Origin of the sequence: Pseudomonas sp. Root71, from assembly GCF_001429045.1 — a bacterium.
GTDB classification, from domain to species: domain Bacteria; phylum Pseudomonadota; class Gammaproteobacteria; order Pseudomonadales; family Pseudomonadaceae; genus Aquipseudomonas; species Aquipseudomonas monachiensis.
Window position 1 is genome coordinate 1 of sequence record NZ_LMHY01000002.1, and the last position, 57,671, is coordinate 57,671.

47 protein-coding genes, 1 rRNA gene and 2 pseudogenes (1 of these 50 running past the window's edge) are annotated in these 57,671 nt (G+C 61.2%); 32 read left to right on the forward strand and 18 right to left on the reverse strand.

Going from position 1 to position 57,671, the window contains the following annotated elements:
• From rrf to ASD95_RS03295, 7 genes are all read left to right on the forward strand, one after another.
• Nucleotides 1-81, forward strand: a 5S ribosomal RNA gene (rrf, locus tag ASD95_RS30190); the annotation flags it as partial.
• A gap of 154 nt (nt 82-235) precedes the next feature.
• Nucleotides 236-3,685, forward strand: coding sequence for an exodeoxyribonuclease V subunit gamma (gene recC, locus ASD95_RS03270; protein WP_056728107.1), 3,450 nt, complete (start codon nt 236-238; stop codon nt 3,683-3,685).
• Nucleotides 3,685-7,374, forward strand: coding sequence for an exodeoxyribonuclease V subunit beta (gene recB, locus ASD95_RS03275; RefSeq protein WP_056728110.1), 3,690 nt, complete (start codon nt 3,685-3,687; stop codon nt 7,372-7,374). The genes recC and recB overlap by 1 nt, the downstream gene beginning before the upstream one ends.
• A complete protein-coding gene (gene recD, locus ASD95_RS03280) occupies nt 7,371-9,479 on the forward strand; it encodes an exodeoxyribonuclease V subunit alpha (RefSeq protein WP_056728112.1) in 2,109 nt (702 codons plus the stop codon). Before recB ends, recD begins: the two co-directional genes overlap by 4 nt.
• A 119-nt stretch (nt 9,480-9,598) precedes the next feature.
• Nucleotides 9,599-10,174 carry a YfiR family protein gene (locus ASD95_RS03285; protein ID WP_056728113.1) on the forward strand — a complete coding sequence of 192 codons (576 nt, stop codon included), beginning with the start codon at nt 9,599-9,601 and terminating at the stop codon, nt 10,172-10,174.
• Entirely contained in the window at nt 10,171-11,439 is a 1,269-nt protein-coding gene (locus tag ASD95_RS03290; protein WP_056728117.1) for a diguanylate cyclase domain-containing protein, read from the forward strand. The genes ASD95_RS03285 and ASD95_RS03290 overlap by 4 nt, the downstream gene beginning before the upstream one ends.
• 44 nt (nt 11,440-11,483) lie before the next feature.
• Nucleotides 11,484-11,945 carry an OmpA family protein gene (locus ASD95_RS03295; protein ID WP_263291790.1) on the forward strand — a complete coding sequence of 154 codons (462 nt, stop codon included), beginning with the start codon at nt 11,484-11,486 and terminating at the stop codon, nt 11,943-11,945.
• On the opposite strand, the gene ASD95_RS03300 is transcribed toward ASD95_RS03295, so the two are convergent.
• Nucleotides 11,942-12,889: a LysR family transcriptional regulator gene (locus ASD95_RS03300; RefSeq protein ID WP_056728122.1), complete on the reverse strand. Its 948-nt coding sequence runs from the start codon at nt 12,887-12,889 to the stop codon at nt 11,942-11,944. The genes ASD95_RS03295 and ASD95_RS03300 overlap by 4 nt on opposite strands.
• A gap of 163 nt (nt 12,890-13,052) precedes the next feature.
• Here ASD95_RS03300 and ASD95_RS03305 point away from each other — a divergent pair, with 163 nt between their 5' ends.
• Both ASD95_RS03305 and mmsB read left to right on the forward strand, forming a co-directional pair.
• Nucleotides 13,053-14,579 carry a CoA-acylating methylmalonate-semialdehyde dehydrogenase gene (locus ASD95_RS03305; protein ID WP_056728124.1) on the forward strand — a complete coding sequence of 509 codons (1,527 nt, stop codon included), beginning with the start codon at nt 13,053-13,055 and terminating at the stop codon, nt 14,577-14,579.
• Nucleotides 14,580-14,589: 10 nt separating this feature from the next.
• Nucleotides 14,590-15,477 carry a 3-hydroxyisobutyrate dehydrogenase gene (gene mmsB / locus ASD95_RS03310; protein ID WP_056728126.1) on the forward strand — a complete coding sequence of 296 codons (888 nt, stop codon included), beginning with the start codon at nt 14,590-14,592 and terminating at the stop codon, nt 15,475-15,477.
• Between the two features lie 141 nt (nt 15,478-15,618).
• On the opposite strand, the gene ASD95_RS03315 is transcribed toward mmsB, so the two are convergent.
• From ASD95_RS03315 to ASD95_RS03330, 4 genes are all read right to left on the reverse strand, one after another.
• Nucleotides 15,619-15,963 carry a cupin domain-containing protein gene (locus ASD95_RS03315; RefSeq protein WP_046038617.1) on the reverse strand — a complete coding sequence of 115 codons (345 nt, stop codon included), beginning with the start codon at nt 15,961-15,963 and terminating at the stop codon, nt 15,619-15,621.
• Between the two features lie 106 nt (nt 15,964-16,069).
• Nucleotides 16,070-16,441 (reverse strand): MerR family transcriptional regulator, encoded by a 372-nt coding sequence (locus ASD95_RS03320; RefSeq protein WP_056728128.1) that lies wholly within the window; start codon nt 16,439-16,441, stop codon nt 16,070-16,072.
• A 49-nt stretch (nt 16,442-16,490) separates the two neighbouring features.
• Nucleotides 16,491-17,069, reverse strand: a complete 579-nt coding sequence (locus ASD95_RS03325; protein WP_056728130.1) for an NAD(P)H-dependent oxidoreductase — start codon at nt 17,067-17,069, stop codon at nt 16,491-16,493.
• A 42-nt stretch (nt 17,070-17,111) separates the two neighbouring features.
• On the reverse strand, nt 17,112-17,996 hold the full coding sequence (locus tag ASD95_RS03330) for a LysR family transcriptional regulator (protein ID WP_056728131.1): 885 nt from the start codon (nt 17,994-17,996) through the stop codon (nt 17,112-17,114).
• A 162-nt stretch (nt 17,997-18,158) separates the two neighbouring features.
• Between ASD95_RS03330 and ASD95_RS03335 the strand changes: the two genes are divergently transcribed.
• Nucleotides 18,159-18,923 (forward strand): sulfite exporter TauE/SafE family protein, encoded by a 765-nt coding sequence (locus ASD95_RS03335; RefSeq protein WP_056728133.1) that lies wholly within the window; start codon nt 18,159-18,161, stop codon nt 18,921-18,923.
• Here the strand turns inward: ASD95_RS03335 and ASD95_RS03340 are convergent.
• Nucleotides 18,913-19,227, reverse strand: coding sequence for a putative quinol monooxygenase (locus ASD95_RS03340; protein WP_056728136.1), 315 nt, complete (start codon nt 19,225-19,227; stop codon nt 18,913-18,915). The genes ASD95_RS03335 and ASD95_RS03340 overlap by 11 nt on opposite strands.
• A gap of 165 nt (nt 19,228-19,392) precedes the next feature.
• On the opposite strand from ASD95_RS03340, the gene ASD95_RS03345 reads away from it, so the two are divergent.
• The 7 genes from ASD95_RS03345 (at nt 19,393) to ASD95_RS03375 (ending at nt 27,558) form a co-directional block, all read left to right on the forward strand.
• Nucleotides 19,393-19,983, forward strand: a complete 591-nt coding sequence (locus tag ASD95_RS03345) for an NAD(P)H-dependent oxidoreductase (RefSeq protein ID WP_056728138.1) — start codon at nt 19,393-19,395, stop codon at nt 19,981-19,983.
• 141 nt (nt 19,984-20,124) lie between these two features.
• Nucleotides 20,125-21,036, forward strand: a complete 912-nt coding sequence (locus tag ASD95_RS03350; protein WP_056728140.1) for a LysR family transcriptional regulator — start codon at nt 20,125-20,127, stop codon at nt 21,034-21,036.
• Nucleotides 21,037-21,139: 103 nt separating this feature from the next.
• Nucleotides 21,140-22,033 carry an NAD-dependent epimerase/dehydratase family protein gene (locus ASD95_RS03355; protein WP_056728142.1) on the forward strand — a complete coding sequence of 298 codons (894 nt, stop codon included), beginning with the start codon at nt 21,140-21,142 and terminating at the stop codon, nt 22,031-22,033.
• A 210-nt stretch (nt 22,034-22,243) separates the two neighbouring features.
• Complete coding sequence (locus tag ASD95_RS03360) at nt 22,244-23,689, forward strand: SulP family inorganic anion transporter (protein WP_056728143.1); 1,446 nt, start codon at nt 22,244-22,246, stop codon at nt 23,687-23,689.
• Between the two features lie 185 nt (nt 23,690-23,874).
• The gene (locus ASD95_RS03365; protein WP_056728145.1) at nt 23,875-25,224 is read left to right on the forward strand and encodes a GntT/GntP/DsdX family permease; all 1,350 of its coding nucleotides are present in this window, start codon (nt 23,875-23,877) and stop codon (nt 25,222-25,224) included.
• Nucleotides 25,225-25,238: 14 nt separating this feature from the next.
• Nucleotides 25,239-26,099, forward strand: coding sequence for a MurR/RpiR family transcriptional regulator (locus ASD95_RS03370; RefSeq protein ID WP_046038631.1), 861 nt, complete (start codon nt 25,239-25,241; stop codon nt 26,097-26,099).
• Between the two features lies 1 nt (nt 26,100).
• On the forward strand, nt 26,101-27,558 hold the full coding sequence (locus tag ASD95_RS03375; RefSeq protein ID WP_056728147.1) for an N-acyl-D-amino-acid deacylase family protein: 1,458 nt from the start codon (nt 26,101-26,103) through the stop codon (nt 27,556-27,558).
• Between the two features lie 15 nt (nt 27,559-27,573).
• On the opposite strand, the gene gliR is transcribed toward ASD95_RS03375, so the two are convergent.
• Nucleotides 27,574-28,590 (reverse strand): AraC family transcriptional regulator GliR, encoded by a 1,017-nt coding sequence (gliR, locus tag ASD95_RS03380; protein ID WP_056728148.1) that lies wholly within the window; start codon nt 28,588-28,590, stop codon nt 27,574-27,576.
• 210 nt (nt 28,591-28,800) lie between these two features.
• On the opposite strand from gliR, the gene ASD95_RS03385 reads away from it, so the two are divergent.
• The 6 genes from ASD95_RS03385 to ASD95_RS03410 all read left to right on the forward strand — a co-directional run bounded on the left by ASD95_RS03385 (nt 28,801) and on the right by ASD95_RS03410 (nt 38,638).
• Nucleotides 28,801-30,396 carry an FAD-binding oxidoreductase gene (locus ASD95_RS03385; RefSeq protein WP_056728151.1) on the forward strand — a complete coding sequence of 532 codons (1,596 nt, stop codon included), beginning with the start codon at nt 28,801-28,803 and terminating at the stop codon, nt 30,394-30,396.
• Between the two features lie 7 nt (nt 30,397-30,403).
• Nucleotides 30,404-31,993 carry a glycerol-3-phosphate dehydrogenase/oxidase gene (locus ASD95_RS03390; RefSeq protein WP_056728153.1) on the forward strand — a complete coding sequence of 530 codons (1,590 nt, stop codon included), beginning with the start codon at nt 30,404-30,406 and terminating at the stop codon, nt 31,991-31,993.
• Nucleotides 31,994-32,013: 20 nt separating this feature from the next.
• A complete protein-coding gene (locus tag ASD95_RS03395; RefSeq protein ID WP_056728155.1) occupies nt 32,014-33,582 on the forward strand; it encodes an FGGY-family carbohydrate kinase in 1,569 nt (522 codons plus the stop codon).
• 227 nt (nt 33,583-33,809) lie between these two features.
• Entirely contained in the window at nt 33,810-35,114 is a 1,305-nt protein-coding gene (locus ASD95_RS03400) for a hypothetical protein (RefSeq protein ID WP_056728156.1), read from the forward strand.
• Between the two features lie 45 nt (nt 35,115-35,159).
• Nucleotides 35,160-37,115, forward strand: a complete 1,956-nt coding sequence (locus ASD95_RS03405) for a DUF1302 domain-containing protein (protein ID WP_177336499.1) — start codon at nt 35,160-35,162, stop codon at nt 37,113-37,115.
• A gap of 149 nt (nt 37,116-37,264) precedes the next feature.
• The gene (locus ASD95_RS03410) at nt 37,265-38,638 is read left to right on the forward strand and encodes a DUF1329 domain-containing protein (RefSeq protein ID WP_056728160.1); all 1,374 of its coding nucleotides are present in this window, start codon (nt 37,265-37,267) and stop codon (nt 38,636-38,638) included.
• Between the two features lie 163 nt (nt 38,639-38,801).
• Here the strand turns inward: ASD95_RS03410 and ASD95_RS30195 are convergent, their stop codons facing one another.
• Both ASD95_RS30195 and ASD95_RS30200 read right to left on the reverse strand, forming a co-directional pair.
• A complete protein-coding gene (locus ASD95_RS30195) occupies nt 38,802-39,665 on the reverse strand; it encodes a methyl-accepting chemotaxis protein (protein WP_442965753.1) in 864 nt (287 codons plus the stop codon).
• A 42-nt stretch (nt 39,666-39,707) separates the two neighbouring features.
• A pseudogene (locus ASD95_RS30200) lies at nt 39,708-40,721 on the reverse strand (methyl-accepting chemotaxis protein); the annotation flags it as partial.
• 260 nt (nt 40,722-40,981) lie between these two features.
• Here ASD95_RS30200 and ASD95_RS03420 point away from each other — a divergent pair.
• The 4 genes from ASD95_RS03420 (at nt 40,982) to ASD95_RS03435 (ending at nt 44,375) form a co-directional block, all read left to right on the forward strand.
• On the forward strand, nt 40,982-41,653 hold the full coding sequence (locus tag ASD95_RS03420; RefSeq protein WP_056728588.1) for a histidine phosphatase family protein: 672 nt from the start codon (nt 40,982-40,984) through the stop codon (nt 41,651-41,653).
• Nucleotides 41,654-41,684: 31 nt separating this feature from the next.
• Nucleotides 41,685-42,518 carry a phosphatase PAP2 family protein gene (locus tag ASD95_RS03425; protein ID WP_056728163.1) on the forward strand — a complete coding sequence of 278 codons (834 nt, stop codon included), beginning with the start codon at nt 41,685-41,687 and terminating at the stop codon, nt 42,516-42,518.
• A gap of 409 nt (nt 42,519-42,927) precedes the next feature.
• Entirely contained in the window at nt 42,928-43,179 is a 252-nt protein-coding gene (locus tag ASD95_RS03430; RefSeq protein ID WP_056728165.1) for a helix-turn-helix domain-containing protein, read from the forward strand.
• A complete protein-coding gene (locus tag ASD95_RS03435; RefSeq protein WP_056728167.1) occupies nt 43,176-44,375 on the forward strand; it encodes a type II toxin-antitoxin system HipA family toxin in 1,200 nt (399 codons plus the stop codon). The genes ASD95_RS03430 and ASD95_RS03435 overlap by 4 nt, the downstream gene beginning before the upstream one ends.
• Nucleotides 44,376-44,433: 58 nt before the next feature.
• Here ASD95_RS03435 and ASD95_RS03440 read toward each other — a convergent pair whose 3' ends face one another.
• From ASD95_RS03440 to ASD95_RS29535, 3 genes and pseudogenes are all read right to left on the reverse strand, one after another.
• A complete protein-coding gene (locus tag ASD95_RS03440) occupies nt 44,434-44,682 on the reverse strand; it encodes a hypothetical protein (protein WP_056728170.1) in 249 nt (82 codons plus the stop codon).
• Nucleotide 44,683: 1 nt separating this feature from the next.
• Complete coding sequence (locus ASD95_RS03445) at nt 44,684-45,037, reverse strand: DUF6124 family protein (protein ID WP_056728172.1); 354 nt, start codon at nt 45,035-45,037, stop codon at nt 44,684-44,686.
• A 332-nt stretch (nt 45,038-45,369) separates the two neighbouring features.
• Nucleotides 45,370-45,462, reverse strand: a pseudogene (locus tag ASD95_RS29535) (hydrolase); the annotation flags it as partial.
• Nucleotides 45,463-45,643: 181 nt separating this feature from the next.
• Between ASD95_RS29535 and ASD95_RS03450 the strand changes: the two are divergent.
• The gene (locus ASD95_RS03450) at nt 45,644-45,907 is read left to right on the forward strand and encodes a hypothetical protein (RefSeq protein WP_056728174.1); all 264 of its coding nucleotides are present in this window, start codon (nt 45,644-45,646) and stop codon (nt 45,905-45,907) included.
• A 181-nt stretch (nt 45,908-46,088) separates the two neighbouring features.
• On the opposite strand, the gene ASD95_RS03455 is transcribed toward ASD95_RS03450, so the two are convergent.
• The 5 genes from ASD95_RS03455 to ASD95_RS03475 all read right to left on the reverse strand — a co-directional run bounded on the left by ASD95_RS03455 (nt 46,089) and on the right by ASD95_RS03475 (nt 51,627).
• On the reverse strand, nt 46,089-47,108 hold the full coding sequence (locus tag ASD95_RS03455; protein ID WP_201783896.1) for a zinc-dependent alcohol dehydrogenase: 1,020 nt from the start codon (nt 47,106-47,108) through the stop codon (nt 46,089-46,091).
• 16 nt (nt 47,109-47,124) lie between these two features.
• Nucleotides 47,125-48,234: a Gfo/Idh/MocA family oxidoreductase gene (locus tag ASD95_RS03460; RefSeq protein ID WP_056728176.1), complete on the reverse strand. Its 1,110-nt coding sequence runs from the start codon at nt 48,232-48,234 to the stop codon at nt 47,125-47,127.
• A 73-nt stretch (nt 48,235-48,307) separates the two neighbouring features.
• Nucleotides 48,308-49,531 (reverse strand): hypothetical protein, encoded by a 1,224-nt coding sequence (locus tag ASD95_RS03465; RefSeq protein WP_056728180.1) that lies wholly within the window; start codon nt 49,529-49,531, stop codon nt 48,308-48,310.
• A complete protein-coding gene (locus ASD95_RS03470; RefSeq protein ID WP_156385880.1) occupies nt 49,528-50,790 on the reverse strand; it encodes a sulfotransferase family protein in 1,263 nt (420 codons plus the stop codon). Before ASD95_RS03470 ends, ASD95_RS03465 begins: the two co-directional genes overlap by 4 nt.
• 66 nt (nt 50,791-50,856) lie before the next feature.
• Nucleotides 50,857-51,627 carry an SDR family NAD(P)-dependent oxidoreductase gene (locus tag ASD95_RS03475; RefSeq protein ID WP_056728184.1) on the reverse strand — a complete coding sequence of 257 codons (771 nt, stop codon included), beginning with the start codon at nt 51,625-51,627 and terminating at the stop codon, nt 50,857-50,859.
• 280 nt (nt 51,628-51,907) lie between these two features.
• Here ASD95_RS03475 and cysD point away from each other — a divergent pair, with 280 nt between their 5' ends.
• Genes cysD through ASD95_RS03490 form a run of 3 tightly spaced genes read left to right on the forward strand, consistent with a single transcriptional unit; the run spans nt 51,908 to nt 55,703 of the window.
• The gene (gene cysD / locus ASD95_RS03480; protein WP_223542537.1) at nt 51,908-52,837 is read left to right on the forward strand and encodes a sulfate adenylyltransferase subunit CysD; all 930 of its coding nucleotides are present in this window, start codon (nt 51,908-51,910) and stop codon (nt 52,835-52,837) included.
• The gene (gene cysN, locus ASD95_RS03485) at nt 52,837-54,738 is read left to right on the forward strand and encodes a sulfate adenylyltransferase subunit CysN (RefSeq protein WP_056728188.1); all 1,902 of its coding nucleotides are present in this window, start codon (nt 52,837-52,839) and stop codon (nt 54,736-54,738) included. The genes cysD and cysN overlap by 1 nt, the downstream gene beginning before the upstream one ends.
• Entirely contained in the window at nt 54,735-55,703 is a 969-nt protein-coding gene (locus ASD95_RS03490; RefSeq protein ID WP_056728190.1) for a hypothetical protein, read from the forward strand. Before cysN ends, ASD95_RS03490 begins: the two co-directional genes overlap by 4 nt.
• Before the next feature lie 32 nt (nt 55,704-55,735).
• Here ASD95_RS03490 and ASD95_RS03495 read toward each other — a convergent pair whose 3' ends face one another.
• Nucleotides 55,736-56,476, reverse strand: a complete 741-nt coding sequence (locus tag ASD95_RS03495) for a TetR/AcrR family transcriptional regulator (protein ID WP_056728191.1) — start codon at nt 56,474-56,476, stop codon at nt 55,736-55,738.
• A 239-nt stretch (nt 56,477-56,715) separates the two neighbouring features.
• Between ASD95_RS03495 and ASD95_RS03500 the strand changes: the two genes are divergently transcribed.
• A protein-coding gene (locus tag ASD95_RS03500) for a helix-turn-helix transcriptional regulator (RefSeq protein ID WP_056728193.1) crosses the window boundary here: on the forward strand, nt 56,716-57,671 show its 5' portion. The gene runs 172 nt beyond the window's last position; only the first 956 of its 1,128 coding nucleotides appear in the window; it begins with the start codon at nt 56,716-56,718; the stop codon falls past the right edge of the window.

Sequence of the window (57,671 nt, forward strand, 5' to 3'; positions counted from 1 at the left end):
CATCCCGAACTCAGCAGTGAAACGATGCATCGCCGATGGTAGTGTGGGGTTTCCCCATGTGAGAGTAGGTCATCGTCAAGATTAAATTCCGAAACCCCAATTGCGAAAGCAGTTGGGGTTTTGTTTTTGTCCGCAGGAAAGTTCGCACAGCAACAACGAGCAGGTTCACGCTGTCACCGTCTCCCGACAATGCTAAGGTTCGCCCCTGGCGTTTGTATTTTCCAAGGAAGCCTTTATGCCGGACGCGACGTCCCTCAGTGCTGGTTTTATGGTGGTTCACGGCAACCGCCTGGACGAATTGCGCAGCCTGGTGGTCAGCTGGATGCGGCGCTACCCGCTGGCTCCCCTGGAGAATGAAATCGCGTTGGTGCAAAGCAATGGCATTGCCCAATGGCTGAAGCTGGCACTGGCGGAAGATGCTGAAGACGACGACATGGGAGGCTGCGGAATCGCTGCCGCCATCGACGTGCAGTTGCCCGGCAGCTTCATGTGGCAGCTCTATCGCATGGTCCTTGGCCGCGACGAAATCCCGGTCAATTCCCTGCTCGATAAAGCCCCGCTGACCTGGCGTCTGATGCGCCTGCTGCCGCAGTTGATCAACCAGCCGCACTTCGAGCCGCTGCAACGTTTCCTGACCCACGACACCGATCTGCGCAAACGTTATCAATTGGCTGAACGTCTGGCGGATCTGTTCGACCAATACCAGGTGTACCGAGCTGACTGGCTCGAAGACTGGGCGCAAGGTCGACATCAAACACGAAACGCCAGGGGCGAAACCAAACCCCTGACCCCGGCCAATTGCTGGCAGGCTGAGCTATGGCGCGCCCTCTTGCTGGACGTGGGAGAAGAAGGCATGGCGCAAAGCCGTGCCGGCGTCCATCAGCGATTTGTCGAGCGCATCAATAACCTCGAAACAGCTCCCAAGGGATTACCCTCGCGAGTGATCGTTTTCGGGATTTCTTCGCTGCCTGCCCAAGCCCTGGAAGCACTGGCGGGACTGGCGCGATTCAGTCAGGTCCTGCTGTGCGTACACAACCCCTGTCGTCACCATTGGGCGGACATCGTCGCCGATAAAGACCTGCTGCGCCATCAATACAAGCGTCAGGCCCGCAAGAGCGGCATGCCGGTAGTCATCGATCCGCAAACCCTCCACCAACATGCTCACCCGCTGTTGGCCGCTTGGGGCAAGCAGGGGCGGGACTACATCAACCTGCTCGACAGTTATGACGATCCCAGCAGCTATCGTTCGGCATTCCGCGACGGGCGCATCGACCTGTTCAGTGATGGTCTGCCGCTGAACGTGCTCAACCAGTTGCAGGACGACATCCTCGAGTTGCGTCCCCTCAACGAGACTCGGGAGCATTGGCCGGCCATCGATCTTGAACAGGACGAATCGATCCGTTTTCACATCGCCCATAGCGCCCAGCGAGAAGTCGAGATCCTCCACGATCAGCTGCTAGCACGTTTCAGCTCCGACCCGACATTGCGGCCCCGGGACATCATCGTCATGGTTCCGGACATCGACACCTACGCCCCGCATATTCGTGCCGTGTTTGGTCAGCTTGACCGCCAGGATCCGCGTTTCATTCCGTTTACCCTGGCGGACCAGGGCCAGCGCGGTCGTGATCCATTGCTGATTGCTGTGGAGCACTTGCTCAAGCTGCCTGACAGCCGATTCCCCGTCAGTGAGATTCTCGATCTGCTGGACGTCCCGGCACTGCGCGCTCGTTTTGGCGTTGAGGAGCGTGACCTGCCGACGCTGCACCGCTGGATCGAAGGTGCCGGCATTCGCTGGGGCATGAATGCCGAGCAACGTGCCGGGCTCGGGTTGCCCAATGAACTGGAGCAAAACAGCTGGCGATTCGGCTTGCGACGGATGCTGCTCGGTTATGCCGTTGGCAGCGCCGATGCTTATGAGGGGATCGAACCCTACGACGAGATCGGTGGTCTGGACGCTGCGCTCATCGGTCCGCTGGTTGCGTTGCTCGACGCGCTGGAAGTGGCTCACCACGAGCTCTCTCAGCCAGCATCGCCGGGGCAATGGGGCTTGCGCTTGCAGGCTTTGGTGCAGTTGTTCTTCCTTGCCGGTAACGAACACGATGACTACTTGCTGGCCCAACTCGAAGAGCTGCGCGAGACCTGGCTCGAGACCTGCGAGTCAGTCGGGTTGCAGGACGAGTTGCCGCTGACCGTCGTCCGCGAAGCCTGGCTTGCAGGTCTGGATCAGGGCCGTTTGTCCCAACGTTTTCTGGCCGGTGCGGTCAACTTCTGCACCTTGATGCCCATGCGCGCCATCCCGTTCAAACTGGTGTGCCTGCTGGGCATGAATGACGGCGATTATCCGCGCGCGCAACCGCCGCTGGATTTCGACCTGATGGGCAGTGATTACCGTCCGGGTGACCGCTCCCGGCGCGAAGACGACCGCTACCTGCTACTGGAAGCCTTGCTGTCGGCAAGGGACCAGCTCTACATCAGTTGGGTGGGCCGTAGCATCCGCGATAACAGCGAGCGGCCTGCCTCGGTGCTGATTGGCCAACTGCGTGACCACCTGGCCAGCGGTTGGCGATTGCTGCAAGGCGACGAGGATCTGCTGGAAGCCATGACCCGGGAACACCCATTACAACCCTTCAGTGCTCGCTACTTTCACGACGGTGATGAGTCGTTCAGCTACGCCAGCGAATGGCAGGTGCTTCATCAGGCGGCAGAGCAACAGGCAAGCGCCGAAGTGCTCGCGCCCCACGTCCAGGACGAACCTCTGAGTCTCGGTCAGGTGCAGGATTTCCTGCGCAATCCGGTACGGCACTTTTTCAGCCAGCGGCTGAAGCTCTTCTTCGAGGCGGCAGAAGTGCCATTGGCCGATGAAGAGCCCTTTGTCCTGGATGCGTTACAGCGTTACAGCCTCAGTGACCGTTTGCTCGAAGCGGCGCTGGCAGATCCTGGAAATTCCGGGCAGGCACTGCAGGATCAGGCGAAACGTTTGCAGAACAGCGGGCTGCTGCCCATGGCCGGATTCGGTGAGTGCCTGCAACGCGAATTGATCGAGCCATTGCCTGACTTGCTGCAACGCCACCAACAGCTCCTGGCGTTGTGGCCAACCCCCCTCAGCAGCGCGTTGCCCGTCAGTCTTGAACTGCAGGGCCTGCACATCGAGGGCTGGCTCAGCGGTCTGCATCAGCGTGCTGATGGTGGTTTGTTGTCTGTCACAACGATCCCCAACAGTATCGGCTCGATCAAGTCGCGCAAATGGCATCGCCTGACCCGCCCATGGGTCAATCATTTGATGGCTTGTGCCAGTGGCATGGCCTTGACCACCGCATTGGTGGCGAGCGACGACAGTCTGTTGCTCGGTCCACTGGAGCAGTCCACGGCGCGGACAATTCTCGGTGACCTGTTGATGGCCTGGCAGTCGGGTATGCGCCAGCCTCTGCCGATCGCGGTCAAGACAGCCTTCGCGTGGCTGGGGCAAACCGATCCGGTCAAAGCCCAAGCCGCTGCGCGCAAGGCCTATGAAGGGGATGGGCAGACGACGGACGGAGAGCGTCGCGAAAGCCCGGCACTCGCGCGCCAATTCGCCGATTACGATGCCTTGGTCGCCGACGAGACGTTCCCCCAGTGGTGTGACGCGCTCTATCGCCCGCTTCTTGAAGCACCCTGGCGTTCACTGTCCAGCGAGGAGTCGCGCTGATGAGCACGAAGACACCGCTGGCCCTGGCATTCCCGCTGCGCGGCAGCCAACTGATCGAAGCCAGCGCCGGGACCGGCAAGACGTTCACCATTTCCGCGTTGTACCTGCGCCTGGTGCTGGGCAATGGCGGGGAGGACAGTGGTTTCGGACGAGAACTGTTGCCGCCGCAGATCCTCGTCGTGACCTTCACCGACGCCGCGACCAAAGAGCTGCGCGAACGCATCCGCACGCGGCTCGCCGAGGCCGCACGCTATTTCCGCGATGAAACCCCGGCCCCCGACAGCCTGATTGCCGAGTTGCGTGATCAGTACCTGCCCGAGCAATGGCCCGGCTGCGCAAACCGCCTGGATATCGCCGCCCAGTGGATGGACGAGGCAGCGGTGTCGACCATCCACAGTTGGTGCCAGCGTATGTTGCGCGAGCACGCATTCGACAGCGGCAGCCTGTTTACCCAGACCCTGGAAACCGACCACAGCGACTTGCTGGGGGAGGTCCTGCGCGATTACTGGCGGCTGTTCTGTTACCCGATGCAAGGTGACGCCTTGAATTGGGTGCGCGGCAATTGGGGCGGGCCGGCGGCGCTGCTGCCGCGGATTCGTGCGCTGTTCGCCAGCGAGCGGGATGCGCATGAAGGGAAAGAACCCGCCGAAGTGATTTCGCAATGCCTGCAAGAACGACGGACGGCCCTGATCGAACTCAAGAAACCCTGGCTGCAGTGGGCGGACGAGTTGCTTGTCATCTGTCACCAGGGCGTTGCCACCAAGGCTGTCGACGGTCGCAAGATGCAGGCACGCTATTTCGAGCCCTGGTTTGAAAAGATCAAAGCCTGGGCCGAAGATGAATCCCTCGAGCAACTGGATATCGGCACTGGCTTCACTCGCCTGACCCCGGACGGCATGGCTGAAGCCTGGAAGGGTGAGGCGCCTCGACATCCGGGGCTCGATGCGATGGCCGGACTCAAGGCCTGTCTCGATGGGCTGCCAACGCCTGATGCCGCCGTACTGCAACATGCGGCCCGCTGGGTCGGGGCGCGATTCGAGGAAGAGAAGCGCCGCCGCGCGGAAATGGGTTTCGACGACATGTTGCTGCGCCTTGATGCGGCCTTGCAGTCCGATGGCGGCGAACGCCTGGCAACCCTGATTCGTGAACAGTTTCCGGTCGCCCTGATCGATGAGTTCCAGGACACCGACCCGGTGCAATACCGAATCTTCGAGAGCATCTATCGCATTGAAGAGAACAGCCCCGAGTGTGGCCTGTTCCTGATCGGCGACCCGAAACAGGCGATCTACGCTTTTCGCGGTGCGGACATCCATACCTACCTGCGCGCCCGCCAGGCCACCACCGGCCGCCTGCACACCCTGGGCACCAACTTCCGCTCAAGCCATGGCATGGTCAACGCGGTGAACCATGTGTTCGAGCGCGCCGAGGCACGGGAGTCGGGCCGCGGCGCTTTCCTCTTCCGACAGAAGAATGGCGACAACCCGGTTCCTTTCACGCCGGTTGCCTCCCAGGGTCGCAAAGAAGTCTTGCGCATCAATGACCAGGCAATCCCGGCCTTGAACATCTGGCACTTGCCGGCCGAACAACCGTTGTCCGGTGCGGTGTACCGGCAACACCTGGCGGCTGCCTGCGCCAGTGAAATCACGGCGTTGCTCAATGGCGGGCAGCAGGGGCATGCGGGGTTCTCCCAGGACGGCAAGGCCTTCAGGGGCCTGCTGCCGGCGGACATCGCCATCCTGGTACGCGATGGCAAGGAGGCGCAGGCGGTTCGTGCGCAATTGGCCGCCCGTGGCGTGCGCAGTGTTTACCTGTCGGACAAGGACTCGGTGTTCGCCGCCCAGGAGGCGCATGACGTGCTGACCTGGCTCAAGGCCTGCGCCGAGCCGGATGTCGAGCGACCGCTGCGGGCCGCGTTGGCCAGCATCACGTTGAACCTTTCGCTGACTGAGCTGGAGCGACTGAATCAGGACGAGTTGGCCTGGGAATCCCGGGTCATGCAGTTCCGTGGCTATCGCGAAGTATGGCGCAAGCAGGGCGTACTGCCGATGCTGCGACGCCTGCTGCACGACTTCCGCCTGCCCCAGGCGCTGATCGCCCGCAGTGACGGCGAACGCGTGTTGACCAACCTTCTGCACCTTTTCGAACTGCTGCAACAAGCCGCCGCGGAGCTTGATGGCGAGCAAGCCCTGATCCGGCATTTGTCCGAGCATCTGGCGTTGTCCGGGCAGGCTGGCGAAGAGCAGATCCTGCGTCTGGAAAGTGATGAGCAATTGGTCAAGGTCGTGACCATTCACAAGTCCAAGGGCCTTGAATACCCCTTGGTGTTTCTGCCGTTCATTTGCTCGGCGAAACCGGTGGATGGCAGCCGCCTGCCGTTGCACTACCACGATGAATCCGGCAATGCCCAGGTCACGTTGAAACCGACGGCAGAATTGATTGCCCTGGCTGACGATGAGCGTCTGGCCGAGGATCTTCGCTTGCTCTATGTCGCCCTGACCCGGGCGCAACACGCCTGCTGGCTGGGGGTGGCCGACCTCAAGCGCGGCAACAACAATGGCTCGGTGCTGCATCTGTCGGCATTGGGTTATCTGCTGGGCGGCGGTGCGCCTTTGGCCGATTCCCCGGCGTTGCAGCTTTGGTTGCGGGACCTGCAACAGGACTGCCCGGCGCTGGCGTATGCCGAGATGCCTGAAGCGACAGCGGAGCATTACCAGCCACCGCAAAACGACGCAGCGCTGCTGGTTCCGCTGGTTCCGAAACGCAAGGCCAGTGAAAACTGGTGGATCGCTTCCTACAGCGCCTTGCGCATTGGCGACACCCTGAGTGTCGGCACCGACGAGGCGCCGGAGAGCCCGCAGGCGCAAAAACTGTTCGATGATGAACGCCTCGACCCGCAGGCCCCTCGGGAAGTGGTGGCCGGTGGTGGCGATATCCATCACTTCCCGCGCGGCCCGAACCCCGGCACTTTCCTCCATGGCTTGCTCGAATGGGCGGGGGGCGAAGGTTTTGATGCGGCACCACAGGAGGTGATCGACGCCATTGCCCGTCGCTGCAACCGTCGAGGCTGGGAGGGCTGGATCAGCACCTTGAGTGACTGGCTGCAGCATCTGCTCAAGTCGCCGTTGCAACTGGGCGGCGGACAGGCACCGGTGATATTTGGCCAGTTGACGCAGTACCAGGTCGAGATGGAGTTCTGGTTCGCCAGCCATAAGGTCGATGTGCTCAAGCTCGATGCGCTGGTGTGCCAATACACCCATAACGGCGTGGCCCGGGTGGCCGCGGAACCGGTGTTGCTCAACGGCATGTTCAAGGGCTTTATCGACCTGACGTTCGAACATGACGGCCGCTATTACGTGGCCGACTACAAATCCAACTGGCTCGGCGTCGATGATGCGGCCTACACCGCGCAGGCCATGGAGCAATCGATTCTCGACAACCGTTATGACCTGCAATACGTGTTGTACCTGTTGGCCCTGCACCGCCAACTCAAGGCGCGGCTCGCCGATTACGACTACGACCGGCATGTCGGCGGTGCGTTGTACCTGTTTTTGCGCGGTACGCGCGCGGCCAGCCAGGGGGTGTTTTTCGCCCGGCCGCCAAGAGAGCTGATCGAACGCCTGGACAGGCTGTTCCAGGGCAAGCCAGAACCCAAGGCCGAGCCCGCATGGGAACAGGGAGTACTGTTATGAGTCGCACATTCGCCGATTTGTTGCCCACATCGCTGGCAGCCGAAAGCCTGGCCGATCTGGTGCCGCTGAGTCGTGCCGACGACTTGCTGTTATTGCTCACGCGTTGGGTCGAGCGTGGCTGGTTGCGCGCGCTGGACAAAGCCTTTGTGGCGTTTCTGCATGAGCTGGCCCCAGAGGATGATCCGCTGGTGTTGCTGGCAGCCGCGCTGACCAGCCACCAGTTGGGCCACGGGCATGTCTGCCTCGACCTGTTCGAGACGCTGAAAGAACCGGACTTCGCCCTGTCGCTGCCACCCGAAGGTGACGTGCAAGGCGGCGCGATGCTGCTGCCCTCGCAATTGCTGGGATCGCTGGACGGCGCTCATTGGTGCAAGGTGCTGGCCGCCAGCAACCTGGTCGCGCTGGCCGCTGACAGTCGTGACAACGTGCGCGACCGGCCTTTGGTGTTATCGGGCAAACGCTTGTACCTGCGCCGCTATTGGGCCTACGAGCGGCGGATCGACGTTTCCTTGCGCGAGCGTCTGACGGAACACGAATCCACGCCGAGCGACCTGCTCCAGCGCCTCACCGGTTTGTTTGGTCCAGCCCGGCCGGGTGAAGTGATCGACTGGCAGAAGCTGGCCTGCGCCCTGGCGACACGCAGTGCCTTCAGCATCGTCACGGGGGGGCCGGGAACCGGCAAGACCACCACCGTCGTACGCTTGCTGGCGTTGCTCCAGGCGCCGGCGGTCGAGGCCGGCATGCCCCTGCGCATTCGCCTCGCCGCGCCTACCGGCAAGGCCGCGGCGCGTCTGACCGAATCCATCAGCCAGCAGGTCCGGACCTTGAAGGTCACGGAGGACGTTCGGGAAAAGATCCCCTCCGACGTCACCACCGTTCACCGCCTGCTCGGCAGCCGGCCCGGGACTCGTCATTTCCGTCATCACGCGGGCAATCGCCTGCCGCTGGATGTGTTGGTGGTGGACGAGGCCTCGATGATCGACCTGGAAATGATGGCCAACCTGCTCGATGCCTTGCCGCCCCATGCGCGCCTCGTGCTGTTGGGGGACAAGGACCAATTGGCGTCGGTAGAGGCCGGTGCGGTATTGGGGGATCTGTGTCGCGACGCGGAGGCTGGCTGGTACAGCCCGCAGACACGCCGGTGGCTGGAAGCCGTCAGTGGCGAAAACCTGCAGGCCAGCGGATTGCAGGAGGATGCGCAGGGCACTCATCCATTGGCTCAACAGGTCGTGATGTTGCGCCATTCCCGGCGATTCGGTGAAGGCAGTGGCATTGGCCAACTGGCTCGCTGGGTCAACCAGCAGCAACCCGATGAAGCCCGCAAGTTGTTGTCGGCGCGAAGCCATGACGATGTGCATTGCCTGTCCCTCAAGGGGGAGCAGGATCGGGCCCTGGAACGCTTGCTTCTCGACGGCCACGGTGAGGGGCCGCAGGGTTATCGACATTACCTGAGCGTGCTGCGCAATCAGCGACCGCCACTGGACAGCCCGCTGGAAGATTCACGCTGGATTGATTGGGCTCGACAAGTGTTGCAGGCCTTTGACGCATTCCAGTTGTTATGTGCCGTGCGCAAGGGGCCATGGGGTGTCGAGGGCTTGAACCAGCGGGTGACGGAGGCATTGCTCAGGGCGCGCCTGATCGACAGCGACCAGCAGTGGTACGAAGGTCGCCCTGTGCTGATGACCCGCAACGATTACGGGCTAGGGTTGATGAACGGCGATATCGGCATCGCCCTCAAGCTCCCGGAGCAGGAAGGCCAGGGGACTGGAAGGCAGGTTCTGCGTGTGGCATTCCCACGCAATGATGGCCAGGGTGGCGTGCGATTTGTCCTGCCCAGCCGCCTGAATGATGTCGAAACCGTGTACGCCATGACCGTGCATAAATCCCAGGGCTCGGAGTTCGCGCATACCGCGTTGATTCTTCCCGATGCCTTGAATCCGGTACTCACCAAGGAATTGATCTACACCGGCATTACCCGGGCCAAGGACTGGTTCACCTTGATCGAGTCCCGTGCGGGGGTGTTTGAAGAGGCGGTGAAACGCCGGGTCAAACGCTTGAGCGGGCTGATGCTGGAGCTCAAGGACGGCAGCGAGCCGACAGGCTGAAAGGTCAGTAACAGGCTGTAGGAAAATGTCCGAGGCTGCGTAGTACGTGGCCTCGCTGGCATTTCCTCGCTGTGCTATCGTTGCGGCATCATTTCGCTACGGTCAAAGAGTATCCCTGCATGAAGGTGGCTGTCAGGACGACAGAGTGCGTCGTTGGCTGTAGAAAAGCGCTGCTTGCCATCCTTCTTTGTCTGCTGGCCAGCGTCGTTTTCGCTCAATCGCAAGCCCCGGTGGGCATGGCGGACCAACGTGCCAAAGCGGTTACCCAGGTAGTCCTCGGAATCCTCAGCTATGCCCGCTGGCCCGTCGAGCCTTTGCTGCTGCGCTTGTGCCTGGTCGGCCCTACCGAATACACCGACGACCTGGTCAAAGGCACGACCCAGGCGACCGGTCGACCTGTCGCGGTGCAGCGTTTGTTGGCCGACAACCCTTCGATTGTCAGTGACTGCGATGCGGTTTATATCGGCAAGCTGACCGGCGTAGAACGCAGCCGATTGTTTGCCGCGTTGATCGGGCATCCGGTGTTGAGCATCAGTGAGAGCGACGAGCAATGCACCGTCGGCAGTCTGTTTTGCTTGCGGGTCAGCGACGAGCAGGTGTCGTTCGAGGTCAATCTCGACTCTGTCGCCCGCAGCGGCGTACGCATTCATCCGAGCGTGCTGCAACTGTCCCGTCGCAAACCGGCGGCGCCATGAAAATACTGAAACCGGGCAATCGCCCGACTTTGCATTCGGTCATCGGTCGCGGCAACCTGCTCGTTGCGCTGGTGGGCGTCGCCATGGCCAGTGTTTCACTGACGTTGCTCGGTGTGCTGGCCTTGCGCGTGTACGCCGACAACAACCTGCACCTGATCGCCCGCTCGATCAGCTACACCGTGGAAGCCGCGGTGGTGTTCGACGACAAAACCGCCACCACCGAAGCGCTGGCGCTGATTGCCTCCAACGAAGAGGTGGCCGACGCCCAGGTGTTCGACCAGCAGGGCCAGTTGCTGGCCCGCTGGCAACGACCGGAAACCGGTTGGGTGTCCGATCTCGAATTGCACATCGCCAAAGCGTTTCTGGAAGAACCCATGAGCATGCCGATCCTCCATCAAGGGCGGGAAGTCGGCAGCATCAGGCTCACCGGTCATGGCGCCAGCCTGATGCGCTTTTTGCTCAGCGGTCTGGTGGGCATCATCTTGTGCACGGCCATCAGCGCCTGGGTTGCACTCTTTTTGGCGCGCCGACAACTTCGCGGGATCATCAAGCCCCTGCGCAACCTGGCCGCCGTCGCCCACGCCGCGCGCATTGACCGCGCCTTTGACAAGCGCGTGCCGCCCGCCGACATTGCCGAACTCGATAATTTCGGCAACGACTTCAATGCCCTGCTCGATGAGCTCGAAGCCTGGCAGTCGCACCTGCAAAGCGAAAACGAATCCCTGGCTCACCAGGCCAACCACGACAGCCTTACCGGATTGCCCAATCGGGCGTTTTTCGAAGGTCGCCTGATGCGCGCACTGCGCAGCGCCAACAAGCTCGGCGAGCGAGTGGCGGTGCTGTTTCTCGACAGCGATCGCTTCAAGGAGATCAACGACAGTTTCGGCCATGCGGCGGGCGATGCGGTGTTAGTGGCCGTGGCCAATCGGGTTCGGGCGCAACTGCGCGAAGGGGACCTGGTGGCGCGCTTGGGTGGCGATGAATTTGCCGTGCTGCTGACGCCACTGCACAAGACCGAAGACGCCGAACGGATTGCCGACAAGATTCTGGCCAGCATGGACATGCCGATTCCATTGCCGGGCAGTACCCAGGTACTGACCTCCCTCAGTATCGGCGTCGCGGTGTACCCGGATCATGGCGCAACGCCGGGTGCCCTGCTCAACGCCGCCGATGGCGCGATGTACCAGGCCAAGCGCCTGTCCCGAGGCGCACAGTACACGGCAGGGTCGGAGCACCCTGCCGCCGATGTTCAAAACAGGAGCTGATTTACGTGTTCACTTTCAACCCGCGTTCCCTGCGTTTTTTCACCATGACCCTGCTCGTGGCCTTGCTGGGCCTGGCCGGTTGCCAAACCACTCCCAAAGGCCTGACCCCGGCGCAAATCGCCGTGCTGAAACAGCAGGGGTTCGAGCTGACAGACGATGGCTGGGCTTTCGGCTTGTCCGGCAAGGTCCTGTTTGGCAGTGACGACGACAGCCTGAACAAGCAGAGCACCGACATCGTCGAACGCATCGGCAAGGCGCTGTTGGGGGTGGGTATCGAGCGGGTACGGGTCGATGGCCACACCGATGCATCGGGCAAAGAGGCTTACAACGAGCAACTGTCCATGCGCCGGGCGAAAAGCGTTGCCAAGGTGCTCAACACCGTCGGCATGAAACAGGAAAACATCCAGCTGCGTGGCCTGGGCAGCAGCGTGCCGGTGGCCAGCAACAGCACATCCAGTGGCCGCACCGAAAATCGCCGGGTGGCGATTGTGGTCAGCTCCGACTAATCGGCAAATAGCATCTCCCGGCTTTCCCCCATCAACAGCCCCTGATTCTGCTCGGTGACCTGGCGGATGTAATCCCACAACAGGGTGATCCGCTTGAGCTTGCGCAGGTCTTCGCGGCAGTACATCCAGAACTGCCGAGTGATATTGATTTCCTGTGGCAACACCGGCAGCAGCCGCGGGTCCTGGGTGGCGAGGAAGCATGGCAGGATCGCCAGTGAGCGTCCTTGCTGCGCGGCCACGAACTGTGCGATCACGCTGGTGCTGCGCAGGTTGGCGCTGGCGCCGGGCAATACGTTGGCCAGGTACAACAGCTCCGAGCTGAACGCCAGGTCGTCGACGTAACTGATAAATGAATGCTTGGCCAAATCGGCGGGTTTGCGGATCGGCGGGTGGTTGTCCAGGTATTCCTGGGTCGCGTACAGCTGCAATCGGTAGTCGCACAGTTTGCAGCAGACGTACGGGCCATGCTCCGGGCGCTCCAGGGCGATGACGATGTCGGCCTCGCGCTTGGACAGGCTGATGAAGTGCGGCAGCGGCAGGATGTCCACCGAGATCGCCGGGTAGGTGTCGACGAAGTGGCTCAGCTGCGGTGTGATGAAAAAACTGCCGAAGCCTTCGGTGCAGCCCATGCGCACATGACCGGACAGCGCCACGCCAGACCCGGAAACCTGCTCGCACGCCATGTGCAAGGTACTTTCGATCGACTCGGCATACCCCATCAACCGCTGGCCTTCGGCGGTCAGGACAAAGCCGTTGGTCCGGGATTTTTCGAACAGCAAGGTGCCCAGTGCGGTTTCCAGGGAGCTGATGCGTCGCGACACCGTGGTGTAGTCCACCGCCAGGCGCTTGGCCGCGGTGCTGGCCTTGCGGGTGCGGGCGACTTCGAGGAAAAACTTGAGGTCATCCCAGTTCAGCGAACCGAGGGAGGTGATGTTTTTTTGCATGTTGGACCGGTTTTTATGTGCGTTCTTATCAGAAGTTTGCACATCTATACTCCAAAAACAGTCCGACAACCAATTCGCGACACATGGCTCATCTCAGGGCGACTATCTCGCCCCGGCTCCCAAGATAGCTCTCAATAAAAAAAGCAAACATCCGGAGACCCACATGAACGTATCGCTCACGCCCACCGACACCACCGTACAAAAGGTCAAATTGTTGATCGACGGCGAGTGGGTCGAATCCAAGACTACCGAATGGCACGACATCATCAACCCGGCGACCCAGCAAGTGCTGGCCAAAGTGCCGTTTGCCACCGCTGAAGAAGTCGACGCGGCCATCAGCGCGGCCCATCGTGCCTTCCAGACCTGGAAGCTGACCCCGATCGGCGCCCGCATGCGCATCATGCTCAAGCTCCAGGCGCTGATTCGCGAACACTCCAAGCGCATCGCCGCGGTCCTCAGCGCCGAGCAGGGCAAGACCATTGCCGATGCCGAAGGCGATATTTTCCGTGGCCTGGAAGTGGTCGAGCACGCTTGCTCCATTGGCAGTCTGCAAATGGGCGAGTTCGCTGAAAACGTCGCCGGTGGCGTCGACACCTACACCCTGCGCCAGCCAATCGGCGTGTGCGCCGGCATTACCCCGTTCAACTTCCCGGCGATGATTCCGCTGTGGATGTTCCCGATGGCCATCGCCTGCGGCAACACCTTCGTGCTCAAACCGTCCGAACAGGACCCGATGTCGACCATGCTTCTGGTGGAGCTGGCGATCGAGGCGGGCATTCCGGCCGGCGTGCTCAACGTCGTGCATGGCGGCAAGGACGTGGTGGACGGGCTCTGCACCCACAAGGACATCAAGGCGGTTTCCTTCGTCGGTTCAACTGCCGTCGGTACCCATGTGTATGACCTGGCAGGCAAACACGGCAAGCGCGTGCAGTCGATGATGGGCGCGAAGAACCACGCCGTGGTTCTGCCGGACGCCAATCGCGAACAAGCGCTGAATGCGCTGGTGGGCGCCGGTTTCGGTGCTGCGGGTCAACGCTGCATGGCCACCTCGGTGGTGGTGCTGGTGGGCGCGGCCAAGCAGTGGCTGCCGGATCTCAAGGCGCTGGCGCAGAAGCTCAAGGTCAATGCCGGCAGCGAGCCGGGCACCGATGTCGGCCCGGTGATCTCGAAAAAGGCCAAGGCGCGGATTCTCGACCTGATCGAAAGCGGCATCAAGGAAGGCGCGAAACTGGAGCTGGACGGTCGCGAGATCACGGTTCCCGGTTACGAGAAGGGCAACTTTGTCGGCCCGACCCTGTTCTCCGGCGTGACCACCGACATGCAGATCTACACCCAGGAAATCTTCGGCCCGGTGCTGGTGGTGCTGGAGGTCAATACGCTCGACGAGGCCATCGCCCTGGTCAACGCCAACCCGTTCGGCAACGGCACGGGTCTGTTCACCCAGAGCGGCGCGGCGGCACGTAAATTCCAGAACGAAATCGACGTCGGCCAGGTCGGCATCAACATCCCGATTCCGGTGCCGGTCCCGTTCTTCAGCTTCACCGGTTCGCGCGGTTCCAAGCTCGGCGACCTCGGCCCGTACGGCAAGCAAGTGGTGCAGTTCTACACTCAGACCAAGACCGTCACCAGTCGCTGGTTCGATGACGACAGCGTCAACGACGGTGTGAACACCACCATCAACCTGCGATAAGGAGCCGGACATGAAAATCGCTTTTATCGGTCTGGGCAACATGGGCGCGCCAATGGCGCGCAACCTGATCAAGGCCGGCCATGCACTGCGCCTGGTGGACCTGAACAAAGCCGTGCTGGCGGAACTGGAACAACTGGGCGGCAGTATCAGCCCAACGGCCCGCGAAGCTTCAGAAGGCGCCGAACTGGTCATCACCATGCTGCCTGCCGCTGTGCATGTGCGCAGCGTGTGGCTGGGCGAAGACGGCGTGCTCGCCGGTATCGGCAAAGGTGTTCCGGCCGTGGATTGCAGCACCATCGATCCGCAGACCGCGCGGGACGTTGCCGCCGCCGCTGCCAAACAGGGCGTGGCCATGGCCGATGCGCCGGTTTCTGGCGGCACCGGTGGTGCAGCCGCCGGGACGCTGACCTTCATGGTCGGCGCCACGCCTGAACTGTTCGCCACCCTGCAACCGGTACTGGCGCAAATGGGCCGCAACATCGTCCATTGTGGTGAGGTCGGCACCGGGCAAATCGCTAAAATCTGCAACAACCTGTTGTTGGGGATTTCCATGGTCGGCGTCAGCGAAGCCATGGCGCTTGGCGATGCATTGGGCATCGACACCAAGGTGCTGGCGGGCATCATCAACAGTTCCACCGGGCGTTGCTGGAGTTCGGAGATGTACAACCCGTGGCCGGGCATCGTCGAAACGGCGCCGGCGTCGCGCGGCTATACCGGTGGTTTCGGTGCCGAACTGATGCTCAAGGATCTGGGGCTGGCCACTGAGGCTGCGCGTCAGGCGCACCAGCCGGTGGTTCTCGGCGCGGTGGCCCAGCAGTTGTATCAGGCGATGAGTTTGCGTGGGGAGGGTGGACAGGACTTCTCGGCGATCATCAACGGCTATCGCAAGCCGCAATAAGGGATATTTCCGGGAATCCGCGTCGGGTGGATTCCCGGTTTTTTAATTTGGCAGAAAGAAAAGATCGCAGCCTTCGGCAGCTCCTACAGGGGAATGTATACACCCCGTAGGAGCTGCCGAAGGCTGCGATCTTTTGCTTTGTCAGGCAAACACGAAATATTTGCGCACGGTTTCCACCACTTCCCAGGTGCCTTTCATCCCCGGTTCAACGACGAAAATGTCGCCGGCGCGCAGGTGGATCGGCGCCATGCCTTCCGGGGTGATGATGCAGTAGCCTTCCTGGAAGTGGCAGTACTCCCACTTCACGTATTCCACGTACCACTTGCCCGGCGTGCAGATCCAGGTGCCCATGATCTTGCTGCCGTCTTCACTGGTGTAGGCATTGAGGTTGACGGTGTGCGGGTCGCCTTCGAGTTTTTCCCATTTGCAGGCGTCGAGTACGGGCAGCGGGTGGGTGTCGCGAAGAACGGTAATCGGTGCGGTCATGATGACTCCGGGCAGTGGGCTCAAGAACTGAAGTCGCACCCTATAGCGCCTGCCCAACCCTCAGTTGTCTGTGCTCGACACTGAGCTGTCCAGAAACGCACGTTCTTCAATTCCGGTTCAGTGGGCAGTCGAGCCTGGATTGTTCGAGGCTGTTCTCGAATTCGACCAATTGCGCGTGCTGTTGCGACAGCGCCGCTATCCGCTCGGCGATTTCCTGCTTTTTGCTGGCGAGGACCTGGTGTGCCCGCTCCCATGGCAACTGCGGGCCCTGATGGCCGGCGAAGACCGACTGCAATTCCTTGAGCCTGAAGCCCAACTGTTGTGCACATTTGATGAACATCAGCAGATCGACGCTGTGCTGGTCATAGATGCGGTACTTGCCCAAGCGGCGAGCGGCAGGCAACAAGCCAATCGACTCGTAGTGACGGATGCTTTTGACCGTGGTACCGGAACGTTGCGCGGCTTGGCCGATGTACATGGGAAGGTCCTTTTCTCCGAGGATAGAGCTCGGCGCATTATCGACCGACTCAAGCGCTGGCGATAGCTTCGGCTTGCCGCAACCAGGCCGCATGCCGGTCTACGCTGGCGCCGAGAATTGGCCCGAAGGTGAGGGTTCGGGTTGGCTTGATGCCACAGAACTCCAGCGTGGTTTTGCGGACCTGATGCAAACCGGGCATGCGGTAGATCCAGCGGTAGTACCAGGGCGGTGTGTCCATGGTCACCAGCAGGTGGGCGGTTCGGCCGCGCAGGAGTTTGTCGGGGAAAGCTTTGCCCTGGCGATACTTGAAGGCAAAACCCGGCAAGAACACCCGGTCGAAAAAGCCCTTGAGCAAGGCCGGTACGCCACCCCACCAGATCGGATAAACCAGCACCAACAGTTCGGCCCAGAGGATATCGGCCTGGGCGTTACGCAAGTCGGCTTCCAGCGGCTGGACCTGTTGATAGCCTTCGCGCAGCACCGGGTCAAAATCCATGCTGCCCAGAAACAACGGCCGCACTTCATGCCCGGCGCGCATTGCCGACTGTGTGTAACGCTCGGCAAGGGCGGCGCAGAAGGTGTTGCTGGACGGATGCCCGAGTATCACCAGTATTCGCTTACCCATCATCGCTGTCCTTGAGGATCAAACCTCAAGGATAAAGTCTGCCCCTCAGGGGAGAGTCAAGGCGTGCAGCAGGGCCTTGGCATAGCCGGGTAATACGGCGAAGTCCCGGGCACAGAGCAACAGTTTGCGTTGGCCCCAGGGTTCTTGCAGGGCGAGGCTTTTGAAGGACAGTCCACCTGACCTGCGTTCGACCGCGGCCAGCGGTACGATTGCCAGCCCAGCCCCTCGGGCGACCATGCGCATCACGCCATCGAAGCCGTCGGCGCGGATGCGAATCTGCATGCGCAGGCCGGCGTGCAGCGCCTGTTCCTCCAGGTACACCGCCAGGGCGCTATTGGCATTCAGGCTGACGTAGTCGTGATGCAGCGTGTCGGTGAAGCTCACTGAGGTCGCCTGGGCCAGGGGATGTTCCCGGGGCATGATCAGCACCAACGGATCATCGCGGAACGCTCGCGTCTGCAGGTCCTCGGTGTCCACCGCGTCGGACACGATGCCGAGGTCCGCCGCCCCTTGGCGCAAGGCATGGGTGATGCGGGTGCTGGGCAGTTCCTGCAGGTCGATGTCGAGGTTGGGATGGCTGTGCAGGAAGTCCGCGAGCAACTCTGGCAGGTACTCGGTGATCGCCGTGGTGTTGCACAGCAGTCGCACCTGGCCTTTGACGCCCTGGGCGTATTCGGCCAGTTCCTGTTGCAGGCGTTCGGCCTGTTGCAGCAGGACCCGGGCGTGTCGGGCCAGGGCATTGCCGGCCGGCGTCGGGCTGACTCCACGACGATTGCGCTGCAGAAACTCGACGCCCAGCGACGCCTCCATGGCGCGAATTCGTGCGCTGGCCGCTGCCAGGGACAAATGACTGCGTGCGGCGCCGGCGGTGATGTTGCCGGTATCGAGGATGTTCAGATACAGGCGCAGGTCGGTCAGGTCAAAGTGCATTACAACAATCCCGAGTTGAATGTTGTCTGGAAGGGCGCCTTCGCGAGCAAGCCCGCGAAGAGGCCAGTCGCTTCAGCGAAATTTTCAGCCTCTGTCAAGGCAAGAGGCAGCCTCAGTATATGGCAGATTTTCAATCAACCCCCGCGGGCCCACCATGGCCCCATGAATACACTTTCGGCGTTTTATCAGAATCTCGGATTGGCCCTTTCATTGTTGGTTATCGGCACCTTTGTGCTGGCCGGCATGATCAAGGGCGTGATCGGTCTCGGCCTGCCGACCGTCGCCATGGGTCTGCTCGGTCTGGCTATGGCGCCGACGCAGGCTGCGGCGTTGCTGATCATTCCGGCGACCCTGACCAACGTCTGGCAACTGGCATTCGGCGGGCATCTGTCGGGTCTGGTCAAACGGTTGTGGCCGATGGTGCTGGCGATTTTCATCGGCACCGGGGCGGGCACGCTATGGATCGGCATGAGCGGTGGCCATTGGGTGGTGCGAGGGTTGGGGGCGGCATTATTGCTGTATGCGCTGAGCGGTTTGTTCCTGCCGACTGTGCGCGTAGGGCAGAGCAGCGAACGCTGGCTCGGTCCTCTGTGTGGCGTGCTGACCGGCGTCATCACTTCGGCCACTGGCGTGTTCGTGATTCCGGCGGTGCCTTATCTGCAAGCGCTGGGTTTGAGCAAGGACGAACTTGTGCAGGCGCTGGGCCTGTCGTTCACCGTCTCGACCCTGGCCCTGGCCGGTGGCTTGTTATGGCGTGGCGCGCTCGGTGGAGGCGAGTTGAGCGCGTCGTTGCTGGCGCTGATCCCGGCCATGCTCGGCATGTGGCTGGGGCAATCGCTGCGCCAGCGGATCAGCGCCCTGTGGTTCAAACGCGTGTTTTTCATTGGCCTGGGTGTGCTCGGCGGCCATTTGCTGATCAGCGGCTAGCGGACGACGGGCTGATCATCTCGATGGCGCGGATCTCGAAGTCCCGTTCCAGGTATTCATCGCGTTGCGCGAGAAACTGCTTCATGTGCGGCAGGTTCGAGTGCACGTCGAGGTGGGCCTGGGATTGCCAGATCTCGTAGAAGATGAACAGGGTCGGGTCCTGTTTGTCACGCAACATGTGGTATTCGATGCAACCCGGTTCGGCTCGGCTCGCTTGCACATAGCCGCTGAAAAACGCTTCGAAGGCGTCGGATTTTTCCGGGCGGGTCTTGGCGTGCAGGATAAAGCCCTGGATTTCACTCATCTACATCTCTCCTCAAGTCAGAACTGGCGCCAGTTTAAGGCAACAATCGCTTATCGATTCGTGCTTGTAGGTCAAATGTATTTTGCCAAATCGACGCTTACTCCGCGCAAGGTCGATCGGTACTCTGCCGCCATCCGATTCCCGACCTTCCCGAGACCACCTCCCATGAAAAAAGTCCTGTTGCTCAATGGCGGCAAAAAATTTGCACACTCCGACGGCCGCTACAACGCCACCCTGCATGAAGCCGCATTGAGCGTGCTGGATCGCGGTGGCATGGATGTGAAAACCACTTTCATCGACGAGGGCTATGACATCGCCGAAGAAGTGGCCAAGTTCCTCTGGGCCGACGTGATCATTTACCAGATGCCAGGCTGGTGGATGGGCGCGCCGTGGACCGTGAAAAAGTACATCGATGAAGTCTTCACCGAGGGCCATGGCAGCCTCTATGCCAGCGACGGTCGCACCCGTTCGGACGCGTCGCAGAAGTACGGCAGCGGCGGCCTGATTCACGGCAAGCAATACATGTTGTCGCTGACCTGGAACGCTCCGCAGCAAGCCTTCGACGACCCGAGCGATTTCTTCGAAGCCAAAGGCGTGGACGCGGTGTACTTCCCGTTCCACAAGGCCAACGAGTTCCTGGGCATGACCGGTTTGCCAACTTTCCTCTGCGTGGACGTGATGAAGCGCCCGAACATCGAAGGCGACGTGGCGCGTTATGAGCAGCATTTGGCTGAGGTGTTTGGCCTGAAGGCATGACGCTCGGCTACTATCCGATGCAACGGCCAGGAAGATCGCAGCCTGCGGCAGCTCCTACGGGTGTACACAAAACCCTGTAGGAGCTGCCGCAGGCTGCGATCTTGGCGATTCTTGCCGCGCCGATTCCAAACGAGGACACACGTGAAAGCCAGATCCGATGAATTGCAGGTTTTCGTCTGCGTGATTGAATGCGGGTCGATTTCCGCGGCGGCCGAGCAGGTCGGGCAAACGCCTTCGGCGGTCAGTCGTACGCTGTCGCGGCTGGAGGCCAAGCTCGACACCACTTTGATCAATCGCACCACGCGGCGCATGGACCTGACCGAAGAGGGCAAGTACTTCTTCGAGCACGCCAAGCGCATTCTCGATCAGATGGATGAGCTCGAAGAGCGCCTGTCCTCACGCCAGCAAACGCCGTCCGGGCGGCTGCGGATCAACGCAGCATCGCCGTTCATGCTGCACGCCATCGTGCCCTACATCGATGAATTTCGCAGGCTTTACCCCGACATCCAGCTCGAACTCAACAGCAACGATTTGATCATCGACCTGCTGGAGCAAAGCACCGACATCGCCATCCGCATCGGCACCCTGACCGATTCGACGCTGCATGCCCGCTCCCTGGGTTGCAGCCCGCTGCACATCGTCGCCAGCCCGGCCTACCTGGAAAAGCACGGCGCACCGCAAGCCGTGGCTGACCTGGCCAACCATACGCTGCTGGGGTTCACCCAGAACGAAGGCCTCAACCAATGGCCGCTGCGTTATGTGCATGGCGATCGTTGGCCGATCCATGCATCGATCAGCGCCTCCAGCGGCGAGACCATCCGCCATCTCGCACTGGACGGCCAGGGCATCGCCAGCCTGTCGCACTTCATGACCATCGAGGACATTCGTGCCGGACGCTTGAAAGTGTTGCTGGCCGAGTTCAACAGCGGCTATCGCCAGCCGATCAACGCGGTGTACTACCGCAACTCGCAACTGGCCCTGCGGATTCAATGCTTCCTGGACTTTATCCAGGGCAAGTTGGCCGAATATGCGAGTGCAGATTTCAAGGGCTGATTCGTGATTCCTGCGCAAAAGTGAATTGGGGCGGCAGGGATTTTTCCTCCGGGATCGCTGCCGGATACTCCTTGCATCACTTATCCACGCAGGGAGTTTCTCCATGAACGTATTCGTTACCGGTGCCGCCGGTTTTATCGGCGGTTCCATCGCCACGGGCCTGGTCCAGGCCGGCCACAACGTCACCGGTCTGGTGCGCAGCGCCGAACAAGCCGATGAGCTGCGCGCACTGGGCATCACCCCGGTGATCGGCACCCTCGACGACTCCGCCCTGTTGGCCGATCAGGCGCTTGCTGCCGACGCGGTGATCAACGCGGCCAGCAGCGATCATCGTGGCGCGGTGGAGGCCTTGCTCGATGCCTTGCGCGGTTCCGGCAAAGTGTTTTTGCACACCAGCGGTTCGAGCATCGTCGGTGATGCCTCGGGCGGCAAGTCCAGCGACATCCTCTATTACGAAGACAACCTGCCGGAACCGACAGTCGACAAGGCGGCGCGCGTGGCCATCGACAATCTGATCCTGGCGGCGGCCATGGACGGGGTGAACTCGGCGGTGATCTGCAACACGCTGATCTACGGCCACAGCCTGGGCGTGCATCGCGACAGCGTGCAGCTGCCGCGCCTGCTCAAGCAGGCACGCAAAAGCGGGGTGGTGCGCCATGTCGGCACTGGCCGGAACATCTGGTCCAACGTGCACATCGAGGACGTGGTGGCGCTGTACCTGCTGGCGCTGACTGAAAACGTACCGGGCACGTTCTACTTCGTCGAAAGCGGTGAAGCGTCATTCATCGACATGACCACCGCCATGGCCCAGGCGCTGAACCTGGGCGAACCGCAAGACTGGGCGCTCAAGGACGCGGAAGCCGAGTGGGGCTATGAAATGGCCAACTATGGCCTGGGTTCCAACAGTCGGGTGCGCGGCAAGCAGGCTCGGGAACTGTTGGGCTGGGTGCCGAAGCGCACGTCGGTCGTGGAGTGGATTCGCGACGAGATGGTGTGAGTTCGCTTTAGACCGAGTTGCGGCTATCGCGAGCAAGCTCGCTCCCACATTTGATCTGCATAGGGCACGGATTTTGTGTTCGACACAGATCCCTTGTGGGAGCGAGCTTGCTCGCGATGGCGTTTGCGCAGGCACAACGACTGGTCGGTCTGACTGCATTTCCGTAACATCCGCACACTCTTTTTCGTCTCTCCCTGTGTGCGGTTCCCCATGAAAGCAAAACGTCTACGCGCCGATGTCCTGGCCGGGCTTACCACTTCCTTCGCCCTGTTGCCCGAGTGCATCGCTTTCGCGCTGGTGGCCCATCTCAATCCGCTGATGGGGCTCTATGGCGCGTTCATCATCTGCACCCTGACCGCGCTGTTCGGCGGGCGACCGGGCATGGTGTCCGGCGCGGCCGGCTCGATGGCCGTGGTGATCGTCGCGCTGGTGGTGCAACACGGCGTGCAGTACCTGCTGGCCACAGTGTTGCTGGGCGGGTTGATCATGATGGCGTTCGGACTGCTCAAGCTCGGCAAACTGGTGCGCATGGTGCCGCACCCGGTGATGCTTGGCTTCGTCAACGGCCTGGCGATCATCATTGCCCTGGCACAACTGGAGCACTTCAAGAGCGGTGAGACCTGGTTGAGCGGTACGCCGCTGTACATGATGCTCGGGCTGGTCGCGGTGACGATGACGGTTGTCTATGTGCTGCCGCGCCTGACCCGTACGATACCGCCGGCACTGGTGGCGATTCTCGGCGTGGGCCTGGCGGTGTATCTGCTCGGCCTGCCGACCCGCACCCTGGGCGACATGGCGCACATTGCCGGTGGCTTGCCGACGCTGGCGCTGCCGGACATTGCGTGGAACCTCGACACCCTGCGCATCATCGCGCCCTACGCGATCCTGATGGCGCTGGTGGGGTTGCTGGAAACCCTGTTGACCCTGAACCTCACCGACGAAATCACCGAGAGCCGCGGCTATCCGGATCGCGAGTGCGTGGCGCTGGGGGCGGCGAACATCGTGTCCGGTGCGTTCGGCGGCATGGGCGGTTGCGCGATGATTGGCCAGACTATGATCAACCTCAGTTCCGGCGGGCGCGGGCGCTTGTCCGGGATGGTGGCCGGGGTGTCGATCCTGTTGTTCATCCTGTTTCTGTCGCCGCTGATCGAGCGCATTCCATTGGCCGCGTTGGTCGGGGTGATGTTCGTGGTGGCGCAACAGACCTTCGCCTGGGCTTCGCTGCGGGTGATGAACAAGGTCCCGCTGAACGATGCGCTGGTGATCATCGCGGTGACGGTGATTACCGTTTTCACCGATCTGGCCATCGCGGTGCTCTGCGGCATCATCATTGCGGCGCTGAACTTTGCCTGGCAGCAGGCGCGTCAGCTGTATGCCGACAGTCATCTGGAAACCGACGGCAGTAAGCTGTACCGGGTGCATGGCACGCTGTTCTTCGCCTCGACCACACCCTTTCTCAATCAGTTCGATCCGGCCAATGACCCGGCGCAGGTGACACTTGATTGCCAGCACCTGAGTTTTGTCGACTACTCGGCCATCGCCGCGCTGGGCACCTTGCGCGAGCGTTATAACAAGGCCGGCAAGCACTTGCGGGTGCTGCATTTGTCCGAACGCTGCAAGAAATTGCTCAAGCGCGCCCGGATGCAACACGACTGAAATCAAACAGGCAGGCGCGATGAAAATCCGCCTGCCCGATTTTCATTATTTGCGACAACTCATACCTCTTTGCGACACGCCTTACCTCTGTACGAAAATTACTTTCACCTCGTTTGAAAATCGCCTGCCGAAATGTTTTAAGAGTTTCACAAATATTTCGACGTGACCCTCTCGAGGAGTACCGCATGACCCTGTCCTTCGGCTATTGGCTGCTGGTGTATGCCGCCATCGCCATCATCGCTCTGATCGTTCTGATCGCTCGCTACCGGCTCAACCCGTTCATTGTCATCACCCTGATTTCCATCGGCCTGGCGCTGGTGGCGGGCATGCCGCCGTCCGGTGTGGTGGGGGCGTACGAGGCCGGGGTCGGCAAGACCCTGGGGCACATCGCGCTGGTGGTGGCGCTGGGCACCATGCTCGGCAAAATGATGGCCGAGTCCGGCGGCGCCGAGCAGGTGGCGCGGACCATGATCGACCGTTTCGGCGAGAAGAACGCGCACTGGGCGATGGTGTGCATCGCGTTTCTGGTGGGGCTGCCGCTGTTCTTCGAAGTCGGTTTCGTCTTGCTGGTGCCGATTGCCTTTACCGTGGCGCGGCGCGTGGGCGTCTCGATCCTGATGGTCGGCTTGCCGATGGTTGCCGGGCTGTCGGTGGTGCATGCGCTGGTACCGCCGCACCCGGCGGCGATGCTGGCGGTGCAGGTGTATCAGGCATCGGTGGGGCAGACCTTGATGTACGCGATCCTGATCGGCATTCCGACCGCGATCATCGCCGGTCCCCTGTACGCCAAGTTCATCGTGCCGCGCATTCAGTTGCCGGCGGAAAACCCGCTGGAACGCCAGTTTCTTGAGCGTGAACCGCGCGACAGCCTGCCGGGCTTCGGCATCACCATGGCGACCATCCTGTTGCCGGTGGTGCTGATGCTGATCGGCGGCTGGGCCAACCTGATTTCCACGCCGGGCACCGGTTTCAACCAGTTCCTGCTGTTCATCGGCAACTCGGTGATCGCGCTGTTGCTGGCCACATTGCTGAGTTTCTGGACCCTCGGCCTGGCCCAGGGCTTCAACCGCGAGTCGATCCTCAAGTTCACCAACGAATGCCTGGCGCCGACCGCCAGCATCACGTTGCTGGTGGGCGCCGGCGGTGGCTTGAACCGGATTCTGGTGGACGCCGGCGTCACCGACCAGATCGTCGGCCTGGCCCACGAGTTTCATTTGTCGCCGCTGTTGATGGGCTGGCTGTTTGCCGCGCTGATGCGCATCGCCACCGGTTCTGCCACTGTGGCCATGACCACCGCTTCAGGTGTGGTCGCGCCAGTGGCCATTGGTCTGGGTTATCCCCATCCAGAGCTGCTGGTGCTGGCGACTGGCGCCGGGTCGGTTATCTTTTCCCACGTCAATGACGGCGGTTTCTGGTTGATCAAGGAATACTTCAACATGACCGTTACCCAAACCTTCAAGACCTGGACCGTGCTCGAGACGTTGATCTCGGTCGTTGCCTTCGGCCTGACCGTTGGCCTTTCTTATCTGATTTAGCCGGAGCCACTTGCATGGACATCCTCTACCAGATCCGCGCCCGTCAGGACTCCTTCAGCGCCGGTGAAGGACGTATCGCTCGCCTGATGCTCGACGACGTAGGATTTGCCGCCTCCGCCAGCCTCGATGAGCTGGCGCTGCGGGCGGAGGTCAGCAGCGCCACGCTGTCGCGCTTCGCTCGCACGGTCGGCTGTAAGGACCTGCGTGACCTGCGCTTGCAACTGGCCCAGGCCAGCGGCGTCGGCAGCCGCTTTCTCGACCCGGCGGGCACGCCCGAGCAGTCGGCGTTCTACGGGCAGATCGTGGGCGACATCGAGTCGACTTTGCGCCAGCACCTGGCCGCGTTCGATGAGTCGCGTTTCGCCGATGCGGTGAAGCTGCTGGGCAAGGCGCGGATGATTCACGCTTTCGGCATGGGCGGTTGCTCGACCCTGTGCAGCGATGAACTGCAAGTGCGCCTGGTACGCCTCGGCTATCCGATTGCGGTGTGCCACGATGCGGTGATGATGCGCGTCACCGCCGCCAGCCTCAGCGCTGAACACGTGGTGATTGTCTGCTCGCTGACCGGGATCACCCCGGAGCTGATTGAAACGGTGGAGCTGGCGCGCAACTACGGCGCACGCATTCTGGCCATCACCCGGGCCGATTCGCCGCTGGCGCAGTTGGCCGACATCGTCCTGCCCCTGCAAAGCGCCGAAACCTCGTTCATCTACAAACCCACGGCGGCGCGCTACGGCATGCTGCTGGCCATCGACGTGCTCGCCACCGAGCTGGCGCTGGCCAATCCTGAAGACAATCAAGAACGTCTGCGGCGGATCAAACTCGCCCTCGACGAATACCGCGGCGGCGACGATCACTTGCCGCTGGGAGACTGACATGCAGTACGACACGCTGATTCGCAACGCCCTGATCATCGACGGCAGCAACAGCCCCGGATACCCCGCCGACGTGGCCATTCTCAACGGGCGCATCGAGCGTATCGGCGACTTGCGCGATGCCCGTGCCAGCGAGGAAATCGACGCGCAGGGCCATGTGCTGGCGCCGGGTTTCATCGACGTGCACACCCATGACGACACCGTGGTGATCCGTCAGCCGCAGATGCTGCCCAAGCTCAGCCAGGGCGTGACCACGGTCATTGTCGGCAACTGCGGGATCAGCGCGTCACCGGTGATTTTGCGCGGCGATCCGCCGGACCCGATGAACCTGCTGGGCACGGCCGCTGCGTTCGTTTACCCGACCTTCGGCGACTACCGCGCGGCCGTCGAAGCGGCGAACACCACGCTGAACGTTGCCGCACTGGTCGGCCATACGGCGTTGCGCAGCAATCATCTGGACGACCTGTTCCGCACCGCCACGGCGGATGAAATCAGCGCGATGCGCGAGCAATTGCGCGAAAGCCTGGAGGCCGGCGCCTTGGGCCTGTCCACTGGCCTTGCCTATGCCAGCGCCTACTCGGCATCCACCGATGAAGTGATGCAACTGACCGAAGAATTGACCGCCTTCGGGGCGGTCTACACTACCCATTTGCGCAGCGAATTCGAACCGGTGCTGGAGGCCATGGACGAGGCGTTCAAGATCGGCCGCCATGCGCAAAGCCCGGTGATCATTTCCCACCTCAAATGCGCCGGCGCCGGTAACTGGGGGCGCAGTCCGCAGCTGCTGGCGTCCCTCGAACAGGCGGCGAAAACCCACCCGGTGGGTTGCGATTGTTATCCGTATGCGGCGAGCTCTTCGACCCTGGACCTCAAGCAGGTGACCGATGCCCATCGCATCACCATCACCTGGTCGACGCCGCACCCGGAAATGGGCGGCCGCGACCTGATGGACATCGCCGCCGAATGGAATGTGCCGTTGCTGGAGGCCGCTCGCCAACTGCAACCGGCCGGTGCGGTGTACTACGGCATGGATGAGGCGGATGTCCGCAGAATCCTCGCGCATCCGCTGTCGATGGTCGGCTCCGACGGCTTGCCGGAAGATCCGTTTCCGCACCCACGGTTGTGGGGCGCATTCCCTCGGGTGCTCGGACATTTCAGCCGTGACGTAGGACTGTTCCCGCTGCACACCGCCGTGCACAAAATGACCGGGTTGTCGGCGGCACGCTTCGGTTTGAAGGGGCGCGGTGAAATACGCGAAGGCCATTGGGCTGACCTGGTGTTGTTCGATCCGGCGACCATCCGTGATGTCGCCGATTTCAACGATCCGCAGCGGGCGGCGCAAGGCATCGAAGGGGTATGGGTCAACGGTGTGTTGAGCTACCGCGATGGCCAGGCCAACGGGCGCAGGGAAGGGCGGTTCCTGGCCCGGGAAGGGGATTTGCGCACGGGTTTTCAGTGAGTTTCGAGGACTGCGTCAAACCCGGTGGGTTTGGCGAAACTCACCCGGCGGCATCCCGCGCCGGCTTTTGAAAGTGCGGTGAAACGAGCGGGGTTCGGTGAAACCCAGGTACTGGGCGATGTCCTGGATCGGCAGGGTGCTGTTGAGCAGGTAATGCTCGGCCAGCTCCTGGCGCAGGTCATCGAGGATCTGCTGGTACGACGTACCGGCCAGATGCAGTTGGCGTTGCAGCGTGCGCACTGACACGGCGAGATGCTCGGCCACCTGCTCTTTGCGGGGCAGGCCTTCCTTGAGCAACTTTCGCAGGATGCTTTTGACCCGCTGTTCCAGCGACGCGTCCTCCAGAGTGGCCATCAATCCCTGGGCATGTTCTTCCAGCGTGCGCAGCAATTGCGCATCGGCCTGGCGCAATGGCAACTGCAAATACGGCAACGGGACAATCAGCGCCGAATAAGGCTGGTCGAACAGTACCGGGCAGTCGAAGAACTGCTCGTACTCGGCCAGCGTCGTGTCGGCGGGGCAGGCATGTTCCAGCCAGACGGCGGCCGGCGACATCTGCGTGTCGGCGATCCAGCGCGCGTATTGCAGCCAGGAACCGAGCACGTTTTCCACCAGGTGCCGGCGAATTCGCGGGCGCTGATGGCGGCATGTCCAGATCAGGTGCACCTCGCTGCCTTGCACCTCGGCGCGGCTGACGCCCATGTCTCCCACCAGTTTCTCGAACGGCATGATGCGGCTCATGGCGTCGCCCAGTGTCGCGCAGTTCATGGTGATGTAGCCCAGCACGCTCCAGGAGTTGGGCAACACGAACCGCGCGGCGTTGAGACCGAACAACGCATCGCCCGAGTGTTCGCAGAAGTAATCGAGCAGCCGTTCGTGGGCCTCACCCGGCAACCGCAGGCTGTTGTCACTCAACTGCTGTGCCTGCAACCCGGCAGCCGCCAACGCAGGCTCGATGGCCATGCCCAGTTGTTCGGCATGACGCAGGTATTTGAGCAGCGGCGGAACTGAAGTGAAGCCCAGGGATTGCATGATCGTATTCCTTTGATCAAGGCCCGCGTGCGCGGATGAATGCCCTGAAAGGTAATTTGAAACCACGGCTAAAGTAAATGGCTGACGCCTGCGCGACGTTTGACTCAATTGGCTACTCGAACTGGCCCGATGCGACCGTGACACTTTCGGGCGGCTGACTAGTATGGGGGCCTGAAATATCACTGATCAGAACCGCAAAAGGACACACGCATGCGACGCTGGAACGGCTGGGGAGATGCAACCACGGTGGTCGAGCTGCCGGCCCAGGGCGCGAGTTTTCTCGCCCGGCGGGTGGGTGACGGTCGAGCGCTGCCCGATGCGACGCTTGAGGCGGCATTGGCCCGCGTGCCCCCGTCGCGGTTGCAGCAACACTTCTTGTACAGCGTGGATGCCCATGATCGTTTGCTGCATGCGCGGGGCCAGAGCCTGCCGGACTGGCTGGCGTTGCGTGAGGGCGCGCTGGGAAATTATCCCGACGCCGTGGCCTATCCCACGAGTGCTGAACAGATTCGCCGGTTACTGCTGCTCGCCCATGAACAGGACCTGTGCCTGATTCCTTATGGCGGCGGCACCTCGGTGGCCGGTCACATCAACCCGCCGAGTTCCGCGCGGCCGGTGGTGACGGTTTCCCTGGCCCGCATGAATCGCCTGCTGGACCTCGACGAAGAGAGCCTGCTGGCCACCTTCGGCCCCGGCACCAGTGGACCGCAGGTGGAAAGTCAGCTGCGTGCCCGTGGTTACACCCTGGGGCATTTCCCGCAGTCGTGGGAGCTGTCGACCCTGGGTGGTTGGGTCGCCAGCCGCTCCAGTGGCCAGCAGTCGCTGCGCTATGGGCGGATCGAGCAACTGTTCGCCGGCGGCACCCTGGAAACCTTTGCCGGCCCTTTGGACATTCCCTCCTTTCCGGCCTCGGCGGCCGGGCCCGATCTGCGCGAGGTGGTGTTGGGCTGTGAGGGCCGTTTCGGGATCATTTCCGAGGTGAAGGTGCGGGTCAGCGCACTGCCCGCCGATGAGCGTTTCTATGGTGTGTTTCTGCCCGATTGGCCCAAGGCGCTGCAAGCTATCCGCCAGTTGGCCCAGGCGCGCGTGCCGCTGTCGATGTTGCGCCTGTCCAACGCGGTGGAAACCGAAACCCAGTTGGCGCTGGCCGGTCACCCGCAGCAGATCGCCTGGCTGGAAAAGTACCTGGCCCTGCGTGGCGCCGGCGCGGGCAAATGCCTGCTGACGTTCGGCGTGACCGGCAATCGTCGGCAAAATGCGCTGTCCCTGCGTCAGGCCCGGCAGCACCTCAAGGCGTTCGGCGGGGTGTTTACCGGCACCTTGCTCGGCAAGAAGTGGGCGCAGAACCGTTTTCGTTTTCCCTACCTGCGCGAGAACCTGTGGAACGCCGGTTACGTGGTGGACACCCTGGAAACGGCCACTGACTGGAGCAACGTCGACAACCTGCTCACGCTGATCGAAAACAGCCTGCGCGACGCCTTGGCTGCCGAAGGCGAGCGGGTGCATGTCTTCACCCACCTTTCCCATGTCTACGGCGAAGGGTCGAGCATCTACACCACCTACGTGTTTCGCCCGGCGGCGGACTATCCCGCCACCCTGGCGCGCTGGCAGGCCCTCAAGCACGCGGCCAGTCAGACCATCGTCGACAACCATGGCACCATCAGTCACCAGCATGGCGTGGGCAAGGATCACGCACCGTACCTGCGGCGGGAGAAGGGCGCGCTGGCGATGGACACCCTGCAGGCACTGAGTCGACATTTTGATCCGGCCGGGCGACTGAACCCTGGCACGCTGTTGCAGGAGTGACGGCGCCATGAGCCTGGACTGGAACGCGGCGTGGCGACAGCGGGTGCTGCCGACGCTGGCGGATGAAACCTGGGACCTGATCGTCATCGGCGGCGGCATCAGCGGCGCCGGCATCCTGCGCGAAGCTGCGCGCCGTGGCTGGCGTTGCCTGCTGCTGGAACAGCGCGATTTCGCCTGGGGCACCTCCAGTCGCTCCTCGAAAATGGTCCATGGCGGCTTGCGTTACATCGCCAAGGGGCAGTGGCGCCTGACCCGCGACTCGGTCCGTGAACGCCAGCGCCTGCTCGACGAAGCGCCGGGGCTGGTGGAACCGATGAGTTTCATGATGCCGCACTACCGTGGCGGCTTTCCCGGACCTCGGGTGCTGGGTGGTTTGTTGTCCGTTTATGACGCCTTGGCCGGGCGGCGCAGCCATCACTTCCATGACGCGCAACAACTGCGTTATCTGGCGCCCGGGGTGAAGGAACATGACCTGCTGGGCGGCACCTGTTTTATCGATGCGCTGACCGATGATGCCCGTCTGGTGATGCGCGTATTGGGCGAGGCCCGGGCCGACGGTGGCGTGGTGCTCAACGGCTTGCGCGTGCAGCAATTGCTGCGTGAAGAGGGGCGCGTTTGCGGGGTTCAGGTCGAAGACTGCGAGGGCGGCGGATTACTGACATTGCGTTGCGGTGTGCTGGCCGTGGCCACCGGCGCGTGGGCCGAGCGCTTGCGCCTGCCCGATGCCCCTCGCCAGTTGCGCCCGTTGCGTGGCAGTCATCTGTTGTTGCCGGGCTGGCGCCTGCCAGTGGCGCAAGCCTTCACCTTCCTCCACGAGCGCGACCGTCGACCAGTGTTCGTTTTCCCTTGGGAGGGTGCCACGGTGGTCGGCACCACGGACCTCGATCATCGCGAGGATCTGGATGAGAGCGCGAGCATCAGCCTGGATGAACTCGACTATCTGCTGGCGGCCTGCAGCCAGCAGTTCCCCCAGGCCGAAGTGGTCGCTGCCGATGTGCTGTCGACCTGGTCGGGTGTGCGCCCGGTGGTGGGCAGTGCGGCGGGTGAGCTCAAACCGTCGAATGAAACCCGCGAGCATGTACTGTGGCAGGAGCCGGGTTGCGTGACCCTGGCCGGCGGCAAGCTGACCACCTTTCGCCCTCAGTCCATCGAAGTGCTCAAGGCCTGCGCGGCCATGCTCGATCGTCCATTCGTTGATGACGCCGCGCCGGTGTTCGCCGCTGTGCCACCGTTGGCGATACCGGGGCTCAGCGCCCATCGGTGGCGGCGCCTGGCCGGGCGGCATGGCCGTGACCTGCCGAGGCTGGCGAAGCTGATCACCGAACTGGGCCACGACACCATCGGCGGCACTGACACCTTGTGGGTGGAACTGGCCGTTGCCTGCGATGCAGAAATGGTCCTGCACCTGGATGACCTGCTGCTGCGCCGAACCCGCCTTGGCTTGTTGTTGCCGCGCGGTGGCGAGGATTATTTCGCTGCCATTGGCCAACTCTGCCAACCGCGACTGGGCTGGGACGATGAGCATTGGCAGCAGGAATTACAGCGTTATCGGGCGTTGTGGCAACGCCATCATGGTTTACCGGATGCCGCGCATTGATGCCCCTTGAAGAGAGCTCCATGGATAACCACCCGAACAAGCGTTACCTGTTGGCCATCGACAATGGCACCCAGAGCGTGCGCGCGCTGCTCTTCGACCTGCAGGGCAATCTGCTGGGCAAAGGCAAGGTCGAGTTGCAGGCCTATTACTCGACTCAACCCGGCTGGGCCGAGCAGGACCCTGAGTATTACTGGGCAAAACTGGGTGAAGCTTGCCAGCAGTTGTGGACGCAGACCGGCATCGATCGTTCGCAGATTGCCGGAGTCTCCCTGACCACCCAACGCGGCACCGTGATCAACGTCGATGCCCAGGGCAAGGCGCTGCGTCCGGCGATCCTGTGGCTCGATCAACGCCAGGCCGAAGTCAAGGGCGGCATCAAGGGGCCGTGGGGCTGGCTGTTCAAATTGGTCGGCGCGCAAGCCACGGTGGACTACTTTCGCGCCCAGGCCGAGGCCAACTGGATCGCCCGCAATCAGCCTGGAGTCTGGGCGGCGACCGACAAGTTTCTGCTGCTTTCGGGGTTTCTCACCCACCGCCTTTGTGGGCGCTTTGTCGATTCGGTGGGTTGTTGCGTCGGTTACTTGCCGTTCGACTTCAAGCGCCTGAAATGGGCCGCCCCCACCGACTGGAAATGGCAGGCGCTGGCGGTGCGTCCCGAGCAACTGCCGAGCCTGTACAAGCCAGGTGAAACCCTCGGCCATATCAGCGCCGAGGCCAGCCGCCACACCGGCATTCCCGAGGGGCTGCCGCTGATCGCCGCAGGTGCCGACAAGGCCTGCGAAGTGGTGGGTTCCGGTGTCGTCGACCCAGGCACCGTGTGCCTTTCCTACGGCACCACGGCGACGATCACCAGCACCCGCTCGCGCTACCTGGAAATCGTCCCGTTGATTCCGCCTTACCCGTCCGCAGTGCCGGATCAATACAACTGTGAGGTGATGATTTATCGCGGTTACTGGATGGTCAGCTGGTTCAAGAACGAGTTCGGCCTGCGGGAAATGCAGCAGGCCAAAGCCCAGGGCGTGGAGCCGGAGCAACTCTTCGATGCGCTGGTCGACGCCGTGCCGCCGGGTTCCATGGGGTTGATGCTGCAACCCTACTGGTCGCCTGGCATCCGCGAGCCGGGTGTGGAGGCCAAGGGCGCGATGATCGGCTTCGGCGACGTGCATACCCGCGCCCACATTTACCGGGCGATCCTCGAAGGCCTGGCGTATGCCTTGCGTCAGGGCATGGAGAAAATCGAGAAGCGCTCGAGGGTCTCCATTACGCGCTTGCGTGTTGCCGGAGGCGGTTCGCAGAGTGATGCCGCGATGCAACTCACGGCGAATATTTTCGGCCTGCCGGCCGAGCGTCCGCATGTCTACGAAGCGTCCGGCCTGGGCGCGGCCATTTGCTGCGCGGTGGGCCTGGGGCTGCACGCGGATTTCCCCACGGCGATGGCCGCCATGACACGGGTCGGTGCGGTATTCATGCCGCAACCCGAGGCGCAGCAGATCTACGAGCGACTGTACAAAGAGGTCTACCTGCGCATGTATCGACAGCTCAAGCCGTTGTACCAGAGCATCCGCAAAATCACTGGTTACCCGGCCTGAAAGAACACCGCAGATCTCCCCTGTAGGAGCTGCCGAAGGCTGCGATCCTTTGATCTTCGAGTCCGCCAAAATCAAAAAATCGCAGCCTTCGGCAGCTCCTACAGAGAACCATAGGCAACTTTGCACGTGGCGCTATCGGAGAACTTTTCTGGTGAGATTGGACAGTGTCAGGGGCAGGGTCGGTTGTTAGGCTCAACCCCCACGGCACATCCAATAAGAACCAGGCAATGAAGCTGACATTCCTCCTGTTGCTGCTTTGTGCAACGGCCCCTACTGCCTGGGGCTGGTCGAACCATACAGTGGGCAGCTACCTGGCGTTGCAGGATCTGCCGACGTTGCGTGATGCGCCACAGGTCGAAGTCGAGCCGCTGGAGCAGTTTCTTTCGCAGCAATACCAGGCCGTGAGTGCGCTGCTCGATGAGCAGGAAAACTTCGCCCGAGAGCACTTCACCCAATACCCGCCGCGCCCCGACAACCTGCGATTGCCGGCCATGCCCGGGGACAATCTGCGCCACGACTTCCTCACCGCACTGCGCATCAATCCCGGGGTTCATCTGGCGATGGTCATCCAGCCGCTGCCGGGCAAGGATCTGCCCGAGCGTGAGCACCTCAAGGCCGAACAAGTCATGGTGGAGCAGACGCTTTCGCCGTGGACTCGCCAGCGCTTCATCGTTGTGGCTGACCACGAACAAGTCGCGCCCCTTGCCGTGTTGGCCAGCGCCGCCGATGAGCCGGATTACGGCCACGACATCAACCTGTTCAGCGACAACCCCGGCGACGTCGGCGCGTTGTACGGCTTCGGCCCGCAGCCCTTCGGTGACGCGCGGTTTCAGTACAGTTCCCAGGCGCCTTTCCATATGGGCTTCTTCCATGAAAATCCGGTGGTATACGCCGCCGCCGGATTTCTTCAGCGCAGCTGGCCGGACTGGCGCGCCTACCAGTACATGGGCTTGGCGCGACTGGCGTTTGCCACTGGCCATCCCTATTGGGGTTATCGATTCCTAGGTTGGGGCCTGCACCACGTTCAGGACCTGACCCAGCCTTATCACGCCAAGCCGCTGCCCGGTGTCGAACTGGCGAGCCTGCTGGTGCTGGAAGGCAAGGCCCTGGCCGGCTTCGATGCGGACAAGCATGCGGCCATCGAACGGGTCGCCACCCGGCACATGGAAGTGGAGAAGTATCAGTCGGCCTGGCTTCGTCGCCTGCTGCGCGCCGGCCAGGCACACCCGATGCTCGACGTTTATGCCGACTCTGCACAGGACGCCCGTTATCCGCCGTACTCGGTGGACTACCTGCGCGAAGTAGTGAGTGCCGAGTCCGTCGACGAGTCGGCGGTATTTGATGAAGCCATCGGCCAGTGGCTGGACACGGCACCGATCACCAGTGATTTCAGCGGCGGCAATCAGCTGCAGCGCGAAGACTTCGACCATCCGGCACTTAACCAGCAGCTGTTCAAACTGCTGGGGCATTTCGGCGCCCACAGCCGGATTTACGCCCGTGCGGGAATGGCGCCACAGCCATCGCAGCAATAGCTTCAGAACACAAAAACAATAAAACCAGGGAAAGAGGAAAGGATCATGAGCACTCGATTTCGCCTGTCTGGCGCGGCGCTTCCCGGCGTGGGCCTGGCAGGGCTGCTGCAACTGTGCGCGGTCGACGGCGTGCAGGCCAAGGAGTTCAGCGTGCTGGACAACCAGATCACCGGTTCATTCGACAGTACCCTGTCTTATGGCCGTTTGTGGCGGGTCCAGGGCCGGGACAAGAACAACGATGACGTCAACACCAACGACGGCAATCGCAACTTCGATACCGGGCTGGTTTCCGAGGTGTACAAGATCACCTCGGAGCTCGAGGCCAACTATCAGAACTACGGGATGTTCGTGCGCGGCACCGCGTTCTATGACACCCAACTGATGGACAAGCGCAACGATTACTACCGCAACAACAACCCGTCGCAACCCAGCCAGAGTTTCCCGCAGGACGACCACTTCACGGACCAGACCCGCGATATCGCCGGCAGCCGGGTGGAGATGCTCGACGCCTACCTCTACGGCAACTGGGACGTCGCGCAGATGCCGCTCACGGCACGCATAGGGCGCCAGGTGTTCAACTGGGGCGAGGGGATTTTCTACCGTGGCGGGATCAACACCACCAACCCGGTGGATGCGGCCAAGTACCGTCTGCCCGGGGCTGAAGTCAAGGAAGTGCTGGTACCGGTGGAAGCGCTGAGCTTCAACATTGGCCTGACCGACAGCCTGACCATGGAAAGCTTCTACCAGACGAACTGGAAGGAAACCCGCATCGACCCGGTCGGTACGTTCTACTCGCAGACGGACCTGTTCGCCGACGGCGGCAACACCGCCTACAACAACTTCAGCGGTACCGCGCTGGACACCCCGGTGCCTGGCTTCGGCAACGTGATCGATCTGTACAGCGCGCTGGGCAACAACCCGTTGCTCAATCAGGCCCTGAGTACCACCGGCCTGTACGCCAACGGGGTCACCCCGGCCTTTGGCAACACCGTCAAAGTGGCCACGGTCGGCAAGGATTTCAACGCGCGCAACGACGGCCAGTTCGGTTTCGCTTTTCGCTACATCGCAGAAGAACTCAACAGCACCGAGTTCGGGTTGTACATGGTCAACTACCACGCCAAGGAGCCGACCATTTCCGCCGATCTGGGCGGGTACCAGGGCATCGACATGAATGCCCTGACCAACCTGTTGGCCGGTGTCGCCGGCAGCCAGGCGGGGCAATTGGCCAATGGCCTGGCGACCATGGATGTGCTGGGCAATATCCAGGCGCATCGGCGCTACGCCGAAGACATCCGCATGTACGGCTTCAGTTTCAACACCACCCTGGGCCAGGCGTCGGTGTTCGGTGAAGTGGCCTATCGGCCGAACCTGCCCATCGGGATCGCCGCCACCAACGACCTGATCGGCGACCTGGCCAACGGCGCCGCCGCAGCGGCAGGCGGCCAGACCATCAACATCGGCGGGCAGCAGGTCACGCTCGACAGCCAGATCAATAACGCCGAGCGGGTGGAAGCGTTCAACACGTCCCTGGGCACCATTTACAACTTTGGCCCGAGCCTGTCATTCGACTCGCTGTTCGGCGTATTCGAGCTGGCGTCCGAGCACCTGCGCGGCAGCAGCCTGCAATACACCGCGTATGACGGCAGTACCCGTTACTACGCTGGCACCGGTAACTTTTCCTATGTGTCCGGCGGCGAGCGCAGCGACCAGGTCAACCGCAACTCCTACAGCTACACCGCGATGCTCAACGGCACCTGGAACGACGTGTATGCCGGGGTCAACGTCTCGCCTTATGTCGTCTACAAGGATGACTTCGAGGGCAACAGCTACCAGGCGGGCAACATCATCGAGGGCCGCAAGGCCTACACCCTGGGGATCAAGGCCAACTACCAGAACAAGCTGGAGGCCGAGTTGCAATACACCGAATTCTACGGCGGCGGGCAGGACAACGGCCTGCGTGATCGCGACAACGTCGGCTTCAACCTCAAGTACTTCTTGTGAATTCCAAGCGCAGTTCTTGTATCAACTCATCCCCCTGTGGGAGCGGGCTTGCCCGCGATGACGGCAGCACATTCGACACAAATGTTGACTGACACACCGCTATCGCTGGCAAGCCAGCTCCCACAGGTTTTTGTATTTTGGAGAAGATCATGTTTCACACTTCAAGACTGACCAAGGCCTCGCTGGCGTTCGCCCTCGTTCTGGCCGCCGGCAACACGCTGGCCGCAGTCACGCCCCAGCAAGCCGAGCAATTGAAAACCACGCTGACGCCGCTGGGGGCCGAGCGTGCCGGCAACGCGGCCGGGACCATTCCGGCCTGGAACGGCGGTATCACCCAGGCGCCGGCAGGCTACAAGCCGGGCCAGCATCACCTGGACCCCTATGCGGCGGACAAGCCGCTGTTCACCATCACCAAAGCCAACCTTGAACAGTACAAGGCCCACCTCAGCCCGGGTCAGATCGCACTGTTCAACAGCTACCCCGACACCTTCCAGATGCCGGTCTATCCCTCTCGCCGGTCGGGCTCGGCACCGCAGTGGCTGTACGACAACACCTTGAAAAACGCGACCTCGGCCAAGCTGCTCGATGGCGGGACCGGTTTTGCCGAAGGCTACGGCGGTGTGCCGTTCCCGGTGCCCAAGGATGGCATCGAGGTGCTGTGGAACCACATCACCCGTTATCGCGGCATCTATGTGGTCCGTCGTGCTTCCGAAGCGCCGGTACAACGCAACGGCAGCTTCGCGCTTGTAACCTCGCAGCAAGAGGGGCTCTTCAACTATTACCGCCCGGGTGGCCAGTTTGCCGACCTGAAAAACATCCTGTTCTACTACCTGGCATTCGTGAAGAGCCCGGCCCGGCTGGCGGGCGGTGCGGCATTGGTTCACGAGACCCTGGACCAGCTCAAGGACCCGCGCCAGGCCTGGGTCTACGACGCGGGCCAACGCCGTGTACGCCGGGCGCCGAACCTCGCGTATGACACCCCGATCGCCTCATCCGACGGCCTGCGCACGGCGGACGATACGGACATGTTCAACGGCTCGCCAGACCGCTACGACTGGAAGCTCAAGGGCAAGCAAGAGGTCTACATTCCCTATAACAATTACAAAGTCGGCAGTCCTGAGGTGAAGTACGAGCAGTTGCTCACACCGGGCCACCTCAACCCGCAATTCACCCGCTATGAACTGCATCGGGTCTGGGTGGTAGAAGGCACGCTCAAGCCGGGTGCGCGGCATATCTATTCCAAGCGCGTGCTGTTTCTGGACGAGGACAGTTGGGGCGCCGCCCTGGTGGACCAATACGACGGGCGAGGGGAGTTGTGGCGGGTGTCGATGGCCTACCTGAAAAACTTCTACGACCTGCCCACCACCTGGAGCGCACTGGACGTATTCCATGACTTGCAGGCGCGTCGTTACTACGTGCAGAACCTGGACAACGAAGAGCCGGCCACAGTGGACTTCGCCCAACCGGTGCCGGAAGACGCGTACTTCATGCCGTCGGCATTGCGCCAGCGCGGGACGCGGTAAGCGGCGCAGCACACCCTTTCAGATGCAGTCTGTGAGAACGCAATCACGAGCGGGCTCGCTTCCACAGGGTTTTCAGAGCCGTTCACAGATTCTATGTTCGACTCTTTACCTGTGGGAGCGGGCTTGCCCGCGAATGGGTCTTCCAATCACCGTGGGTATACGGTCAGACGCGGAAGTGGCTCACCATCTGCTGCAATTGACCACCCAGCCGCGCCAGTTCAATGCTGGACTTGGCGGTCTCATCGCTCGCCGCTGCGGTCTGTTCGGACACATCGCGCACGTTGATGATGCTGCGGCTGATCTCTTCGGCCACGGCGCTTTGCTGTTCGGCAGCGGCGGCGATCTGCTGGTTCATCGACTGGATGTTGGACACCGTGCGGGTGATGTTCTCCAGTGAGTCGCCGGCCTTGCGGGTCAGGGCCACGCTGCTGTCGGTGAGGACGCGGCTGTTGTTCATCACCGCCGACACTTGTTGCGTGCCGTTCTGCAGGCCGGCTACCAGGCCTTCGATTTCCTCGGTGGATTTCTGCGTGCGCTGGGCCAGGCCTCGGACCTCGTCGGCCACCACCGCAAAACCTCGACCGGCTTCACCGGCACGTGCCGCTTCGATGGCGGCATTGAGTGCCAGCAGGTTGGTCTGTTCGGCGACGGCCTTGATCACGTCCATGACGCTGCCGATCTTGTCGCTTTCCTTTTGCAGCACGCTCATGGCCTCGGTGGAGCGCACCACTTCGTTGGCCAGGCGCTCGATCTGGGCAATGGCTTCGTTGACCACTTTGTCACCCTCACGGGCTTCGCCGTCCGCCGCCGCAGCGGCTTGCGAGGCTTCTTCGGCGTTGCGCGCGACTTCCTGCACGGTGGCGGTCATCTCGTGCATGGCGGTGGCCACCTGATCGGTCTCGACTTTCTGGCTGTTGACCCCGGCACTGGTCTGCTCGGTCACGGCCGACAGCTCTTCGGCGGCGCTGGCGATCTGGGTCACGCCGTCGCGGATGCCGCTGATCAAGTCGCGCAGGGTCACACCCATGCGCGCGATGCCTTGCTGCAACACGCCGAGTTCGTCGCGACGGGTGACCAGCACGTTGTGGGACAGGTCACCGCTGGCGATGCGATCGACCACCGCCAGGGTTTCGCGCAATGGCCGGGTGATCTGGCGAGTGATGACCACGGCGGCAATGGTGCCCACCAGCAGTGCAAGCAACGTGCTGATCAGTTGCAGGGTCCGGGCCTGGGCGCTTTCGGCATCACGTCGGTCGAGCTGGATTTGATACAGCTGATCGCTCTGGGACACGATGGCCGCGCCCTGGTCGGTCATTTCCTTGCGCGCTTGCACCGCGTCATTGCTGGCGGCTTTATAGGCCTGCAAGGCGCTGCGGTAGTTGCCCAACGCGGTTTCCAGCTGACGCAGGGCGTCTTGCTGGGAGTCGGCGAAATGCGTGTTCAGCGGTTTCAGGCTGGCGATGGCGGCGTCCAGTTGGCCGACGGCTTTTTGCTCGGTCTCGGCATTGGTACTGGCGGTGTAGCCGCGCACTTCGTAGCGCGCCAGCAGGAACGCTTCCTTGGCCGCGGTGATGGCCTGGAACTGTTCGAAGCGCTGGTCGCTCAACGGCATTTGCTGCACGCGGGCATTGATGTCATTGATCAGCGTGTTGGCGGTTTCGGCGTTGGCACTCATGGCGTCGCGGGCGCTGTTGCCGGCGCGATAGGCGCTGCGCATCTTGCCCAGGGACGTCCTGTAGGCGTCGATGACGGCGCCTTGCTCGCGCAGCAGCTTGAGGTTTTCCGGGCTCTTGAACTTCGCCAGCAGGGCTTGCTGCTGGGCCGAGAAGGCGTCAAGGGTAGTCTGTACGTTCTGCGCGGCGGTTTCGTCGCCGTTGGTCAGCATGTATTGCAGGCGAACCACGCGCAGCTTGGTCAGGCCGGCGTTGAGCTGGGTGATGTCACTCATCCAGTTGCTGCGGTCGATCAACCCGCCCAGGCTGGTCCAGCCGGTCAGGGCCAGGACGCAGGTCAGTGCCAGGACCAGGCCAAACCCCAGGCCCAGTTTCAGGTTCACGCTGATGTTGCCGAACCAGCTATTCATCTCATTGCTCCAGGAACTTGGTACTTCTTTATCGTCGGTTGGCTGGAAGATTGTTTTTTTTGGAAGCCGCCAAGCTGTGTAAGCAGGATGTATCGGCAGCAATCCCGGGAGCTGAAAGGATTTTTCCGAACGGATTCTGTAACAAAATTTTTACAGCGCTTTTAAGCTTTTTTTCACAAACGTTTCACCAGTCACCGACGCACGTTTCCTTAACCTGCCGGGATCTAATGAGGCAGTGTTTGCTGGCGAGGCAGCGTGATGTGGAATTAAGACTGAGTCTTTTCGGGATAAAGCGCTCGATCGATCTGAGCCGCTTCGCCCGTTATCGCAACGCTGCGGTAGTGTTGGCCTCGGCGCTGCTGGTGATCCCGTTGACGGTGTTCTTGCTGCGACCTGCCGCCGTTCCGGACCTGGCTCACGGCAATGTGAGCGGTGCACAGGCGTTGATGACCGGATGGGCCAAGGGCGACCTGATCGTTCTGGTGCGCCACGTCGAGCGCTGCGATCACTCCTCGGCGCCTTGCCTGGTTGGCAACGATGGCATTACCGAGCGTTCTCGTCGTGTTGCCGAGAACCTCGGGGCACAGTTCAAACACCTTGGCCTGGGCAAGGTCGATATCTACAACAGCCCGATCCAGCGCACTGCGCAGACTGCCAACTTCATGTTCAACAAGGTTGGCGCGGGGGAAGACTGGCTGATCAGTTGCAAGGGCACCATGCTGCGCGACGCGCTGGCGCACAAGGTGGCCGGGCGCAACATGATTCTGGTGACCCACAGCGAATGCATGGACCAACTGGAAAAAGAGCTCCATTTGCCGACTTCGACCCTGGGTTACGGGGCCTCTCTGTTTATCTCCGCCGAATCGCCACAGGCTCCGCGCATGCTTGGCTTTATCGAAGCATCGGATTGGCCGACGGTGACGCCCCGTTGAATTTCACCATCCCTTTGAATCAGGACTGAGCATGCTGACCGCTTCCCGCTACCGCTTTTACTGGATGAATTTTGGTATTCCGCTGGCCTGCGCGGTCGCGGTATTCCTGATGTTCGACATGACCAGCATCGACATCGCTTTCAACAATTACTTTTTTGATCCGGTGACGCAGACGTACCCGTTGGACCAGGTCCATCTGTTCGAAAAAATCACCCACAAATGGGCGCGAATCATTCCGAACTGGACCGGCGAAATTGCGATTATCGGTGCCTTGCTGTCGTTTCTCTGGCCACGCCTGAAGGCTGAAAAACACGCGAAAATCATCGCCTTCCTGGAAAAAATCAAAGTCGCACCGATACTGCGCTTTGCCAACCGCCATCGACGCGACTTTCTCTACGTGGTGTTCGCGTTCTCCATCAGCACCGGGGTGATTCACTACCTCAAGGGCCACACCAGCGTGTATTGCCCGATCGAGACGACCCTGTACGGCGGCAAAATGGAGCACGTCGAGTGGTACGAGAATTTCGACCTGCTGAAAGTCGCTGGAGAGGGGCGCTGCTGGCCGGGCGGACATGCGTCGGGCGGCTTCACCATGCTGGCGTTGTACTTCGTGGCTCGCCGTTATCGCTGGCGCTATTCGAAAGCGATCATGTACGGCTCGCTGGCACTCGGTTTCATCTATGGCACCACGCGAGTATTGCAAGGGTGGCACTACATGTCCCACACCTTCTGGGCCGGGATCTTCGTGTGGCTGGCGTGTTTGCTGACGGCGCTGGCGTTTTACGGGCGAGCGAGGCTGGAACAGCCGGTGCTCACCAGAGCGGAACAACCGGTGTTGGCGACTCAGACTCAACCTGTGAATTGAGTCGTTGTTGAAGCGCAAAACCCGCATCTCGAAAGGGGCGGGTTTTTTGTTGCCCGAGGAAACCTTCAGTGAGTCTCGGATTGCGAATTCGCAGACAAAAAAAAGCCCGCGGGAGGGCGGGCAAACCGTAGTTTCTTGAATGAGCGAGGGCAATGTACAGGCTGGCGTGAGGGGGTGGGGTGAAGAAAAATTCATCTGGATCAAAGCCCTGTACCAGAGCTTGCGACACCGCTACGGCAAATGATCCGCGGCAAGGTCGACCTCCGACCGGACACGCAAGCGGCCCTTGCGGCAGCGTTGGTGTCGATTGTGTTGGGGATATTGGTGGGGGGAGACGGGGGTGTAAGGCAAATTCGCAATAATGTTCTGTATACGATACATTTAAATATAAATGTCACGGTAACTGAACATGGAATACGTCCTGCTGATATCCCGACTCGGTAGCCAAATACGTGAAACGCGTATCAGGCGCGGTCTGACACAAGCTCGACTTGCTGAGCTCGCCGGTTTGACGCGGCAGAAAGTCATTGCTGTCGAGCAGGGTGTCGATACTGTTGCCATGAACGCTTACGCAAGAGTCTTGAGCGCTTTGGACTGCCAGCTCACCGTTATACCGGCGGCCATGCCGACCCTTGAAGAGCTTGGGGAGTTGTTCGAATGAAAATGACCTCCCTCAAAGTCAGTACCCCAGAGGGCCATAGCGGCCGAATCCTCACCAGCGGCGATAATTATATTTTTCGCTATCTAGAAGACGCTTTACCCAACACCTCCATCAGTCTGTCGATGCCCGTGCGGGCTGACGAGTTTCGTCGGCGGGATCTGCATCCCGTATTCCAGATGAACCTTCCTGAAGGCTATATGTTGGAGCAGTTGCGCAATCGCCTGGCGAAAACCGTAAATGTCGATCCAATGTTGTTGCTTGCTCTTTCTGGCAGCAGTTCGCCAATTGGCAGGATTCAGGTGCATTCCGAAACCGTTGATGCCCTGCTTGGCGAACAGCAGTTCCCTGGAGAAAAACTCGAAGAAATTCTCACCTGGGATGGAGCGGAAGATATCTTCGCCGACCTTCTTGACCGCTATATTTTACGGGCAGGTATATCGGGTGTTCAGCCGAAGGTTTTGGTGCCTGAGCAGCAAGATTTCGAATTGCGACGAGCCACCTCGAAAACCTCTGACTTGATAATCAAGAGTGGCCGGGATGAGTTTCCAGGACTGGCCATCAATGAGTTCCTTTGCATGTCCATTGCCAAGGAGGCGGGCATTCCAGTCCCGCAGTTTTACCTGTCCGACAATGCAAGGCTGTTTGTCATGCGTCGCTTTGATCGGGACGACCAGCTTAACCCGATTGGATTCGAGGACATGGCCGCACTGATGGGGCTCTCGGCCGATCAGAAATACAGCAAAAGCTATGCTGCCATAGCCAAAGCGATTCGGCTGTTTTGCCCGGCAAACAATCAACGAACCTCGCTTGATCAACTTTTCGATTACATAGCGCTGAGCTGCATCGTTGGGAACGGCGATGCTCATTTAAAGAACTTCGGCTTGCTCTATTCGGAGCCGACCCAACGTGACGCGCGCCTCGCGCCGGCATACGACATCGTTAATACGACGGCCTATATCCCTGAAGATGTTTTGGCGCTAGACCTTATGGGTAACAAGTCGTTGTTTGCTTCCCGTCAGGGGTTGTTGGAGTTTGCACAGACGTGTGAGGTGGAACATCCTGAGTTGCGGATTCAGCGATTGCTTGCGGCAGTTGAGTTGGTGCTGAAGCGCTACCCTGAGTTTCGGGAGCAGGCGCCTCATGTGGTGAAGGCAATACAGCACGCGGCAGCCCCTTTCGCCCTGACGTTTGGGTAGTTTCAACATCAATTAAAATGGGCGATTTCAGGAAAGTCGCCCATTTTGTTTTCCGAGATCAAACCTGCATCCGCAACCGCCGCCCAACCACATCCAGCAAATCGCATCCATCGCGCAGGGACGTGACCAGCACCCGCGCCAGTTCGCTGTAAACACCCTCATCAGCCGCGAAACTCTCTAGCAATTGCGTCGCGGTTCGAATGCGGTAGGCAGCTGTTTCATGCAGTACATCCAGCGGTGCTTCGGTGTCGATCAGCAGCGACGCGATGGTGCAGTCGATGCCGGTCATCGGCATGTATCGATCCATCTCAAGCCTCCACTTCGTCGAGTGGCGCGATGTTGTCCAGTGCCCGGTTCACCAGCAATTGCGCCAGCACGGCCAACTGCTGGATCGCCAGGGCGATGTTGCGAGGCGAACTCTCAAGCTCGCAGGCAAGGTCGGTGCTCATGACGTTGAGCGAGGCCAGGGTTTCGCTGGCGTGGGTGAGCAGGGACGGTGTGTCGATGTTGGGGCGCAGGGTGAAGACGTGGCTGATGGGGTCGAGTTGATTGGGGTTGCGGAGGCGGGCGCTGATGGCGGGTTCGGTGGTTTTCGATAAGTCGATTTTGTCTTCAGCTAAATTGGCTGGGGTTTCCGGGGGATTGGGGCTGTTCTTTTTCAAGATGGCATTCCTCACACTGTTTAGAGAAGCTGCCATCCCCTGCTGTCAAACAGGATTGGGTGGCAGCTATACGCGGGTTGACAGACCGGAAGTGTGAGAACCCGGTGCACCCGAAGGTGCCCCGCGCACAGCCGCCATAATCGTGACTACATGCGCGAATGCATGCTGTCTGATTTGGGAGGTGTGAAGATTACACTTTCAGCCTGTCAAAGCCGATCGCTGATTTGCAGCGACCCCTGAAGGCTATCGTCGAGAAGTTGCGTCCGCCAGTTCATGAAAGGCGATGCGTCTTGCGGGAAATGTCCTAGGACGCGGTGAAGTCGTTGCATCGATCACAGGTCACTCGATCTCACCGTGTGCTTGAAATGATGCCCCCAAAGCCTGACCCCCAACCCGCTCGTCCGGTCCAGTGACGACCCTGCAGTGCCCATATTGCAACCATGCACATAGCGGCATTGCGCGACTGTCCATGTGACCCTATCGTCAGCTTTTACCTGCCACAAAGTGCTTTTGTGAGTTGTGGGCGTACGATGTAACTCACGTTTTCGCTGAATTCCTGGGGGGAGCGAACGAAGCGATCGAGCGATGTTGAATTGGAGAAAAATCATGATTCGCAAGCACTACTTGAAAGCCCTGGCAACGCTGCTCATCGCCGCCGGCGTGCAGTGGGTGACGCTACCCGTCTACGCGACCGAGCAGGGTGAGCAGCGGCGTGAAGCTCGCGATACCCGGCAGGATGGGCGCTCTACTGCCCGGCAAACCAAGGATGAATGCAGAAAGGGCAGCGACAAGAGCAACGTGGAATGTCGCCAGGACAAGCGCAGCACCAAGCAGGATACCCGTCGCACGGCCCGGGATATCAAGTACTGATCGTTAGTGTGGGGCCTGTTTGCGCTTGCCGGCAGGCCGGTCAAGCGCTTCGGGATATCGAGAGATGGTGGATGTCCGCTTCGATCCAGGGTGGACATCATCGAAATGCGCTGTAGTCATGGTGGTCGTTTGCGCAAGAACGATGATGCAACCGTAAAGCCACCATGTTCTGGCTTGAGACTCATCCGAACGTTACCAACACCTTGGCCGATTCATCTGCACGCGCGGCGGTAGCGAAGGCTTGCTCGAAGTCTTCGAAGGCGTAGCGATGACTGATCAGCGCGGTGGTGTCGATCCGGCCGGCGGCGAGGATCTCCAGCACCTCGCCAAACTCGGTGGGATAGGCCATGGCGGTGGTCACTTCCATCTCCTTGCCCAGCGCCATCGCCAGATCCATGGCGACCGGTGCGTGATGCACCGCCACCACCGTCAGATGCGCCCCGAAACGTGCGCGCGCAATGATTTGGGGAATGACCGGCGCTGCGCCCGACACCTCGATGAATTCGTCGGTATCCACCACTGGCATCCCGTAGAGCGTGCTTGCGCCATGGCGCTGGCCGATTTCAGCCCAGAGATCGCAGTTGTCGGGATTGAAGGTGGCGTTTGCACCGAGCGCGCGCGCACGTTCTAGACGTGAGTCCACGCGATCGACGGCAATGATGTCCGCGACGCCGCGCAGACGGAGCATTGCCACGACGCCGAGCCCGATGGGGCCCGCGCCGAAAACAACCACCTTGCTACCAGCGCCGGCACGCGACCGGTTGACGCCGTGCAGCGCGACGGCGAGCGGCTCGACCAGCGCAGCGGTTTCGAAGTCCAGGGTGTCGGGAATGGGGTAGACCGACGACTCGGCCATGACATTGCGCACGAGAATGTGCGAGGCGAAGGCCCCAGGGCCGCCGGAGCCGATCATGTTCGCAGGCGTCGTCGGGTTGACCACCACGCGCTGGCCTTTATGCAACGCCGTCACTCGCGCGCCCACCTCCTCGATCACGCCCGAGAACTCATGCCCGAGCGACAGAGGACCATCGCCCCCCATCGGCAGGCCACCGGCGCGCGCATAACCGAGGTCAGAGCCGCAGATACCGCAGACCACGACCTTGACCACAATATCGTCCGGCCCGGCACTGGGGCGTTGTACCTGTTCGACACGAATATCGTCAGGACCGTGAACCGTTGCATGAAGCATCAATTTCGTCATAGTGGATTCCTTCATTTCAGATTGTGATCCAGGCGCGCTTGCGCGCCGACAGGCGAATGGCGTCGAGCACTTGTTGGCCACGCGCAGCGTCGTTGAATGTGGCGGCGCGCTCGGGGATCGCGGGTGCGCGATTCTCGATCCGCGTGCGCATCTCGGCGAACAGGCGCGCATAAGGCGCAACATCGAAGCCCATGGTGTGCCAGCGGTCCTGCTCGGTCTGGATCAGCTCTGCGACGGGAAAAGCTGTCGGCATTGCGTTGACCAGATCCGCGGGCATCTCGATGCGCCGCACGCCATCGGCGTCGCTCACCCAGACTTCTTCGGGGTCACCAAACGTCGCGCCGCTCTGAATCCACGCGCCGCCTGCGCTGCCCACCACTTTGGTGGCCATCACCAGCGGCCCCGGCGCGGCCAGCGCGGCGATGATTGACCCGGCAACACCGCTGTCCGTTTCGAACTGCACGGTGTAGCAATCGTCGGCGGTCATGGTGGGGCGCCCGGGCGCCAGCGTCTGCAACATGCCGCAGACACAAGTGATGGGGCCGAACATGTATTCGACCTGATCGATCATGTGCGAGCCGAATGCGCCAAGGAAACCGCCGCCCTGGTCGGCGTCCTCCCACCAGTCGCTGAGTTTGCTTGTCGAGTCCTGCAGGCCCGGTTGATGGTAGATGCGCAGGAAATGGCGCGGCGTGCCGATCAGTCCCGACTGAACAACGCGCCGCAGCAGCGCCTGCGCGCTGTCGAAGCGGAATTCGGCGCCGAGCAGGTGATGAACACCGGCCTTTGTCGCGGCTTCGCGCATCTGCGCTGCTTCGGCGGCGTCGCGGGCAAAGGGTTTTTCGCACACGACATGCCGCCCGGCGGCGATCGCGGCCATCACCGGTGCATAGTGTGCATGCGGGGGCGTTGCCACCGTAACGAGCTGGATCGCCGGATCAGCCAGCACCTGGGCCAGGCTATCGGTCGCCAGTGGGATACCCAGCGGCGCGGCACGGGCGATGGTGCGGGCACGGTCTCGGCCGACGATGGCGCGCACCTCGAACCCGGCCTCGCGCAGCGCGCGGACATGGGTGAACAGGCCGAAGCCAGTGCCGACCACTGCGGCACCTATGGGATGGGTCATCAGAGGTCGCCTCCATGCAGGACGGGATTGAGCGCCACGATGCGGCACCGCGTCATTTCGCTGGACAGCACGCTCATTGCGCCACCTCGCCACTGATGATCGGCACGATGTCTTGCAGCGCCTCTTCACCACGTTCTTGCAGCACGGTCAGCGCAATACGGCGCAGCGTTACCTGCGGCGGCTCGCCCTGTGTGCCAATCAGGCGCAAACTCATGCCGCCATGGACATGTCCGAAGGACTGGACCCAATTGCCGGCGATGCCGGGCTGGCCTTGCGCAACGATGACGCGCACCGAGCCGTCCTGGCGATAGCTGGCCTTGTATTTCTGCACGCAACCGCCGCCGTCCTCGTAGTTGTCGAGGTTCTCTTGCCAGATCGAACAGAGCTGGAATATCCAGTAATCACAAGCTGAGGGCAGGAAATCGATAACCAGCGCCTCGTCGCCAGCACACTCCCAGGTACCGAAGCCGTGGTGTCGGTCCGGCACGCCGCCATTGGACAGGTACACCGCGCGGTCGAAGCGGATGCGGTTTGGCCGCTGGCTGAGATTGTCCTGCCACCAGCTGCGCACCAGTTCGCAATAGCCAAGTACCATCTGGCCCGCCTTGGCGAGCGCATCACTTATTTCGGCGGCGGTGACGGGACGAGGTTGCGGGCTATCGATCCGTTCGATGGTGAAGTGAGGCGGCGCGGTATTCGCGCGATCATGATAGAGCGTGCGCACCAGGAGACCGACGCAGTCCGGTGAGATCGACAGCCAGTCGCGCCCGTCAGCGGGTTTGTTCTGGCTGACAACGATCTCGAAGTTGCCCTGCGTATCGAACTTCACCTGGCGTGAGGAGATGAAGCCGGTGGTCTGCAGCGCAGCGGGATCGAATTCTCCAAGACTGGCCACGCCGCGCGAGGCCCAGTCCTGAGCGCCCGGATGGCGCGGTTGTGGTGCGCGCCATGAGGCGATGACGAAGTACGGCAGCCCGCCGCGATGACCACGAATGAGATAGTCATGACTACCGTCGACGAACTCGGCAAGCAGATGATCCTGATCGGGAGACTGGAAGTTGATGGACTGGCGCCAGGGCGCATCGCGCAGGCGCGGCCGTTCTGGCTCGCAGTTTTCCAGGTAGCGTTCGAAACCGTTGCGCATGAGCCGGGTCATGAATCGATACCATTCGGCGCGGTCGAGGGTATCGGCCTCGGCGCCGAAAGCATCGACCCTGTGGCCGGCCTGGCGAACGGTTTCGCAGAAGTCGTCCCATGCACGGCCGGACAATAGGCGTTGCGTAGCTTGATCGGTCATGACCGCTCTCCTTCGATGCGCTCTGGCTTGACCGAGAAGCGCTCATAGTAAAAGCCGAATCGCTCGCGCAAAGCGGCTATATCCACACCGAAATCGCCTTTCAGGTCATAGATGACGCGACCATGCTTGCCCCGTGGATTGGCGTTCAGATAGGCCTGGATCCGTGCCTTGGCATCGGCGGTCAGTGGCAGGCCGGCCATGGCATAGATGCGTTCGATCACCGTCTGTTGGTCGGCCATGTAGTCGTCGAAGAGCACATCGAGCGATTGGCCGACGGGAACACTGTCCCGGTCCCGAACACAGGCACGCAGAAGATGTTCCACTCGATCTGTCCAATAGCGCGCCAACGCCTTTACGTCGACGGTATGGCGGCGGATGCGGTCGCCATAGGCGATCATGGTGATGGCGGACTGGAGCACGGCAACGGGGTCGCGATGGGTAATGACGAGCGTGGCGTCGGGATAGGTCGTCATCAGCGGCCGCAGGTTCTCCATGTGCGGCGGCGATTTCATCACCCATCGGTTCGGGCCCTGGAGCCAAGTGAGCGCCTGCAGGACTCGGCGACCATAACGGTAGTGCGGCGTTTGATCGTGGCTGTAGTAGTAGTCGCGCCAGCGACACGGGCGAGACTGCCATTCCGGCAGATAGGAGGAGAAGTCCAGGCCTTGCAGTTCGATGTCTTCATGCACGTGGGTGGGGGACATTTCGTGCATCGCCGGCATGAACGGCAATATGGCTTCGAATTCGCCCCAGGCCTGACGGGTACGAACGATGCGCGGATCTTCCCCGCCTGGCGTTTGGTCTTGTGGCGCAGGAATCGGCTCCATCGCTTCCCATAGCGGCATCGAGCGCAGTCGCGGATCGGCTGCCAGGATGTTGACCAAGTGGGTCGTGCCTGAGCGGGGAAGGCCGGCGACGATGATCGGCCGATCAATCGTGACGTCGTTGATTTCCGGGTTTCGCTTCGCCAGATCTTCGAAGCGCAGGCGCGAAGATGCGTAGCGCACGGCATCGCCGAACATCCCCGCGCGCCCCAGGGGGCCGAGCTCCGTATCCTCGTCAAAACTCTTCAGCCAGATTCGCAGCCGTTCGCGGAAGTCCTCCGAACCGAAGTCGGAAAGCCCCGTGCGCTGGCATGCGGCTGCAAGGACGGCCTCCTCGCGCATTTCCACGGGGGGGACGCCCGCGATCGCTCGACGCTGCCGCTCGGTCAGCTCGGGGGCGCCCAGGTCTGTGATACGGATGATGTCAGGTTTCATGCGCTGCTCCATAAATGTGAGGAGAGGTGTTGGCGACAGGCAGTACAGGAAGGGCCGACGCCGGACTCAGCCGGCGACCGTGAAACCGCCGTCGACAGGCAGTGTCTGTCCAGTGATCCAGCCGGCGGCGGCGCTCGTCAGGAAAAGGACTGGACCGGCGATGTCCAGCGGCACCCCAAGGCGTGCTGCCGGCGTACGCGCAAGCGTGGGCGCGGACCACTGCGGATTGGCAACAGTCGTCGCCGTCATGCGGCTTGCGGTAAGCCCCGCCGCGACCGCGTTGACGCGAATGCGTCCGCCCCAATGGACCGCCAGTACCCGGGTCAGCCCGACGACGCCAGTCTTTGCCGCGCCATAGCCAGGCACCACATCGATCCCGAAGAACGAGCTCATTGATGCAATGCCGATGATCGAAGGGCCGCCTGGCAGCGTGCTCTTCAGGAGTTTGTCGGCGCAGCCATGCGCCATGCGATAGCCACCGACCAGGTGCATGCGCACCGCGCGTTCGAAAACGTCCGGTTCGTACTCGTCCAGGCCACTGCTTGGCAGCGCAAAGCCGGCGTTGTTGATGAGGATGTCCAGGCGCGGCAGCGCTGCTGCGACGGCAGAAATGTTGTCTGCGTTCTCGATGTCGAGCTGCAAGTAGCGGTAGCCGTCGAGGTCAATGTCGTAATCGGCGGCGCAGGGCCGGGTGCCGGTGATCGTCACTTGCGCACCTGCTGCTCGGTACGCTGCGGCGATGCCGGCCCCGATGCCACTGGTGCCACCGGTCACCAGGACATGGCAATTGTCGTAGTCAAACTGAAGGTTCGGCCAGTCGGCCTGTTGAGTGTTCATGGGGCGTTGCCTCCAATAGGTACACCTGATTGCTGCGGCGCAATGGGCCAGTCGATCAGGAGCAGCAGCTATCGCCCCGGCCGACTGGCGGTTCAAGATAAGGCGATAGTATTAAAAGCATTCGAGCTGCGAATAGTCTTAACGGACGATGATCCATGCAATTGCGAGATCTACCTTTAAAGCCAGTTTAAGTAACAAGGCTTAAAAAAGAGGTGGGCGATAAACGTCCACACGCAATCGCACCTCGAGTGACAGGGCCGGTCATCGGATTCTCGGTGGCATCACGACCCAGCGCAGAGGAAGGAGGAAATACATGCTGACGCACTTGCAGCGTCTTGAGGCCGAGAGCATTCACATCATGCGAGAAGTGGTCGCTGAGTGTGAGAACCCGGTAATGCTCTACTCCGTCGGTAAGGACAGTGCAGTGATGCTGCACCTGGCCCTGAAGGCGTTCCACCCAGGAAAACTGCCGTTCCCATTGCTGCACGTCGACACGACCTGGAAGTTCCGCGAGATGATTCAGTTCCGCGACGCCATGGCGAAAAAGCACGACTTCGACTTGCTCGTCCATATCAATCCCGAGGGGCTGGAAAAGGGCATCAGCCCTTTTTCCCATGGTTCGGCCATACACACCGACATCTGGAAAACCGAGGGATTGAAGCAAGCGCTGGACAAGCACGGCTTCGATGCGGCCTTCGGCGGCGCACGGCGGGACGAAGAAAAATCGCGAGCCAAGGAACGGATATTCTCGATCCGCTCCGAGCAGCACCGCTGGGATCCCAAGCTGCAACGCCCCGAGCTGTGGCGGATGTATAACGCCCGCAAGCACAAGGGCGAAAGCGTCCGGGTGTTTCCCCTGTCCAACTGGACCGAACTCGACATCTGGCAATACATCTATCTGAACGACATTCCGATCGTGCCGCTCTACCTGGCGAAAGAGCGACCGGTGGTGGAGCGCGACGGCACGCTCATCATGGTCGATGACGAGCGCATGCCACTGAATGACGGCGAGGTTCCCGAGATCAGGAAAGTGCGTTTCCGCACGTTGGGTTGCTACCCGCTGACCGGCGCAATCGAGAGCGAGGCCGACTCCTTGACGGCCATCATTCAGGAAATGCTTCTGGCCAGGACGTCCGAGCGCCAGGGTCGCCTGATTGATCACGACTCCGCGGGCTCGATGGAGAAAAAGAAACAGGAGGGGTATTTCTAATGGCACACGTATCCGATTTGATTGCCGAAGACATCGAGCAATATTTGAAATCCCACGAGAACAAGAGCCTGCTGCGTTTCATCACCTGCGGCAGCGTCGACGATGGAAAAAGCACGCTCATCGGGCGCCTGCTCTACGAATCGAAGATGCTCTTCGAAGACCAGTTGAGCCAGCTGGAAGCGGATTCAAAGAAGGTAGGAACGCAAGGTGGCGACCTGGATTTCGCACTACTGGTCGACGGACTTTCCGCCGAGCGTGAACAAGGCATCACCATCGATGTTGCCTATCGCTTCTTCTCGACCGACAAGCGCAAGTTCATCGTGGCCGATACACCGGGCCACGAGCAATATACGCGCAACATGGTCACCGGAGCCTCGACAGCGGATGTCGCCATCATTCTGATCGACGGGCGCAAAGGGGTGCTGACCCAGACGCGCCGACACAGCTATCTGGTGTCGCTGATTGGCATTCGCCATGTCGTGCTGGCGATCAACAAACTGGACATGGTGGGCTACTCGAAAGAGATCTACGACAAGATAGACGCGGACTATCGCGCTTTCGCCAGCCAGATTGGCTTGCAGAATATCGTCACCATCCCGATGTCAGCCCTGAAGGGCGACAATATCACCGAGCCGAGCGCGAACACCCCCTGGTACCAGGGGCCGACACTGATGGGGTACCTTGAGACGGTGCAGGTAGAGGATGCTGCGGATCAGTCCGGGCCGTTTCGCATGCCGGTGCAGTGGGTCAACCGACCGAACCTCGACTTCCGCGGCTATGCCGGGATCGTTGTCGGCGGCAGCGTCAAGCGCGGCAATCGCCTCCGTGTCCTGCCGTCGGGGAAGGAAAGCCGGGTCGCACGTATCGTGACGCGCGAGGGTGACCTTGAGGAAGCCGTCTCTGGCCAGTCGATCACGATTACGCTCGAGGACGAGATCGATATCAGCCGGGGCGACATTCTCGCGACGATCGATGCACCGGCCAGGGTGGCAGACCAGTTCGAGTCGACGATCATCTGGATGAGCGATGAACCGATGCTGCCGGGCCGCCCCTATCTGTTGAAGATCGGCACCAAGACCGTGACGGCCACCAGCGCGACACCGAAATACAAGGTCAACGTCAATACGCTCGAGCATCTCGCCGCCAAGACACTGGAACTGAATGAAATCGGCGTTTGTAACCTGAGCTTTGACCAGCCAATCGCATTTGACCCCTACAAGGAAAATCGCGATACCGGCGGTTTCATCATGATTGACCGCCTGACCAACAATACGGTCGGCGCCGGACTCCTGCACTTTGCCTTGCGTCGCTCGCAGAACATCCACTGGCAGGCGATTGACGTAAACAAGCAGGCGCACGCCACACTCAAGGGGCAGAAGCCTTGCGTACTCTGGTTTACAGGTCTGTCGGGTGCCGGCAAGTCCACGATCGCGAACCTCGTCGAGAAGAAACTGCATGCGTTGGGCAAACATACCTATCTGCTTGACGGTGACAACGTGCGCCACGGTCTCAATAAAGATCTCGGATTCTCCGAAGCCGACCGGGTCGAGAACATCAGACGCGTAGGTGAAGTCGCCAAGCTGATGGTCGATGCGGGGCAGATCGTCCTGGTGTCCTTCATCTCTCCATTCCGATCTGAACGCAGAATGTCGCGCGAGCTGGTGGAGCAGGACGAGTTCTTCGAGGTGTTCGTCGACACGCCGATCAGCGTGGCAGAACAGAGGGATCCAAAAGGTCTCTACAAGAAAGCTCGCCGTGGCGAACTGACGAATTTCACCGGCATCGATTCCCCCTACGAGCCGCCGGAAAACCCGGAAATTCGCATCGACACCACCGCTTGCTCTCCCGAGGAAGCAGCCGAACTGATCGTCAGCCATCTTGTCGCTCGCGAGGCCCTATGAATCGCTACGTTGCATTCAATGGGGATGCCGATGGACTCTGTGCGTTGCAACAACTGCGGCTTGCCGCGCCTGACGAGTTCGCCGGCGCAAGGCTGCTGACCGGTGTCAAACGCGACATTCAGTTACTGCGGCGTATCGAAGCGTGCGAGGGGGATGCCATCACCGTACTCGACATCTCCCTCGATCAGAATCGTACCGATCTGCTTCGCCTGCTTGGGGCAGGCGCAACGGTGCGCTACTTCGATCATCATCACGCAGGGGAGATGCCTCGGCATGGGCGCTTCGAGCCTTATATCGACGAGGCTGCCGACGTCTGCACCAGCATCCTGGTCGACCGCTATCTTGGCGGTCGCCATCGTGCATGGGCGATTGCCGCGGCATACGGCGACAGCCTGCCTGAGGTGGGCTGCACCATGGCCAAGGCGCAAGGCATAGATGCTGGAGCGGCCAGGGTCCTGGAGCGGCTCGGCCTCTATCTCAACTACAACGCTTATGGCGAGACCGTTGCCGATCTGCATTTCGATCCGGCCGAGCTGTCGACCCTGATGCAGCCCTTTGTCGATCCGCTGGAGTTCGTCGCAGGCTCGGACGCCTACGCGCGGCTGGCGGTTGGCTATGAGGAGGACATGGATCTGGCACGCCGGCTTACACCGACACGCCAGGTGCCCGGCGCGATGCTGCTGATGTTGCCAGACGCGCCATGGGCACGGCGGGTCATCGGAACCCTGGCCAATGAGCTGATGCAGGCACAGCCAGATCGCGCGCTCGGTATCCTGTCGCCCAAAAGGCAAGGTGGATTCACGGTAAGCGTGCGCACTCCCGGACATAGTCCGGTGGCTGCGGCTGACTTCTGCCGCACCTTTGACAGCGGCGGTGGCAGGAAACTGGCGGGAGGTATCAATCATCTGCCCGAATCGGAAGTCGACCGCTTTACGTGCGAGTTCGAAAGGAGCCTCTCCAGGTAGCAGTCATTACCCCAGTAATGTTTACAGCTGCCTCATGAGGGCAAGCTGTAAACGTGGGCTGGAGCCTGTTCGGGTACGTCAAGGCGGGAAAGAAGGGAGACAGTTTCGGGCGACATGGGGCTCGCCAGCAGTGCCACCAGGCAGTCTTCGATGTTCTTGATGAACAACTCGGTGTCCATCACCAAGGTCTTCTTATCACTCGCATCAAGCATGCGAGAGTGATCGGCAAGCCCATGGAGGAGCAATACTGCCGCCAAGTGCAGGCGCTGCTGGGCCACAGACTCCGGTAGGTCCTGGAGGACCCCGAGCAGCGCCCGCCTCAACCGATCCACCTGACCCAGATTGAGCGTGGAAGCGCGCAGGTTCTGTACGGAGAGCGTATGCACCGCCACCAGTTGGGCATCCAGTCGGATAAAGTCCTTCCCTCCGTTGGGATCGAACATCTTGTCGGCCACCGGATACATCAGCGCGCGGACCACGTCTCGCACCGAGGGGCTACCTCGCTTCTCCAGTTCATCGAGCAATGCGTTGCGCCGAGCGGCAATACCAGGTTCATGCTTGTCGAGGATGGCCTGCAGCAAGCCGTCCTTGCTGCCGAAGTGGTAATTCGTGGCGTTCTTGTTTCGCTGCCCGGCGGCTTTGTTGATGTCGCTTAACGACACCCCTTCGATACCGCGCTCGGCGAACAGCCGTTCGGCAATTGACACGAGCTTTGCTCGAGTGACGACGCTTTTCAGTGTCAAACGTTCGATTTTCCTGACTTGCTGGGTCATCACACCAATCTTTTGAGTCGACCAATGGTACGAAACGAATCGCAGTTTAACATCGGCCATAGGGTGGATCGTACAAGTAAACTCACCGACCGGCCGGTGCGCTTCGCAGGACGCAAAGTTACACGATCTGGCAGGTAGGCCCACCTCCTTTCAGACTATGGATCCGGGTGTTGCGCTCAATCGACGACGGCACTTATTCTCGACCATCTCCAACACTAATAAATATAAAAGGATTGTCCATGCAGAGCCTCAGCCTCGAGACGTTCAGCGAGTTCGTCGGCAATCTCTATCAAGGACCGCTGGAGAACATCCCCTGGACGACCTTCCTCAACCGGCTCAATGTGCATCTGCAAAGCAAGTTCGTCACCTTCATCCTGCGCCCGCCGAGTCAACACGACACTGGCCTGATGATCCACACCACGGGTTCCTCAGCCGAAATCACTGCCTCCTATAACCAACACTTTTTCGCCCTCGACCCCTTTGTCGACCTGCCCAACCGCCAGGTCGTTACCCTGGCCGAATTCGTCTCCCACGACGATTGGCAAAACTCCGAGTTCTGCAAGAATTTCCTCGAACCGCAGGACGTGTTCCATGTCCTCGGCGCCGACATCAACACTGCCGACGGCGCTCAGTGCCGCATCCGCATCAGCCGCGGTCGAGACGACAGTGCCTTCAATAATGATGAAAAGGCCCTGTTGGCGCAGTTCATTCCGCACCTGGAACGCTCGATCGAGATCCATATGCGCTTGAACCGCATCGAAACCGAGCGCAACCTCTATGCCGGCGCGGTAGATCAGATGGCGGTTGGCACGATCATTCTCGACGAAGCCGGCAAAGTGCTGCGGACCAACCAGGTGGCCGACCGCCTGATCCAGGAAAAAGACGGTATCAAGCTGGTCAACGATGGCCTGCAGATCGGCACCGCGCGGGACACCCAAGAGTTCCGGCGTCTGGTGAAACAGTCGCTGCTCTCACAAAAAAGCGGTAACCCCTCGGTGGTCGAGGCCTTGCGCGTGCAACGGCCTTCGGGCCGCGCTGACCTGGGCATCATCGTGCGCTCGGTACCGTTGTCAGACTGGAGCGAAGGCAAGCAGTGCCCGGCAGTGGTGATCTTTATCAGCGACCCGGAACAGCAATCCAGTGCACCGCAAGAAATTGTCCGCGCCCTGTTCGACTTCACCCCAGCCGAAACCCA

Coding starts and splice junctions, on each gene's coding strand:
- ASD95_RS03370 (WP_046038631.1), top strand. CDS start 25,239: ATGGACATCCTCTACCAGATCCGCGCCCGTCAGGACTCCTTCAGCGCC.
- ASD95_RS03340 (WP_056728136.1), bottom strand. CDS start 19,227: ATGAGTGAAATCCAGGGCTTTATCCTGCACGCCAAGACCCGCCCGGAA.
- recC (WP_056728107.1), top strand. CDS start 236: ATGCCGGACGCGACGTCCCTCAGTGCTGGTTTTATGGTGGTTCACGGC.
- ASD95_RS03425 (WP_056728163.1), top strand. CDS start 41,685: ATGCTGACCGCTTCCCGCTACCGCTTTTACTGGATGAATTTTGGTATT.
- ASD95_RS03365 (WP_056728145.1), top strand. CDS start 23,875: ATGACCCTGTCCTTCGGCTATTGGCTGCTGGTGTATGCCGCCATCGCC.
- ASD95_RS03440 (WP_056728170.1), bottom strand. CDS start 44,682: ATGGATCGATACATGCCGATGACCGGCATCGACTGCACCATCGCGTCG.
- ASD95_RS03400 (WP_056728156.1), top strand. CDS start 33,810: ATGAAGCTGACATTCCTCCTGTTGCTGCTTTGTGCAACGGCCCCTACT.
- ASD95_RS03360 (WP_056728143.1), top strand. CDS start 22,244: ATGAAAGCAAAACGTCTACGCGCCGATGTCCTGGCCGGGCTTACCACT.
- ASD95_RS03395 (WP_056728155.1), top strand. CDS start 32,014: ATGGATAACCACCCGAACAAGCGTTACCTGTTGGCCATCGACAATGGC.
- gliR (WP_056728148.1), bottom strand. CDS start 28,590: ATGCAATCCCTGGGCTTCACTTCAGTTCCGCCGCTGCTCAAATACCTG.
- cysN (WP_056728188.1), top strand. CDS start 52,837: ATGGCACACGTATCCGATTTGATTGCCGAAGACATCGAGCAATATTTG.
- ASD95_RS03460 (WP_056728176.1), bottom strand. CDS start 48,234: ATGACCCATCCCATAGGTGCCGCAGTGGTCGGCACTGGCTTCGGCCTG.
- ASD95_RS03285 (WP_056728113.1), top strand. CDS start 9,599: ATGAAGGTGGCTGTCAGGACGACAGAGTGCGTCGTTGGCTGTAGAAAA.
- ASD95_RS03330 (WP_056728131.1), bottom strand. CDS start 17,996: ATGCACTTTGACCTGACCGACCTGCGCCTGTATCTGAACATCCTCGAT.
- recD (WP_056728112.1), top strand. CDS start 7,371: ATGAGTCGCACATTCGCCGATTTGTTGCCCACATCGCTGGCAGCCGAA.
- ASD95_RS03455 (WP_201783896.1), bottom strand. CDS start 47,108: ATGACGAAATTGATGCTTCATGCAACGGTTCACGGTCCTGACGATATT.
- ASD95_RS03305 (WP_056728124.1), top strand. CDS start 13,053: ATGAACGTATCGCTCACGCCCACCGACACCACCGTACAAAAGGTCAAA.
- ASD95_RS03325 (WP_056728130.1), bottom strand. CDS start 17,069: ATGATGGGTAAGCGAATACTGGTGATACTCGGGCATCCGTCCAGCAAC.
- ASD95_RS03495 (WP_056728191.1), bottom strand. CDS start 56,476: ATGACCCAGCAAGTCAGGAAAATCGAACGTTTGACACTGAAAAGCGTC.
- ASD95_RS03385 (WP_056728151.1), top strand. CDS start 28,801: ATGCGACGCTGGAACGGCTGGGGAGATGCAACCACGGTGGTCGAGCTG.
- recB (WP_056728110.1), top strand. CDS start 3,685: ATGAGCACGAAGACACCGCTGGCCCTGGCATTCCCGCTGCGCGGCAGC.
- ASD95_RS03290 (WP_056728117.1), top strand. CDS start 10,171: ATGAAAATACTGAAACCGGGCAATCGCCCGACTTTGCATTCGGTCATC.
- ASD95_RS03295 (WP_263291790.1), top strand. CDS start 11,484: ATGACCCTGCTCGTGGCCTTGCTGGGCCTGGCCGGTTGCCAAACCACT.
- ASD95_RS03390 (WP_056728153.1), top strand. CDS start 30,404: ATGAGCCTGGACTGGAACGCGGCGTGGCGACAGCGGGTGCTGCCGACG.
- ASD95_RS03300 (WP_056728122.1), bottom strand. CDS start 12,889: ATGCAAAAAAACATCACCTCCCTCGGTTCGCTGAACTGGGATGACCTC.
- ASD95_RS03345 (WP_056728138.1), top strand. CDS start 19,393: ATGAAAAAAGTCCTGTTGCTCAATGGCGGCAAAAAATTTGCACACTCC.
- ASD95_RS03490 (WP_056728190.1), top strand. CDS start 54,735: ATGAATCGCTACGTTGCATTCAATGGGGATGCCGATGGACTCTGTGCG.
- ASD95_RS03335 (WP_056728133.1), top strand. CDS start 18,159: ATGAATACACTTTCGGCGTTTTATCAGAATCTCGGATTGGCCCTTTCA.
- ASD95_RS03410 (WP_056728160.1), top strand. CDS start 37,265: ATGTTTCACACTTCAAGACTGACCAAGGCCTCGCTGGCGTTCGCCCTC.
- ASD95_RS03430 (WP_056728165.1), top strand. CDS start 42,928: ATGGAATACGTCCTGCTGATATCCCGACTCGGTAGCCAAATACGTGAA.
- ASD95_RS03435 (WP_056728167.1), top strand. CDS start 43,176: ATGAAAATGACCTCCCTCAAAGTCAGTACCCCAGAGGGCCATAGCGGC.
- ASD95_RS03375 (WP_056728147.1), top strand. CDS start 26,101: ATGCAGTACGACACGCTGATTCGCAACGCCCTGATCATCGACGGCAGC.
- ASD95_RS03315 (WP_046038617.1), bottom strand. CDS start 15,963: ATGACCGCACCGATTACCGTTCTTCGCGACACCCACCCGCTGCCCGTA.
- ASD95_RS03405 (WP_177336499.1), top strand. CDS start 35,160: ATGAGCACTCGATTTCGCCTGTCTGGCGCGGCGCTTCCCGGCGTGGGC.
- mmsB (WP_056728126.1), top strand. CDS start 14,590: ATGAAAATCGCTTTTATCGGTCTGGGCAACATGGGCGCGCCAATGGCG.
- ASD95_RS03475 (WP_056728184.1), bottom strand. CDS start 51,627: ATGAACACTCAACAGGCCGACTGGCCGAACCTTCAGTTTGACTACGAC.
- ASD95_RS03470 (WP_156385880.1), bottom strand. CDS start 50,790: ATGAAACCTGACATCATCCGTATCACAGACCTGGGCGCCCCCGAGCTG.
- ASD95_RS03450 (WP_056728174.1), top strand. CDS start 45,644: ATGATTCGCAAGCACTACTTGAAAGCCCTGGCAACGCTGCTCATCGCC.
- ASD95_RS03465 (WP_056728180.1), bottom strand. CDS start 49,531: ATGACCGATCAAGCTACGCAACGCCTATTGTCCGGCCGTGCATGGGAC.
- ASD95_RS03320 (WP_056728128.1), bottom strand. CDS start 16,441: ATGTACATCGGCCAAGCCGCGCAACGTTCCGGTACCACGGTCAAAAGC.
- ASD95_RS03355 (WP_056728142.1), top strand. CDS start 21,140: ATGAACGTATTCGTTACCGGTGCCGCCGGTTTTATCGGCGGTTCCATC.
- ASD95_RS30195 (WP_442965753.1), bottom strand. CDS start 39,665: ATGGGTGTGACCCTGCGCGACTTGATCAGCGGCATCCGCGACGGCGTG.